Below are 57,671 nucleotides of genomic sequence, written 5' to 3'. Positions count from 1 at the left end.
TGCGCCGCAGCCCGCCATCGCTGTGTTAGGCAATAGTCACAGCATGGTTTACGTGAAGCGTCTATCCGAAGTAACACCAACTGGCGTGGTGCAACTTACTCAAGATTCCTGTGCGGTCGGTTATGTCGACATCCTAGAAGCTGCTGGCTCAATTTCTTGCCGACAGTTCTTCAATGAGGCTGTCGATACAATTCTAAGTACCCCTTCCATTCGTCGCGTTGTTATCTCTTCTAATTTCAATAAAGAGCTTTCACAAGCCGATTATGAAGCATCATTAACCAAATTATTGAATGAACTGAAAGGAAAGGAAGTGGTCGTTTTCGGTCCAACCCCTTCTGCACCGTTTGCGGTAGGAGAATGCCTTTGGAAAGCGCGTTTGTTTGGCGAGACAGAAGAGTCTGCCTGCGACTTTTCTCCCAAACAACATCACCCTCAAAACGTGGCGAAGTTAGTGAACTACTTTGAGCAATTTGAGCACGTTGAGTTTGTCGACTTGACCGATGCCATTTGCAGAAATGGCGTATGTCGAATGAGAGTTGGAGCAAACAATGCGATGTATACGGATGACAGCCATTTATCTTACAAAGGTGCTGAGTTGGTGCTTGGGCATTACCTCAACACTACAAATGAAGCGCAACAGTTCACTTACGACCGACAATAACCAAGGAAATAAACTTTTATGCTTCAGCGTTTATCTCAGGTAAGCGCTGAATGCTTTAAAGCAAGACAAAGCTAGGCGTCTATTTGAAAATGCGCGGATCAAACGCGAAATCGAGCTTTTCGGCTTTCTTGATGATCTCTTTCATTTTGGGATGATTTGGATTCACCACGTAGTTTTTATCACGAGGTGAAATCGTTGAAGGCACTTGCAGCGCGGCAAACTCTGGATGAGGATCATTGAGAAACTGATCACCAATGTACTGCGTAGACTCGCTCGCCGGTATTGCTCGCCACGTCACAGGGAGATCTTCTTCATCTAAGGTGGCGATGAGGTATTCTGGCATTTCAATACGATATAAATCGTAAAGTTTGGTGATAGCAGGATCGTTGTTTACGTGAACAAACACTTCCAACGAGCAAAGGGATTCCGATTCAGAGAAGTAGAGGGCTTCGGTTCCTTTTGAGTTCCATCGCCCTCCAAATAACTTTGCGCCAACGGGGCTGAATGGCGTGTCAGCAAATTTCTTTTGTGTGAGACGATAGAGCTTCATATTACGAGAATACCCCGTGCTCTAAACGGCCGATCAAATCTTTTACGATTTCAAAATCCACCGTGGTCGAGACCATATCAAGTGGACGTTTTCCACCTAAGCCATACACATTCTCTCTCATCCATTTTAACGCGCGCTCTTCGTCGTCAAACAGTTCTGTCGCGAGTTTCAATAACATCGCTAATCGATAGATTGCATCACTTTCTTGCGTATTGAAGCGTTCATCGTTTTTTAGACGACGCTTGACCGTGCTGACAGGTATCAATGTGACGTTTTGAAACTCACTCTGAGAAAGCTTCACACGCTCAACAATATTGCGATACACCTTTGGCTCAAAGCCTTTGTGAACCGCATCAGTGCGACCTGTTTCAGCGTCTTCAATACCCAACATAAACCAGAAATTGGCTTTATGAGGTTGTTTCGGTTTGAAGCTTTTTAATGCTGCAGTTGCCATATCAAGCTCCTGTGGTTCATATGGTCCAGTTATTATGGTTCAAATGAGCTTAATTTTCAATCAAAGTAACAATCAAAGTAAAAAGATAGGTAAAGAAAAAGGCGAGCTTTTCGCCCGCCTCTCTTACTTATTCATCAACTTTGTTTACGCATCTATCGATGAACATCGTTTCACTTATTGCAAGTCAAAACGATCCGCGTTCATGACTTTCGTCCATGCGGCGATGAAGTCATGGATGAATTTTTCCTGATTATCATCTTGCGCATACACTTCCGCATACGAACGCAGGATCGAGTTTGAACCAAAGACAAGATCCACTCGAGTAGCCGTCCACTTCACAGCGTCGGTTTTACGATCACGGATTTCATATTGATTAGCACTCACTGGTTTCCACGTATATGCCATGTCAGTAAGGTTCACGAAGAAATCATTCGACAAAGTGCCGACTCGCTCAGTAAATACGCCCTCTTTTCCACCGCCGTAGTTACTGCCTAGAACGCGCATACCACCGATAAGTACCGTCATTTCTGGCGCCGTTAGCCCCATAAGCTGAGCACGATCTAATAAAAGCTCTTCTGGCATAACCGCGTAGTCTTTCTTCAACCAATTTCGGAAACCGTCAGCAACAGGCTCAAGTACTTCGAACGATTCCACATCCGTCATCTCTTGGGTGGCATCACCTCGGCCTGGCGCGAATGGCACGGAAACATCATGACCTGCGGCACGCGCAGCCAGCTCAATACCTACGTTCCCAGCAATCACGATAGCGTCTGCAACACTACAGCCCTCTTCTGCTGCTATTTTTTCTAGCACAGCAAGAACACGGCTTAGACGTTCAGGTTCGTTCCCTTGCCAATCTTTTTGCGGAGCCAAGCGAATTCTCGCGCCATTTGCACCTCCTCGACGGTCAGAGCCACGGTAAGTACGCGCGCTATCCCACGCCGTACTGACTAACTCACTAATGGATAGGCCACTTGCTTCAATTTTTGTTTTCACTAAATCGACATCGTAGTCTGTCTTACCTGCGGGCGTTGGGTCTTGCCAAATAAGATCTTCGCTTGGCACATCTGGGCCGAAATAACATGATTTTGGTCCTAGATCGCGGTGTGTCAACTTAAACCAGGCACGAGCAAAAACGTCATCAAAGTACGCAGGGTCATTTTGGAACTTTTCTGCAATCTTACGATATTCAGGGTCCATTTTGAGCGCCATATCGGCGTCGGTCATGATTGGATTGTAGCGCTTAGAACCGTCTTCAACATCGACAGGCTTGTCTTGTTCTTCAATGTCGATTGGCTCCCATTGCCATGCGCCGGCTGGGCTCTTTTTCAGTTCCCAGTCATACTTAAATAGTAGGTGGAAGTATCCGTAATCCCATTGTGTAGGGTTTGTTGTCCAAGCACCTTCAATACCACTCGTTACCGCGTCACGGCCAATACCACGTGTTTTGTGATTAATCCAGCCAAGACCTTGCTCATGAACGTCTGCTGCTTCGGGCTCTGGGCCAAGGTTTGCGGCATCACCATTACCATGACACTTACCCACCGTGTGACCACCAGCTGTGAGCGCGACGGTTTCTTCATCGTTCATTGCCATTCGCGCAAAGGTCACTCGCATGTCATGTGCTGTTTTGAGAGGATCTGGGTTACCGTCTACCCCTTCAGGGTTCACATAGATAAGACCCATCATTACCGCAGCAAGCGGGTTTTCTAAATCTCGCTCACCAGAGTAGCGGCTGTTATCAGCGTCACTTGTGGCTAACCATTCTTGCTCAGAGCCCCAGTAAGTGTCTTTTTCTGGGTGCCAGATGTCCTCTCGTCCAAACGCAAAGCCAAAGGTCTTAAAGCCCATGGATTCGTACGCCATGTTACCGGCAAGGACAATCAGGTCTGCCCAACTTAGTTTGTTGCCATATTTTTTCTTGATTGGCCATAAAAGGCGTCGAGCCTTATCCAGGTTGGCGTTATCTGGCCAAGAGTTGAGAGGAGCAAAGCGTTGGTTGCCTGTAGCAGCACCGCCACGGCCATCCGCAATACGATAACTGCCCGCTGCATGCCATGCCATTCGGATCATTAAACCACCGTAGTGTCCCCAGTCGGCAGGCCACCAGTCTTGGCTATCAGTCATTAAATCTTTTAAATCTTTTTTAAGTGCTTCGACATCTAGCTTTTTCAGTTCTTCTTTGTAATTAAAGTCCTGGCCAAATGGGTTGGTTTTGGAGTCGTGTTGATGCAGGATGTCTAAGTTCAAGGCATTCGGCCACCAATCCATCACCGACTTATCTGTAGATGTTTGCCCACCATGCATAACTGGACATTTACCTACCGAACCGCCGTTTGCTTTGCTCATATAATGCTCCTTCGTGTCGTGGTTGTGGTAACCACTCTTTGTTATTCAATAAATCGAATATCCACCTCAAACAGCGTAGTTCATACACTGTTTTTTTAGTTAACGCCAAGTCAAAATTTCAAACATTTCAGCGAATAAATAATTGTTATCAAACATGTACCTATATGCAGAAAATATGGATAGAGATCAGTTTAAGTCCATACCTGAATACTTAATCCCAGACAGCCTCGCCATGTTGTGATCCCAGGTCGCTAAATCATGATGACTAAATTCATTCAGAGCGTGATGACCACACGCCCTCGCCATGACTTTCATGAGCTCGACCGAGGATTCGAAGAAATTTTTCAGTTGCTGGGATGACTTTTCAACGTCGAGACGCTGCCTCAAATCGGCATTTTGTGTCGCAATGCCTGCCGGGCAATTATTGGTGTTGCAGATGCGAGCCGCGACACAACCGATCGATTGCATCGCACTGTTTGCTATCGCTACTCCGTCTGCTCCAAGTGCCAACGCTTTGACAAAATCCGTAGGAACTCGCAACCCACCGGTGATGATTAATGTGACGCGGTCACTTACGCCTTTTTCATCTAAGTACTTACGTGCACGAGCTAATGCAGGGATGGTGGGAACACTAATATGATCACGGAACATAGTTGGCGCCGCACCCGTGCCACCACCGCGACCATCTAAGATGATATAATCAGCCCCAGCATCAAGCGCAAACTGAATGTCTTGCTCAATATGGTTGGCACTGAGTTTAAATCCAATTGGAATACCGCCTGTGATGCCACGAACTCTGTCAGCAAACTTTCTGAAATCGTGAGTAGTGTGAAGATCTTTGAACGTTGGTGGTGATATCGCTGGTTGTCCTTCGGGGATGCCTCTCACCTGAGAGATCTTACCTACATTTTTATTTGCAGGCAGATGACCACCCGTGCCCGTTTTTGCTCCTTGCCCACCTTTAAAGTGAAACGCCTGAACATTAAGAAGCTTAGATTCGTCGTAGCCAAATTGAGCACTAGCAAGCTCATAGAAATACCGTGAATTAGCGGCTTGTTCTTCCGGTAACATGCCACCCTCACCAGAGCAAATCCCAGTCCCTGCCCACTCTGCACCTTTTGCTAGTGCAATTTTCGCCTCTTCAGAAAGTGCGCCAAAACTCATGTCCGACACCAACAAAGGAATGGCGAGTCTGAGCGGCTTACGCGCGTTTGGTCCCACAATCAACTCGGTAGACACAGGAACGTCTTCCAACAACGGTTGTGTCGCCATTTGCGCCACCATGATTTGTATAGCATCCCAATGTGGTAGCAAATGCCTAGGAACCCCCATTGCAGCCATCGGACCATGATGACCGAGTTTAGAGAGTCCTTCTCTCGCTAATTGGTGGATAAACTCGAGGGTTGGTTCTTCTTGAGTAGCAGACGCCGTTGGTTTGTCTCTTTTCTCTCGCTTTTGTTCCGGTCCCTCTTTACCGACTTGCTCTGCGGTAAATCGCTTGTGTGTACCATCACAAAAAGGAGCATTGGCGGTATGCTTACATTGGCAGAGATAGGCATCTTCGTCTTTTTCCGCACTAAAGCTCATTGGCTTTAAGCCGGTTCCCGAATGAGACCCATCGCAGTAAGGTTGATTTTTAGAACGCCCACATCGGCAGAAGTAATATTCTTGCCCAGCTTTCAACTCTACTTTGATCGGCTTGTTATCAGCGATGATTGGCTTGCTCATGTTGCCCCCTATTTATTATTGTTAACCATGCTTTCTCGCTGGCTTGCAATAAGCGTAGAACAGGAGCGTAAAGAGCGTCAGTGTCGCCGAGTAAAATGCGCGATTGTCGCCCGACTAACCTATACTTTTTATGGGTCTCATACACGTGGAGGCTATATGACGATTGCAACCCGATTAGATGAATATTTGACTGAGCATAACATTCACTTTCAAACCGTGAATCACAGCCACAGTCATAGCTCGCTACAAAGTGGTGTTACAGCAGGTGTGCCTTTAATGAATATCGCAAAAGGTGTGATTCTAGAGGATCATGAAGGGCGTCATATGATGGCGGTCTTACCTGCCAACAACAAAATCAGTTTGTCGAGATTAAACGACGAATTTAATGCCACCTTCCACTTGGTGAAAGAGCGTATGGTTTACCGACTCTTCACCGATTGTGAACACGGCGCTATTCCACCGATTGGTAGCCCTTACCACATGTCGACAGTTTGCGATGAAAGACTAGCAAACTTGGAACATGTCTACCTTGAAGCTGGCGATCATGAAACTCTGATTAAGCTGGACCGAAAGGCGTTTAAAGAACTGATGAACGACTGTAGATATCTAAGATTCAGCAGTGAAGTTCTGCATTAAACTTGCCAAGATCTCTCGACACTTCCTGAACAAGGCTCTATCAACAAGAGCCTTTCTTTGTTTTGTTGGTAGCACGCGATGGAAGTTTCTCGGACTTTGGTGCCCAGCGTTTCAGAGCATATAGAAACAAAAAACCGCCTATTCGGGCGGTTTTTTATCAATCAAATCATAATTATTATCGAACAAAGATCTTTTGGATCGCTTTTATCGCCATAGCCCTACGGCGCATTAATACGCTCGTTCTTGGCAACCATTTCGGTGTGTGAAGAATGGTTTTCGCATGACTAAAAGTTCTGAATCCTTCCTCTCCGTGATAATGCCCAATACCCGATTCACCAACGCCACCAAAAGGCGCATCTTCAGCGCCAACATGTAAAACCGTATCATTAACGCCGACGCCACCACTGTGGGTGTTGCGTACAATATGTTTGATAGTCGATTTGTCGTCCGACATAACATACAGCGCAAGTGGTCTTTGGTGCTGATTAATGTAGTCAATCGCTTCATCAACGGCATTGTAGGGCTTAACAGGTAGAAATGGCCCGAAGATCTCCTCTTGCATGATTCGCATATTCGGCGACACATCCGTGACCAAATGAGGATACAGAAGTCGTTCCTCTTGGGGCGACGCCTCAACAGTGTGAAGGTTAGCACCTTGCGCTTTTGCATCCTCAAGTAGCGCAGTCAAACGATCATATTGTCGTTGGTTGACAATATGGGTCAGCTTTTGATTCTTGTTGGATTTTAAATAGAGCTTTTCAAAACGTTTTAAGAATAGCGAAATGAACTCTTCGACACGTTCTTGCGGTACAAATGCGTAGTCAGGCGCGACACAAATCTGGCCTGCATTAATGCATTTACCAAACAAGATAGCATCAACGGCTTTCTTCATGTCTGCATCTTTTGCAATGATCACCGGGGACTTTCCACCCAACTCTAACGTCACCGGGGTAAGGTTTTCCGCTGCCGCTTTTGCCACTGCGCGACCAACACTCGTAGAACCCGTGAACAAAAGGTGAGCGAATGGCAGTTGGCTGAATGCTTGTGCGACGTCTGCTTCACCCTCAAAAACTTCGACATACTCAGACAACCCACGGCAAATATCGACGATGACTTTATTGGTTTTTGGCGTAAATTCGCTGAGCTTCATCATCACGCGGTTGCCAGCAGCCAATGCTGTCACTAAAGGCGCAAGGCTCAAAATCACAGGAAAGTTCCACGGTGAAATGATCCCGACGACACCTAACGGTTGATACTGAACGGTGACTTTAGAAGGTGCGAGCAATAAGCCGGATTCGCGCTTGCTGGGTTTGCACCATTTTTTTAGTCGTTTGAGGGTATAATTAATATGCGAGACCGTTGGCAAAACGTCGGTCATAGCGGTATCAAATTCTGAGCGATAGCCAAAATCGTCACTTAACGCTTCAACCAGAGCTTGTTTGTTCTCAAGCAGCGATTTTTTTAACAAAACGAGGCGCTGTTTACGTTCATCTAAACTAGGATAAGGCTCGGCTGCATATGCCGCTTTTAAGCGTTCGAGGCTTTGCTGTAACAAGTTATCTACTTCAACCTCTGTGATTGCGTTCATGATGCTTCTCCTAGCCTAGTTTCTACCAATGACGCCCCAAGTTAACACGAGCGCAACAATGTTACTATTGTAGCGCTCGTGAAGTTAGAGTTCGAACTCTGATTAAAATATCTCTAGGGTGGATACTACGTCAAACGTAGTTCATAAATGCCTAGTCGTTGAGAGCGGTCAAGCATATCGAACTCATGATCAACGTATTCTTTTAATGTGGCGCCTGCACGCTCAGCAATATTGATGCTAGCGATGTTATCTTCCATACAATGGAACTGAATGAATTGTGCGTGCCCTTTCTTCTTCAAGAAAGGGATCAATACTGCGAGTACTTGATCAATCACACGATGGCCTCGCCCATTGTTAGCAAGCCAGTAGCCAATTTCAGTAACACGTGTATGTGAATCCACACCTTTAATGCCAATAACACCCGTAAGCTGCTCATCAAAATAAATTGCACACCAGTGGGAATCCAGCGCGTTACTGTTCACTCGCTGGGAAATGTAGTTCACGGCCTCTCGATGATTCGTGACAGAATCCGTCCAAGGTAGATAGCCCTCAAGGCTCTCTCGGTGAGTGTTCACAACCTCTAGTAAAGCGGACGCGTGTTTCGTATTAAGGGGCTCAATTGAGATCCTTTGCGAGACGGAAAAACGCTTCTGTAAGTGATTTCCTTGATACGTCTCTTGGCATGTGACTTCATCCATAGATGTTATTCCTTTTTATTGTGAACGCTCAGCGCAAATCCTAACGCTTCATTTTATGAGAACAAACCTCTCTATAAAAACTAATCAAAGCCGTTGCCGTTCATTTAGCCCTTTTGATCGATCAGCGTAAATGGCGTTAGTGATGCCACATCTACATAATGCTTCCATACATGTTCATAGAGGTGATGCTGATTGGCAAACGGAGCCAGCTGCTTAGCTTCTTCAATCGTACACCAGCGATACTCTGTATGCTCTTCGTTAAGAACAACTGATTGGTTAGGCGGACAAAATAGCACAAAACATGGGATAACCATGATACGGTTATTTTTTGCTTCGTAGAACTGCTCTAGAAAGTCTGCTGTATGTAACTCAACTTGGTCAATTAGTGTCTCTTCTTTTAACTCTCTTAAAATGGTTTGCCACCCGGCTTCACCCGCTTCGATACCACCTGCAACATGGCACCAATAGCCACCTTTTACGCGTTTGAGTAACAGCATTTTTTCTATGCCATCAATTTTTGAAATGACAACGCCTGAAACATGCGTTGCTTTTATCGGGATCATGTAAGCTCCTTAAATATCGAGTTTTTATTGTTACGCTGAAGAGAGGCAGATTAATTGCTACGTATTCTACTGTTTATTCATCTTGTCGACAGAAGTGTTTGAGTTGAGAGGATTTAATCGCTAACTAAGTATGCTAAAGTGAGATCTGTCGCAACAAATGAGCAGTAAAATGTCCAATTCATTCAACACTATGATTCCCATCGGTGTGCGCTTTATGGTGCTTTCCGCGTTCGGCTTTGCTCTGATGTCGGCTACAGTAAAGCACGTCGGCAACTACGGTATCCCCGTTTTTGAAATCGTTGCAGCAAGAGCGCTCGTTTCACTTATCATTAGTTATTTCGATGTAAAGCGAAAACGAATTTCTGTATGGGGCAATAATAAGCCATTACTATTTGCACGCGGTGCTGTGGGCACGATGGCTCTGATGTGTGTATATTATTCAGTGACCACCTTACCTTTGGCAGAAGCGACGATATTCCAGTATATTCATCCGGTATTTACTGCACTACTCGCCGTATTTTTCTTGAAAGAGCGCATCCAGCCGTCAACTTTCCTTTGTATTGCGTTGTGCTTACTCGGCATCTATATCATGGTAAGCCCAGAAACTGGGCAAGGCTCAGATAGCGCTTTACCAATGTTTAGCGTCATGATTGCGATCTTAGGCGCATTTGGTAGCTCAATTGCCTACGTCATTGTCAGAAAACTGAGTCAGACAGAAGACAGCTCAGTGATCATTTTCTATTTCCCGTTGGTTGCTCTCCCCGCTTCACTCTTACTGATTGGCGACGATTTTGTAATGCCCGATCTATATCTGACTTTCATGTTGGTTCTAGTTGGTGTCTTTACCCAAATTGGACAATTGGGTTTAACCAAAGCGATGCAAACTCAACAAGCGGGTAAAGCCTCCGCTTATTCGTATATCCAGATCGTATTTTCTGTGTTGTTGGGCATCATTTTCTTTGGCGAGGTTCCGATCATTTGGACGTACGTCGGTGGCGGTCTGATTGTTACAGGCGCATTAATTAATGCGTTTGGTCATCACTTACGGTTACCTTTTATTAAGCGCAACGCTTGATATACCTCGCCAGAACCGTAAACACGACATTTAGAAAAACAGCCAGAGTGACTCTGGCTGTTTTGTGTTTAGCCTAACGTTAAGCTGATATTTTTAACCCTGCGATACCAGCGACAATCATTAGCAAGCTTAAGGCTTTGATAAGTGTTGCTGGCTCATTGAACAGATAAATACTCACGACTGCCGTGCCTATTGCGCCAATCCCTACCCATACTCCATAAGCAATGCCTAAAGGCAAGGTTCTTAACGCAATGCCAAGCAACCAAAAGCTCAATAACATAAAGACAATAGTGAATGCCGAAGCACCGAATTTGGTAAACCCTTGTGAATATTTAAGACCGACAGCCCATGCGATTTCACACAGGCCCGCAATGAAGAGAATTCCCCAAGCCATGTCACATTTCCCAACGAGATGGGGTCGTCCCCGAGAAAAGATAGAGCGGTGAGGTCGTCCTCACTTCTGATTGACTGCTTATTATATACAGAAATTTAAACATAAAAAATAAAACACGGCGATAAGCATACAACTCAAACATCTCATGTACGCTTAAATTCTACGCTTTTCTTTTTAACGGTGGCGGACTCTCTATTTCGCATCAATAACGACACCGTTTTTTAACAATTTACATATAACCTTCTGGTGTTGAAAGTGTTGCATTTATTGCACAAATCACACAAAAACTAATTGAACATGTAAATATGAAAACGTTTGTGTGACTAATATCGCTTAAAACAATGACTGATGACTTTAATATTCAGCCGAATTAATTATAAGGTATGACGTACCCATGAAAGCAATCAAAACCTCTATCGCTGTCCTTGTTGGCGCCGCTCTACTATCTGGATGTAATGACGATACTGAATACGTCAATGTTCAGCCTAAAGAAGTAAAAATAGCGACTTACAACCTCTCTTTTGACCGCGCTACCTTCGAAACTTTGGTAGATGAAATGCAAATTGAACCAACGCAGCAAGCTGCGTTGGTCACCTCTTATTTAGACGGTTCAATCGCAGCCGAAGACAAAACCACTGCGGAAAAAGTCATTCAAATTCGTAACGTTGCAGCAATCATTCAAAAGAATCGTCCTGATGTTCTCATGATGGCGGAATACAACAACGATGGAACAGGTGAAAACAAAGCAGCCATTGAAGGATTCCAGAAGAACTACTTGTCTGTCGCGCAAAGCATCAATGGCGCGGGCGGTGAAGCAAACCTTGAGCCTATTGAATACCCTTATGCTGAATCTTACTCAACTAATACAGGGTTGTTGAGTGAGTTTGATCTCGACAACAACGGAACCGCAGGTCAAATGCCAGGTGATGCATGGGGCTTTGGCATGTACCATGGTCAATATGCATTTGCCCTTATGTCTAAGTATAAAATTGACACGGCAAACACACGTACATTCCAAGCATTTAAATGGAAAGATATGGAAGGTGCGACAATTCCAACCATTACTATCTGTGACGGTTCGCAAAAGATTCCAGACGGCATGAAGTGTGGTGATGAATGGTACTCAGCGGAAGAGTGGGATCAAGTGCGTCTATCTTCGAAAAATCACGTCGACGCGCCAATCATCATTCCAACACGCAATGGCGAGGAAGTTGTACACTTGTTGATGTCTCATCCTACTCCACCAGTATTCGACACCGGTAAAAACAAAGCGCAAAACGCAGCAGAAGTGGAGTTTTGGCATCATTACATTCAAGGCAAAGACTATTTTTACGACGATGCGGGTAAAACAGGTGGCTTAACGAACGGCGCTAAATTCGTAATGATGGGTGATCAAAACCTTGATCCAGTGGCTGGTGACGGTATTAGCTCTGTAATGCAAGAGCTGCACAACGATCCATTGGTTAACCAAACCGTGATGAATGGTGAGCTTTACCCAACAAGCTTTGGTGCAGCTGAACACGCTGTTGACCGCAGTTCAACTCACCCATATCCGAATCGCATCACTTCAACGTTTGGCTTAGGGGTAGACTATGCCTTGCCTTCAGCAAATTTGAATGTAATAGACTCTGGTGTGTACTGGTCAGCGTCTTATGAAGAAGGCCGTAAACTATTTAACGATGCACGTATCGGTAAGTATGGTGATGGTAAGGATGTATCTTCCGACCATCGCATGATCTGGATTAAAGCACAGTTCTAGACTGCATAAAAAAAAGCCAACCACAAGGAGTCGTGATTGGCTGTATATATTTGTGAACAAGATGGTTCACTAACAACGTCAGTTGGCTAGGTGACCCTCGGCTTAGAAAGGGTCACTCATACTAAAGCATGAGCCGTGCCAACTTTTCAGTGCACAAAAACAGGTTGTTATTTAATCACTTTCATTAAAACTTAACCAATAGCTACTGTTTGCTCACCGAATAAATTGCAATTTGCAAACTACCATTGGCATTTCGCAATAAACCTGATCTTTAGCTCTTGCTTTTATTGCTTCCTAGCTAAGTCGCGTGCAAGGATTAACGCAAGTCCGAATACTTGCAAGAAGAGTCCGATATTCTTGTACCAAGCGATCTTTTCATCCTGCTTTGCCATTACCTCATTGAGCTCTACATTCTCAATGTAGTAATTATCGATGCGGTCTCTATACGAAGCTTGTGCCTGATTTATCTTTGACATCAGTTGAGGAAGTTGATCAATTTTTATTTCATCCGACTCGTTGAGAACCCAAGAAGATAAATGCCCTGCTAATACCTCTTCTAGCTCTAAAGGTATCGCTACGCTCTGACTTATGTGCACATGCAGCAGTAAAGCTTCTCTTTTCCTTTCTAGGGTTTCCACACTGTTCCATGCGAGTTGGATGGAATACAAGTTTTCTGCTGTTTGCTCTGCGAGCTGCGAGTGCTGTTTACCCAACTTATCAAGGACTAAGCTAGTAACGATGATCGCGCCAATATTCAGTACTAATCCAATCAGAACGAGTATCCAAGGTGGTGGAATGTAACGTCGCAGACTTACCATAACTTATCGTATGGCAGGTAAATCATATTTAACACAACCAATGAAAGTATCACCAGAAATGTCACCTGCATCCCTCTAATGCGCTTTTTCAAGTCTTTTTTCAATATGCCTTTAGCATGAATAACTCGACCAATTACAAAAATAATACCGGTGAGATGTATCCATGTTGGGTAAGCACTATTAAATTCTAAAAGTGCCATTAAAATCAGGGTGATGGGGATATATTCTGTCGCATTACTCTGGGCACTACGAGCAATTTGTAGAGCCTCTACCCCACCATCGGCATAAGCAATTTGATTTAAGCGACGTTGCTTAATTACTTGAACAGCCAACCAAATAATGAGTATTGCGAGAATGTTGGCATACAGAGCTGTGATCATATGTCGTCCTTCTTGATCTGGTTTTCACTTATATAAGCGTGTCACTTGGCTATAACTATAGCGGTATCATTATGATAATGCGTCAAATAATCTCAAGTTATGATTTCTATTCGGGCAAAAAACGAAAGCCAATGCTTTATGGTATTAAAAATGCCCTCGAATGGAGGGCATAAGAATAAAGAAGCTAATATGTGAGAATATTGAAACCACTATAAGGGGTGTTTGACTAGCTTTTTGCGCCGATGCCCTTTGATAATACTTTCAAAAATTGTGAACAACAGCCCTACCCAAATAAATGCAAAGGTCACCGCTTTCACTTCGTCAAACAACTCGCCAAAAAACATAACTGCCAACACAAACTGCAAGCTTGGCTCGATGTATTGCATTAGACCGACGGTTGATAAATTAGTTATACGTATTGCGATAGAATAAAATACGAGTGGTAAAAGTGTGATAGGTGCACTGCCAAAATACAAAAGCAATGTTGTGGTATCTGTGCCCGAAGCCAGTTCACCAGTTGCCCATTGTTTATAGAGCAAATAGGCGAGTGCAACTGGAGTCAGTAACAACGCCTCAACAAACAAGGTTGTACTCCAGTCATAATTTATCTTCTTCTTGTACAGCCCATACAAAGCAAAGAACAACCCCATCGTTAGTGCGATAACGGGTAGCTGACCATAGTGAATCACTTGATACATAACACCAATTGTTGCCAACACTATTGCAATAAGTTTGCCTTTTGAGAGCCTATCCCCAAGAATAAATACGCCCAGCGCAACAGATACTAATGGTCCAATAAAGAAGCCTAAGCTGGCATCGATGACCCGATGATGGGTCAAAGCCCAAGTGAACGCACTCCAAGAAATACACATCAAACTGCTCGCCACAAACGTGTACCACAAGGATTTTTTATCAAGCCAGATTTCTTTCCAATTCAGCCCTCGACGGGTTATCCCAAGTACAATTAGAAACCCGACAGGTACAGACCCAATGATTCGCCATGCTAGCAACTCATCCATAGAAGCATTCGGTAAATAACGATAATAAATTGGTAGCAATCCCCAGATCACAAAGGAGAATGCTGCCATAAAAGTGCCATAACGAGTGTTATTCATAAAACTATCGCCCATCTAAACGACCAATTTGGCGTAAGTAAACAAGTCCGCCATACATAAAAAGGAATGCAATCCCGCAGTGACTTTATGATGCAGATGGCATTATTGGCTCAACGCTTGTACGACGGCGGTAAAGCCACTCACAAAACACAACATAAGTGCCCCAAACCGAATCTTTTCTTTTGGTAACGACTGGGTAGTTTTCATTGCTAGCCAGTAACCAAGCGCCGCAGCAGGTAATAGAGGAATAGTAATGACCAAATGATGCAATGTGAAGAAGCCCACTGGGATTTGTACTATTAGTGAAATAATCGAACTGAAAACAAAAAAAGCCGATAAGTTGCCGCGTAACTGATTTGCTTCTTGATGCTGCAACAATAACGCCATCGGAGGGCCTCCAATCGCAGAACTGGTACCAAACAACCCAGAAAAGAAACCAGCACATGTCATACGCGAAGGCGTAGGCTCAACCCGAAACGGTAAAACACTCACCACGACTGCAAACAGCACCAACAAACCAATCCAAAGCGTGAGAGTTTGTGTAGATACAAAAAAGAGTAGCAAGCCACCAGCAATTGATCCCGGCACTCGCCCAATCAACGCCATCTTTAAGCCGCCGATTTCAACACTACTGCGGTGCTTCATCGCATTCATCAACGAAATAAATAACGCGACTAAACAGATTGGCGCAGGAACATATTCTGGCGCCCAAAGAATCAGTAAAGGTGCGGCAACAATAGCCAAGCCAAAACCGATTGCGGTCTGGACATAAGAGCCAAGAAATATCAAACCTATTGCAAGGAAGTTTATCGAATCGAATTCCATTTAGATTATTCTTATATTTGAAAAATAAACACAAAACCAAAGCATATTCGCATGATGAATACCTCATGCATACTGCGATATGAATTCCGCGTAGCATTCATCAAAGTGAATAAAAAGACAATCCATTTGTGCGGTTCGCCCTCATTTGCATTTTGTATTTCATTCCGCTGATGTACATGTTTGCTTACATCGAAGAGGATTCATGCTCGCCTGTTCACGCAGCATTTCTTCAGCGGAATTAATGACCTCTTAAAATCTAGCAGAATTAGACCCGTGAATTCTCCATTGCATTTAATGGATTCAGTCAATTAGTGCGGCGTCGGTATAGCACTTTACAACTCACCTCTTTATACTACTGATTGATTTATCATTACCGTACTTATTTACACAATAAACAAGTGTACGGTCAGTGTTTTTCTACCTTTAACTTGCTGTGAAAATAATATGAAAAAACAAACGGGATTTACTCTAATAGAGTTTGTCGTAGTTATTGTCGTGCTCGGTATTCTTGCTGTCACTGCCGCGCCACGCTTTTTAAACCTTCAAAGCGATGCACGTGAAGCACGTTTGGAAGGAATGAAAGGCGCTATTGCGTCAGCATTAGGCGTGGGTTATGGGAAAATGGCGATTGCGGGATTGGAAAGCAAGCCTTACGTTTCAAACTTCGTAGACAGTGCTTTAATGGCAGATTTACCATTTGACGGCTGTAATATTGGTGGTTCAAAGCGCTGTGTTTTTTTATATGGATATCCTGATTCTGATAGCGAATCGATGAAGTTACTCGTGCAAGGACTGAACGAAGAAGACTCGGATTGGAAAACATTTCATCACCCGGCTGGTTCAACAACTCGCGAAATGGTCATTGCTGCAGCCGACGAAAAAAGAGCTAGCCTTACACAATGCGGAATTTTATATGGGCCGCCGCAGACTCCAAACGAGAGTTACACCTTAGAGATTCTTCCCTGCCCTCAATAAAAATAAGGCTGCCAATCGGCAGCCTTATTTGCTTCATCTGATCGGTTTTTTACGCAAAGTTAAACACGTATTTATCCATCATATTCACCATGCGGCCAATCTCTGGCTTGGTAATCGTATCATTTGCGCCAAGAGATAGTGCTTTCGCTCGGTTATCCTCACTCATCAATGACGAGAACATAATGATCGGCATTTCATAAAACGCTTCGGTATCTCGTAGTCTCTTCACTAAGTGCATACCATCCATTCGAGGCATTTCTACGTCCGTAACCACCGCATCTAATAGCTCTTTAACTGGCAAGTTTTCTTCTTTCGCGACCTCGATCAAGCTCATCAACTTCTCATGCGCCTCACCACCGTCTTTACATGTGATCACATTGTAACCTGAAGAAGCTAATGTATCTTGGATCAAAGAGCGAATAAATGCTGAGTCATCCACCACCATGATCGTTTTAGCATTACGCTTACCGACCATTCTCTGGTTGAGATCCACCGACTTGTCCCCTTTCACATCGTATTTTTCCATACTCAGTTCTGGGTTGATGTCTGCGATGATTTTTTCAAAGTCGAGAATCATGATCAGGTTGCCTTCTTTACGGACAACGGCTACTACACAATCTTGTTCGCCCGCTTCCAAAAACTGACTTGGTGATTCCACATCATTCCAAGAGATACGATGAATACGCGAAATGCTGTCAATTAAGAAGCCATTGGTCATTTTGTTGAAATCCGTAACGATTACAAACTTGCGCTCCAGATCTTGTCGTGTTGGCACACCTAACCAACCAGCTAAATCCACTAAAGGCGTCAGTACATCTCTGGATGAGAACACACCAATCATATGAGGTTGTGCGTTTGGATAATCGGTTGTTTCTGGCACGCGAATCACTTCTCGTACTTTCGCAACGTTAATGCCGTAATAACAAGTTTTTGTGCTGCCATCTGGCAATGTTTTTTCTAAATGAAACTCGATGATTTCAAGCTCATTGGTACCACTTTCTGTCAAAATGGTGCTGGTTACGTTACTCATAAAGCCAATTATCCAACCAAAAATACGCATCAGAAAAGTTTGATGCAAACGCCATGAGAAGCCGTTCTCTGGCTAAAAATCCAAAAGTCCTTTTTAGTCGTTACAACAAAATTTGTAAACCATCAAAAGGACGGCTAACGCACATTTCCATACCAAACCATGTAAAATTGTCTCATTTTTGAACACGACATTATGAGTGGCCAAAGTGCGAATTAACACCTCCACTTTTAGCGGCAGAGTCAATGAAAAGTTTAGAAATAATTTGAAGTGATGTTCAGCGTCAATAGCCAAACCTATCTAACAGATATCAGTACAAAGTTGGCTACTGTGCTCATGCCTGGTGTATAACAAGCTCTCTTCAAGTGGCATGGTATAAAACTGCGCTTGTGAACACACGGGTTTAAATCGAAGCGCTAGAGGCATCGCAAGAAAATCTGAAGGCATAGAACACTGAAAGAACACTTTCAGTTTGTTAGTTTTCTGTCAGCGTAAGTTTTAAGCAATCATCCTATCACTAGGTATTTCAATACCTGACATCGCTATTCCCATAATCAAGACACTGATTTTCACTTTTGGAAAGAGTCATTTTCCTTCCTCTTAGCAAGGTTTTTCCTACAATCCTATTCATCCAATTGCGCTGTCGCCTGACAGCACACTAGTTGATGTATTAGGTGAGGTTAACTTTGAATAATGTTCTTATTATCGACGCTCAACCATTGTATAGCGAAGCTCTTGCTTCTCTAGTTGAATCTGTAGTCAACACAGCTGAAGTGATTCAAACCACTGACAGTGCGGAAGTGATGGATCTTGTTCGAGGCCAAAAGATTGATTTGATTATTCTAGACGTAGTGCTTGGCGACCGCGATGGTATGCGTTTAGCCAAAAACATTTTAGCGACGGGATATCGTGGCCGACTGTTATTTGTTTCTTCACGCGACTACTCGAGTCTTTCTAAAGCAGCGTACGAAATGGGCGCAAACGGCTTCTTAAGCAAGCATGAAACAAGAGAGACCATTATCGACGCAATTGTGAGTGTTTCACGCGGTTACTCAATGTTTAAGTCGACTCACACACCATCGTCGGGTAACGTAACACTTTCAAATCGCGAAGCCATGGTGTTCCATTATCTTGTACAAGGCTACTCTAATAAGAAGATTTCTGAACAACTTTCACTCAGCGCTAAAACAATCAGCACCTACAAAACGCGTATTCTGAAAAAGTACCATGCGGACACGTTGATTGAACTTCTGCATACTATTCCTCAGTCAGAAAACATTGAGTTTTGCCGCTAAGCGCTCATGTATTTTGCAATAGCACCGATTAACAGCTGGTGCATTGCATCATGTCTTAAGCTTTGCTTCACCTGTACAACCACTTTTGGCCAGCCATCTGGGTAAAAATGCTCTGGCACTCTTATAAATTTATATCCATCAATTGGCGCCTGATATTCAAGTAGCACGGTTGCGGCGCTTTTTTGCTTAATTAGCTTCAATACGCTGCTTACGTTGTCTAGAGCCGCAATACGGTTGATGACCATACCGTGGCTTTCCATTGCACGCTTAACGAGCTGCTCTTTCTCTTTCCAACCGATAATCTCTAACATGATAAAGGGAAGTTTGGCTGCTTCTTCTAGGGTGGTAATTCCCAGCTCTTCAGGGACAACTAACACAGCAGGCGCATAGCCGATGAACTTCTGATAAACAGATTTCGGAACATCCTCGTTGAAGTAATGTAACTGCGCATCCACTTTGCCTAGGATTATCTCTTCTATCGTATACTCTGTAATCGTTGCTATCGAAATGTGCGCCTTGGGAAACAGCGCCATTAAATCCATTGCAAGTAAATGCCCAAATGAGTATTGAGCGGTTTGCGGCAAACAAATGGTGATGTCTTTTTCGTAATTTTCCGGTTCAAACTCATCTCTAATTAGACAAGTTTCAAGCTTCTCGAGTGCGTCGGAAATTTTAGGTAATTGACGTTTTAAATAGTCCGTCGGTTCCATGTGGTGAGGATGCCGAATAAACAATTCATCGTTTAGCTGGAGTCGCAATCGGGCAAGGTATTTGCTAATTGACGCTTCGCTCTTCCCCATCGCTTTCGCAACGGGCTTGAGCTGACGGTGCTTATCCAGTAAGACAAGTATTTTAAGTAAGTTTAAGTCGAGATCTTTGTTCACGTGCGACACCAAATGTAAGGTCGAGAATAAATAGAGCAATCACTATTTGTTGACTGCTCTAATATAAAAGACCACTCATTCTGTTTGGTCAAATTAATCAAACAGTTATGTCATGGTTATGTTCCGTAACTTAACATTGAGTCAATACTAGCGCTGCTTAATGGGACTTTTGTCTGTGTTTTTTCATCTCATAGAGATCTTCATCTGCACGTACAATAACGTCCTGAAGCGTTTCGTGTAATTCATTCGCCGCGATACCAGTACTCACACTAACTTCGATATCCAAGGTCTTTAGTCGGTTATCTTTAACGACACTACGAAGCTTCTTCGCCAATATTGAAGATTGACTGATACTGCAACCCGGCAGAATCGCAACAAACTCATCACCACCAGTTCGAACTAGATAATCACTATTTCGAAACACTTTAGACATGGCATCAGCAATAATTCCAATAACTTCGTCCCCTACATGGTGACCGTAATGGTCATTGATTCGCTTGATCCTATCGCCATCTATTGCAATGACGGAATATGGCGCGGTTTCCAAACGACGTTTGAACTCGCTATCTTGAAAAACTCTGCGGTTAAACAATCCCGTTAAATCATCTTTCGTCACGTTCGTCAGTGCTTTCGCGAGGCGAAGTTTGCTCTCTTTAGATTCATAAGCTTTGTTGTAATACGCTAAGGTTACGAAAAAGAAGATGATAAACAAGAACACGTAATCCAATACAATTTTACTGAATGGGTACATGTAAACGATAAGATTGTTGTTGTCTGCGACATATGATTGGGTGTACGCGAATGATGGAAAGGGGTAGCCAGCGAAATAAATCACCATTTGTTTGTTCCCATTCGCTATTTGAACATCCACCGCTTTCCCATCATTATAAAGCGGCGAGAGGTATAATTGTTCCGAGAACTCTCCCACTAACTCACCTTGAAAGTAAACCGGACTCATGATGCTTATCGCCATGTCATCGGAGTATGTCGTTTTAAATGGTAGGGAAAACAATACCCGGTCCGTTAGTTGCTCTTTCCACGCGGCTAACACACAAGAATAGTTACTTTTACACCAATCAACATCAAACGTGGCTTTCACTCCCTCTAGCGCTTCAATCGGTCTCTCTAAGATGAGTTTGTTTCCAGTATAAGAACGAAAATACATAACGGCATTTTGTCGATTGAACGCATTTGATAAATACGCTTCAGCCTGATGAAGCGATTTCCGTGCAACAGCTTCAACGTAATTAAGTTTTTCATAACGTGACAGGGAGTAAATCGCATCTTGAAAGCTCAGCTCTGTTTGCGCTTCTACTTCACTCACGCTCATGCCTTTGTATTGCTCGAGCTGCGCTTCCGTCAATAGCCCCATGAGAATTACTTTTTGTTTTATTTTGGCTAAATTATTCGCGTAAGTGTTGAACTGCTTTACTTCATAAGAAATTAACACCGCACCAATCATTGTGACAGAAGTGACGAATAGTAATGTTGCGATGAAAAGAGACAACGCGATACTTTTAAGTGTCATGATGCGGTCTTACGCCCCCGCCACTCTTGTTAGCTCAACAATGTTCTTTACGTTAAATTTATCCAATAGACGGCGTTTGTATGTGCTGACTGTTTTATCACTTATTGATAGCACTGAAGCGATTTCTCTATTGGACTTTCCTTGTAGTAAATACTTCATTACTGCACTTTCTCTGCTTGAAAGTTGTGGCATTTCTCGAACGCTGTTAACAACTTGCTTAAATTTGAAGAAGGTATACCCCTTCTCTACCGCTTCTATCGCGTCTTTAAGAATGTCGTGATTTTCCGATTTACACACATAGCCATCAGCGCCAGAACGAAAAGCCATTTGGCTGTACATTTGGCTAGTTTCAGCGGAGAAGAAAATGACTTTGCCTTCATAACCATGGGATTTGATACGTTTGTAGAAATCAAACCCATCGCAATCTGCCAAGTTCACATCTAAGATCAACAGTTGAATTTCTTCCTTTTTCAATATTTGTAATGCCACCTTCGCTGATGTTGCAGTAAATACCCCATTTGTTTTCCCTAACTCTTCCAACAACGACTTGATTGCAACACAAACGAGAGGATGATCGTCAAAGATCAAGTAATTCAATTTATTCATATCTTTCATTTAGTATGGTTATGGCTTCTAGTGGCATGGGTTTATCAATGTAGAAGCCTTGGCAAAGATCAATGCCATACTCACGTATCGCTTGCAATGTGACTTCGTCTTCAATACCTTCCGCGACCAGTCGTATATTCAAACTTTTCGCTAACGCGCAAATAGCAACAACGATGTTGCGTTTTTTGATGTCGCATTCGACACCTTGTACAAACGAACGATCGATTTTTAACTCGTTGAATGGCAGTTGAGCCAGTTTTTCAAACGTCGATGACCCCGTGCCAAAATCATCTATTGAGACAGTGACACCGTTCATCCTCAACTTGAGTAAATTCTTGTACAGGGACGCGCTAGTCTGAAATGTATCTCGCTCTGTAATTTCAATGGTGATTTGTGATGGGTCAATCTCGCTCTCTAAACATTGCTGTAAAAAGTAATGAGAGAACGCCGTATCTTCTAAATTTTCATGGTCTACATTGATGGATACGTTTTGCATCAATCCTCGGTGTTTCATGTCATAGATAACATTACTCAATACAGCTTGAAACAACTCTCCTGAAAGGCGGCAACGCTCTACAATTGGCAAAAAATAATGAGGGGGTAACACACCATAAATAGGATGATTCCAACGCGCGAGCGCTTCATACCCAAGCACTTCCCCACTTTGCACATCGACTAAAGGCTGGTAATAATTTTTCACGCGCCCTTCAGCCAGAGCAAACAGGAATTCTTGATCTTCCACTTCAATAGGTTGCGCAAAGCTGACTTGTTTCGCTTTTTCATCTTTTATTTTACGTAACAAATCAACGACTTCATTTTCATCGTATGGCTTGGGTAGCTTCCCTAATACTTCAAAGCTAAATCCCTCGCACATGGCTCTTACCGCAGAAATAATGGTCAATTCCATTGCACTGACCAGTACAACTTGCCCCTGGTACTGGACTTCATCGAGCATTTCCATCATATCGATGCCGTCTTTTCCGGGCATTTGGATATCACAAAAAATTACGTCAAAATGTTGTTCCTGCACACTCTGAATAGCAGCATCCACACAGTTAAAGGGGATGGCTTGCGCGCAATAGCGATCCAATATTTGCGTGAGTATTGTGGTTTGTAGCGGATGGTCATCAATCACCATCACATTAAATTGTGTATTCATTTGTCTCTACCCAATAGTTTATGTTTTCGATCTCCTGCTCGATTCGTAAAATTAGCTCCGCTGTTCGCCTGTCAAACTCCGCAGCAGTAACTCGTTCTGCCTCAATACAAAGCTCAGCCAGCATGCTTACCCCTATCGCCCCAACCGCTCCTTTGATGCCATGAATGACCCGTTTTTTGTCTCGCTCAGTCGATGCGGCGTTTAAGTTTTTTATATCTGTAGACATTGATTGACTAAACACGCGCGCAATCTCTTTTGCGTCCTGTGCTTTGAACCGTTTAATCCAGCCGGGCAGCCTACCACTCTCTTTTTCGCCAATAAATGGAATCAAAACGGTTTTTAATTGATTAAGGTCATAGGGCTTGTAGAGCACATCATCAATGCCGATATCCTGTGTACGTTCAATGGCAAGACGAGCATCTTCTGCTGTCACACCGATGATTGGAATTGCTTTAAATTCGGAGTTTTTCACGTGCCTAACAAGCTCATAGCCATCCATTTCTGGCATATGAAAATCGGTCAGCAGCAACACAACGTTTTCATCTTGGTTGATGTATTCCCATGCTTCGCGGCCGTTGTTCACAATGACAGGTTCGATTCCAAGTTCATGAAGCTGCATTGCTATCACACTTTGGTTAATGGGATTATCTTCTGCGACCAGTACCGTGCCGAGAACCCAAGAAACCACTTCTTGATTTACGTCACTAAGCTTGGTTTCTTGCTGCGTTTGGCTGAGCAAATTGAACAATGTATCTGGATATTGAATCTCTCTTAGCGTAAGACTGCCAAGTACCCTTTGTTCGTCACGCAGCATTAGGCCATTAAAACTGGCATCGCTGTCGTGTATAGGGTGAAGGTTCGCCACCATTGTTTTTAACGTCGCTGGACGCATTTTCCACGCGTCACACCACTGGCGAACATTAAGTGGTAAGCTCTCGCTATACGTCCAGTTCAAACAAACGTCTGGCTCAGAGTCGCAATGCTCAATTGGCAGTCTGACAGTAATCGTCGTGCCCAAGCCAAATTGTGAATCGATGCAGAGCACGCCGCTCATGCAGTCGATCAATCGGTCAACAATGCTTAGCCCCAATCCAGTACCGCCATATTTACGCGTAATAGTGTCATCCGCTTGAACAAAAGGATTGAGAATGCCTTCGAGTTGGTCATCCGTCATGCCGATACCTGAATCCGCCACTTTCAAAATAAGCTGCTTTTCATGAAGAATGACACTGATTCCAACTTCTCCTTCGGCAGTGAATTTCATCGCATTGGAGAGTAGATTGGTGGTAATTTGCACCAATCGCAGCGCGTCGATTTCAATGAAAGCATTCGAAAATGGTTTGATTGTCACTTTGTAATCCAAACCTTTCGCAAGCGCTCGTGGTTCAAAGCTTCGAAACACATCGCACAAGGTTTTAAGCAAGTCGGTCTTAACTGGGGCGACGGTTAAGTGCCCTGCCTCTAACTTTGAATAATCCAGTACTTCGTCTACTAGCGTATTCAAATGATTGAGCGAGCGTATGGCTTGGGCAATTAACTCGCGATTTGAATCTGCCGTCACTTGGCGATTTAGCAAATCGAGGATGCCGTGTGCTGCCGACAATGGCGTTCTTAATTCGTGACTCATGGTTGCCAAAAAGTTTTCGCGCGCACGTACCGCGGTTTGCGCTTCTTTTTGCGCATCGATTAACGCCTGCTCACGTTCTTTTTGCTGGGTAATATCTTGAATAACAGTCAGCACAAACTTGTTCTTACCGCTAGGAGAAGCGATGACTTTGCGTTCTCGATATACATGTTTAATATCAAGTTCACAGCCCGACGAGGCAACCTCTTCTGAAATACGCTTTCCAGCAATAACAGTGGTCAGTTCATCAAAATTATTCACTAGAGGAACGTGCGCAGAATCACTTTTCAAACTACATTGTTGGCACTGTTTACTGTTGTAGTTCGCACAATTACTCATCTCCATATGGTTATTTTCACTATGGATAAAAACCAAGCTATTGATCTCTTTGATGATGTCCATCAGCCATTGCTTTTCCGCTTCCTCATTGTCAGCATTAAATTCGGCTAACCTCACTTTAAGTCGCATGTGAGATAAGATGAAATACGCCGCAATTAACATGAGACAGAATATGAATGAACCAGCAACAACAAATGTAGCGATCTGCTCCGAGTCATAGCCATAAGTCAGTTTGAAGCTTCGGTGAGAACGCAGCAGTTTTTCGATCTCGTTAGAATCAATGGTTTCGATGATGCTGTTCAACATGTGTTGCAGTTGTGTATTGTGGTTTGCAACCGCAAATGCATTAGAGAACGTCAAAACGTCCTCCGCATTGATCACCAAGCCATTGACTTGATCTTGTGCAATCATGTTGTGAACGATGTCGTCAGGAATGTAAGCCACATCCAAAACGCCCGATTTCAAATCGGTAAGCAGCTTCTTCAAATCATCATAATGATCAACTTGGCCTTGCTGCCAAGTGCCCAAATGAACTAACCCTTGCTTTTTCAAAGTGAGCAGAATACCCGCTTCTTTCAGTGCAGATTTATCGCGCTTGCTCTGCTCCGCTTGGATAGCCACGTAATTACTGTGCATGAATGGTTTAGTGAACAACCAATCTGACTTAGGTAGCTCACCCACATAAGAGATGGGGACTATATCGGCATCAAATGCCGTTAATCCATTGGAAAGGCTCGACGTCGGTTTCACATACTTAAAGCTCAAGCCAGTACGAGACTGCAATAAGTCGATGAAGTCTGGAAAGAAGCCATCTAACTCGCCCGTTTGCGAATCTCGGTAGAGAAACGGATAAGCTTCGTCACTGCTGCTGTAAGTTATCACTAGTTTGTTTTGATGACTACGTCGGTAATCTACCAATAACTTATCACTGATATGGTAAGGATTTTTCGAGGCGACGGAGCGAATGTTTTTTCCATTTTGCTCCCACTGAAGGATTTTGTTGATGTCATCGATCAGACTCTGTTTGTCCAACGAAGCGATAAAACTCACCTCTTCGTTTTTCAACCAACTGGGAATATCGACAACCCCTTTTACAATGTCATTCAAATCCAAATATTGGGTAATACCAACATAAGTGTAAATCAGCGCGTTCGCTTTACCTCGCTTAACTTCATTAAACGCCTCTAAACGTGTTTTAACGTAATGTATCTTATCGATACCGCGTTCAGTGAGGTTGTCACAATACACACTGCCCTCAACACACACCCATTTAAGATCACGCGCATCACTATCTCGGTAAGTGGCATTCCGATACCAAACCGCGATAGTGCTCGAAAAGAAAGGCATCGAAAACAAGAAACGCTTTTCTCTTGCTGCTGTTTTACTAAATCCAACCGCACCATCAATCCTCTTGCTTTCGACATCCGCAAGTAAAGACGGAATATGCTTGTAAGTCCGAAGTTCTAACTCATAATCCAAAGCTTTAGTAATGTTAGACAAATACTCAAGACTAATTCCGTACGAAGGACCAACGCTACCGTCAAACGAGTCTTTAGCTTCGTCTTGCGCAATAACACCAACGATGACCTTCGGTTTAGGACTCTGTTTGGCAGTTGAGCAAAAAGAACTCGCTAAAAAAATTAAGGCGACGGACGATACCGTAATACTTCTAAGAATACTGAGCATGACTGCTTCCTCTGAATGGAAGCTCAGACTAGTTTTTGTCAGATAAAAGTCAAACTTCGCTCAATAGCGAAATAAAAATAAAGCTTTGATATAAAACCAAAAAACTAAAATTCGTCAGAACAATCTGACAACACAATCCACCTTTGACTACACAGTGTTTGCGTTCGGTCTCTCACCCAGACGGATATTCACTGCGAGTCGGTATACATAAGGGATGTGTGCTTTTAGGTTTGCACGCCATAGCTTTTTACTTTCATCTTGAATGATTCATCATCATTCCATGATAAACTGGCGTATTAACATGAAAGAAAGCTCAACTCCGCGGTTTCGAGCAGCTTGAAGTAAACACAGTTTTAGAAAATGCGTTCTAGTATTGTGTCACTCAAGATTCACATTGCTACTTTTACAACCGCTGGAGCATTAGAAAAATTAAGGTATTAAATTCAAATGGTTAATAACTCAATCCAGTGGTTTCCTGGCCACATGCACAAAGCACGTAAAGAGATCGAAGAAGCAATCCCTCAAGTGGATGTGATCATCGAAGTACTGGATGCTCGTATTCCTTTCAGTAGTGAAAACCCTTTGATTTCTCAAATCCGTGGTGACAAACCTGTCGTTAAAGTTTTGAACAAACGTGATTTGGCCGATCCAGAATTAACTCAACTGTGGATTGAGCACTTGGAGCAAGAGCAACATGTAAAAGCAATGGCGATCACGACTTCTGAACCACAAGAAGTGCATCGAATCATGGAGCTTTGCCGCAAACTTGCCCCACACCGAGAAGAAATTGGTAAAAACATTCGCACCATGATCATGGGCATCCCAAACGTTGGAAAGTCGACGATCATTAACACCCTCGCAGGTCGAACAATCGCTGTAACAGGTAACCAACCCGCGGTTACACGTCGTCAACAACGTATCAACCTGCAAAATGGCATCGTATTATCTGATACTCCAGGAATTTTATGGCCAAAAGTGGAAAATCCACACAGTGGCTTCCGCCTTGCGGCTACCGGCGCGGTAAAAGATACAGCGATGGAATATGACGAAGTCGCATTCTATACCATTGAATACCTAGCAGCTCATTATGCAGACAAGCTTAAAGAGCGTTATCAAATTGAAGAGCTTCCAGAATCAGATATCGAGATCATGGAAGAAATTGGTCGTCGCCGCGGTGCACTACGTGCAGGTGGACGTGTTGACTTGCACAAAGTATCAGAGATCTTATTGCACGAACTTCGTCAAGGCACTTTGGGCCAAATTACATTAGAACGCCCAGAAATGATCACTCAAGAGCTGATTGAAGTCGAGATTGAGACCGCCCGTAAAGAAGAAGAAAAAGCGAAGCGTAAAGAAGAGCGTCGTAAGCGCTATTTACGTAATAAGCGATAAGCTTGTCTCTTATCTACTCATGTTTCAAGGCGCGATTTTCGCGCCTTTTTTGTTATCTAATGCGCCCATTTTTTTCACTTTTCAAACTTTATATTCCTCATCCAAAATCCCAGATATGAAGCACGAAAAAACACCGCAAAATCGCCGTATAAACTTTAAGCACAAACTAGTTTAGACCCCGGGCCCCTATAGAGTTACAGCCACCATCCAACCCTCAAATGTCGAGTTTGCAAGGGTCTGCAAACTTATGCAACCTGGTTAGTGACACTCTCCCCAAAATCCGCAATATGAATAAGTGTCAGCGCTGGCGTTTTTCCATATGAAGAAGAGATTTATTATGAGTGAAACTATACAAAGCAAACCACTTCCCTCCTTTATCGAGGAACGCCTAGATTTTTATATTCAAGATCTAATCGAACCGAATGAGAACAAAAAACACCTTGTTCTTGGTAAACGCCCACCGTGTAATGCCGTTGTCCTGCAAAGCAATGATTACCTTGCACTGTCTCATAATAAGGAGATTCAAAACGCGCATCGTGATGCGATTTCCCAGCACGATGACAACGTCGTGATGTCCGCGATTTTCTTACAAGACGATGAATCGAAACCTGTATTTGAAACGCAACTAGCCAGTTTCGTTGGTATGCCTAGTTGTCTACTTTCTCAATCTGGTTGGGCTGCGAATGTCGGTTTATTGCAGACTATTTGTGCACCGAACATACCTGTGTACATTGATTTCTTTGCACATATGTCTTTGTGGGAAGGCGCACGTATTGCCGGAGCACAAATTCATCCGTTCATGCATAACAACACCAGTCACCTAAGAAAACAGATTTCACGTCACGGTTCAGGGATCATTGTTGTGGATTCGGTTTACAGCACTATCGGAACCATCGCTCCTCTACGTGATATCTACGAAATAGCACAGGAGTTTGACTGCGGCCTGGTTGTAGATGAATCACACTCTTTAGGTACACACGGTCCACAAGGTGCGGGGATACTGCAGGGTCTTGGCTTAACTCATAAGGTAGATTTTATTACCGTTAGTCTTGCCAAGACATTTGCTTATCGTGCTGGCGCGATTTTAGGCCCAGAAAAACTGGCGAAGACGCTTCCATTTGTGGCGTACCCTGCAATATTTAGTTCTACCGTATTACCGCAAGAGATCATTCGGCTAGAGAAAACACTGGACGTCATAAGAAAATCAGATGATAAGCGAGATATTCTGTTTGAAAGAGCCAAGTCTTTAGCCGTTGGTTTAAAACGCATTGGATTTACTATTCGCAGTGAATCACAAATTATCGCATTAGAATGTGGTAACGAGAGAAACACTGAGCGAGTCCGCGACTTTCTCGAAGAGCGAAATGTTTACGGCGCAGTGTTTTGCCGCCCTGCAACTGGAAGGAACAAAAACATCATCCGTTTTTCAGTCAATGCAGACATGACAGCTGCTGAAGTTGATCATGTACTCACTGTCTGCCAACAAGCATTTGCACACCCTGACTTAGAGTTTGTGTAAGTTAGTGTGTAGATAAAACTAAAGAGCTCAACAGTTTTGCTGAGCTCTTTATTCGTGTTATTCGTTGTGAGCAACTCGCCTCAAGAAAACAAGTCGCGAATGATTAGATCCAGTTTGCGATTTTATCGAACAAACGATTTTTATCCGCCGGTTTTACGATGAAGTCAGACATACCCGAAGACCCAATTTTGTCCAACGTGACAGGTGAACTATCCCCTGTATGCGCAATAATAGGTACCGACGCATAGTTTTTATCCGAGCTTCGAATTCGCCTAGACGCTTCTACACCATCCATAATTGGCATTTCGATATCCATCAGAATGAGATCAACATCTTCTTGCTCTAGTGTATCCAGAGCCTGCTGCCCGTCTTCTTTCTGAATCACTTCAAAGCCTTGCTTTTCAAGTAACATTGCCGTGAATTTACGCAAAGATTCATTATCATCCACGACCATAATTGTGCGCTTATTTGAATTATCTAACGTCACCGAGGCCGTTGGTGTCGATACATAGCTTGAATCATATAAGAGACGCTCAATAGTTGGTTTAGTATTCAATAACCAGGCTTGCGTTTCGATCCAAATAGGTTCATATGCAGCCTTACGTGCTCTCTGAGTCGGATGATGCTCAAAAAGATAAACTATGCGTGCTTCAGTGAAAGACAAGAGAGATTCTAATCTATCCAATTGGTTTGCTCTTGGATCTAAGCTCTCAAGATCGATAAAAATCAGATCGAATTCGAACTCGTACTCTTTCTTTTTGAGTACTTGGTTGGCATCTAAAATCGTCGAGTCAAAGCCCATAAAACGGCTAATATCTGTTACTTTAGACACCAAGATATCTTGGCTAGTCACCGTTAGAATGGTTTTGAGTTTAGTCAGATCGTTTTTGATTTCAGTAACGGTATCAGATGTCGTTAGTGGGAAAGTTAACGTAAATTGAGACCACTCCCCTAACTGAGATTGACACTCAATGTTCCCCCCAAATGAACGCATGACTTTTTTACAAAACGGTAGACCCAAACCATAACTTCCTGATTTGCCAGTGGTGTAAAAGTCTTGAAAGATATTGCGTAGAACATCAGGAGCAATGCCAGCACCATTATCGGTTACAACAATTTGATTAAAGCGTTCTGAACTTATCATGGATACATGTATGTGAAAATCTTCAGATTTACGGTGATGGAAGGCATTCTTGAAGAGGTTATACATAACGTATTTAAGTAATGTATCACTACCTAGAAACTCAAACTCACTTCTCGCATCCAGCGATATGGCAAATCGATCAGTGGCACGTTTATAACTGAAGCTTTCAATTGCCTGTTCAACGACCGAGTGAACTGAATATTTTTTGAAGCTAGAACGAGAAACTCGATTTTCATCAATCGAAGTTAGCAATAAATCGATGGTTTCATTACCCGATTGGATAATGTTCATTGCATCCTGACTCACTTCACGTAATAAGGTGACATCCTCTACACTCATGACGTACTGCTCTTTTCCTGCCTCTTTCATGTTGGGCAAGATCGACTGGATAACATCTATTGAAGTGCAAAGCCCACTCAACGGGTTACGCATTTCATGTGCGATCCCTGCCCCGAATGATTTTGCCAGCGAGACTTTCGCTTCATGTTCAACTTGGTTACGAAAATAGAACAAATTACCGAAGACATAAATAAACAGAAAGATTGGCACATGAGTCCAATCCATGGTCAAGTCAAGATGGAACCCTTTTGCAACCCAAGCGAAGAATGTTGCTAAACCTATCCCAGCAAAGGTTTGAGCAAACATGACCCTAGTAACATGAACCAGTAAAATGTGTAAGAAAATTGCAGACATAAACGACATAACCCATACATTGGACCAGTCATTCATCAGTAACATATAAAAAAAGAAAAACGGTAAGCACAGCGTTATCGTCACTTGGTAGTAAATAGGAACATAATCTCTCCAAGTCGATGATAAGCGGTTTCTAAAAATGATGCCGAAAAACAATAACGAGCAAAACAATCTAAGAGGTAAATTTTCATAAGCCTGTGGAAAGGCAAACTCCCAGACAAAGTAGTACAGCGGAAAGCCAAGAAACCCCATCCAGCCAACGAGAGTTAGGTTTGGTTCTGCATATTGATAAACCTTACGTATCGAGTCCATATAATCTGTTTTGCTTACTCCGCCTGACGCACAATAGTGTGATTTTGATTCACTTTTATCGTTTTATTATTAACTAATTATATATTAATCATCATTTATAAGCAGCGCGAAATGACGTAAACAGCTCGCAATACTTATCTTTAGTTTCAATCTTTTAAGACAGCTACACTTGATTTACAACCAAATAAACAAAGTTGCATATATTTTAGTGCAATTTTGCGATAATCGCTCTGTATCCAATTGGATGTTAATCTCATTTTGTGTAAGAAACTTAAGTCGCGCCTTTGGCACGACTTTCCAACGATTCAAAAACAGCACTCACCGCATATAGCGTGGTGAAGAACAATTGGCTTGGGGTGTGTTATGAATTCTGTCCAGATAAAAAATGTCATTTTTGATGTAGGTAATGTATTGGTACGCTGGTCTCCAGTAGAAATCGTTCGCTTAACATTTGGTGGTTCCGTAGAGTCAGAGAAAATGGCTCAGATGCTATTTTCATCACAAATCTGGAAAGATTTAAATAAAGGGACGATCTCCGAAAGGGAAGCAAAACAGCGTTATCAACGTGAACACCAAGTAACGACGGAAGAAATGGGCCGCTTCTTTTATTATGTAAAACACACTCAAATATTACTTTACGGCAGTATAGAGCTGTTAAAACGAGTAAAAAGAGCCGGATATGGCGTATATGCGCTCACAGACAACATCAACGAAATTGTGGAACACCTTCGTACTACTTATGAGTTTTGGCCACTGTTTGATGGAGCAATCATCTCTTCTGAAGTTCAATTACTAAAACCACAAGCGGAGATCTACCAAACTCTACTTTCAAAGTATCAGCTTAACCCCGAAGAGACAGTATTTCTTGATGACATGCCTTACAATGTTGAAGGTGCCCGAGCAGTTGGCATGGCTGCTATTCAGTTTGAAAATGCTCAGCAATGTGAGCTCGAACTAAAAGCCATGGGGGTTAACTTCTAGAAAGCTTTTAATAAAAACATAACGTTAGGGTGCATAAAAAAAAAAGAGCAGTGTTGAGACTGCTCTTATCTAATGTTTTAGAACGCTAGGTTAGGAGTAAATCACGTTTTCCTCAATCCCACTAACTAATGACTGGGCGTTCTTCCAACGGAATACTTTTTCTAACACCTCTTTGCCATCAGGTGCGCGCCAAGTTCGCTCTTGATCCTCTTGTCCACCAATGTGGCGATAGAATTCAATCGCAGAAATGTTTTGCGACACAACTTCTAAATAAAGACCTGTGTCTTTAAAGTACTGCTGTTGCCATTCTGCGACAGCAAGTAATAGCTGCTTACCAATACCACGACCACGGTAACTGTCATCAACATGCAATGCGTCAATAAAGGTTCCACGCTCGAAATCATGGTTGCCGAACACACAAACAAAGCCAAGTAGCAAACCTCCCTCCTCCGCCAAGACAATGTGCTGATTGAATGGTGGGTTGGTCAAACGGGTTTGCCAAATCAGTAGTTTGTCGTCAATCGCTTCTTTCTCAAGATAGTTATCACTAAGAATGCCACGGTAATGACGCTTCCAGCTATCCGCATGAAGATGCGCAATGCGCTCGTAGTCCTTATATTCCGCTAATCGTAAATCCATTACGTATTCCTATTTTCTTACATTTTTTCTTCTTTATAGAGTCTCGGTATATTCCACCTTTATAACACTTGTTTCTTGGCAGATTTTATACACCTTAAGCCAGAGCTCATTTTTTAATACTACTCATTATTCAATTAAAAGCAAAATATCCCATCAAGTTCCTTAATCTACACCCAAAGGAATAGTCACATTTGTCTAACTTTAATTTGACTTACATGTGTACGCTGATATTCTGGCGAACAGTTGTTAGCTCAAAGTTAGGGATACACCTGTGACTCAAAACAAACCACCTGTTATCTGGTTGAATACATTGATATTTTCTGCCAGTTTTGTTCTGACTTTTATTGTAATGCCTTGGTATGCATATCATTTTGGACTGGGTTGGGAACATCTAATTTGGGGAGTGATTGCATTTAGTTTTACTAACCTTTCTATTACAGCAGGCTATCATCGTCTCTGGAGCCACAAAACGTACGAAGCTCATCCTATTTTGCGCGCCATTTTTGCGATTGGAGGAGCATTTTCTTTGCAAAATAGTGCATTACATTGGTCTTCTGATCATCGTGTGCATCACAAACATGTCGACAATAACGATAAAGATCCGTACTCAGCCAAGCGGGGTTTTTGGTATTCTCACATTGGGTGGATGTTACGTGATTACAATAAATCAAAGGAAAACGAATATACAAACTGCCGTGACCTAAAGCGCGACAAAATCGTCATGTGGCAGCATAAGTATTATGTTCCACTTGCCCTACTGACTAATATTGGTTTCCCAGTCATGCTCGGACTGATCTACGGTGATATCTGGGGGATGTTATTGGTCGTTGGTGCGGCTCGACTCTTTATGAGTCACCATACGACTTTTTTCATTAACTCCCTCGCACATATTTGGGGTAAGCAAACTTTCACAGACAAAAACACTGCTCGCGATAATGGTGTACTCGCCTTTTTCACATTTGGAGAGGGTTACCATAATTTCCATCATATTTTCGAGAATGACTATCGCAATGGCGTGTATTGGTGGCATTACGACCCAACGAAGTGGTTGATAAAGTCATGTTCTTGGCTAGGACTCACATCTAAGTTGCGCACAACGCCTACATTTAGAATTGAAAAGGCCCGTGCGAGTCAACTTTTGAAGAAAGCAAGAGAAAAGCTAGAATCGAAACCGAACACGCAAACGATCCTCGATCAGCTACAGCACGAGTTTGATACTCTAGTTCATCACATGCAGGAATACTACGAGATGCGCAAAGAAGTACTCGGTGCCAAAACTGCCAGTGTGGTAAAGAAATACGAATGTTCTGTAACGAAAATGAAGTACCAGCAAATTAAAGCAGAGTTCGAACGGCAGCAACGTAGTTGGAACCTTATGGTTCGTCGATACGCATAGTTTATCCTCATTCTTACGATTACTTAGCTTCGCTTCGGCGAAGCTTTTTTGTTGTGAAGAGTGTTTTCCAATAATTGCTTACTGAGTAAAGTCTTTTTCCTATTGTGAATCAATTCACTCTTTATTCATTCACTTTCCTAGTCATATTTTCCTTCCTATAAATAGCTTCAAACCAGCACATAACACTTAGAAAACCAAATTCCAACAATACAATCTAACGAAATTATTTATTAAATTATTATTTGTCTCAGATCATGCAAGCCCCATATTTGTCTCGTGCCACAGCTAAGAATTCTGTAAATTCCTTGTCATAAACTGAAACAGTTTCTTTCTTTTTTACATAACATTCGGAGATCCCTATGTTAGAGCTCTTAATTGGCTTAGTGGTTACCATTGCGGTGGGTTACTTTATTGTCAAAGGCTATAAAGCTGCGGGCGTGTTACTGACAGCTGGTATTGCTTTACTTCTTATGACTGGCGTTTTGGGGCACGACGTGCTGCCGTCAAAAATCACCTCAACTGGTAACATGGTGACAGATGCGCTTGAATACGTGAAATACATGCTTCAATACCGCGGTGGCGGTCTTGGTATGCAAATCATGCTGCTTTGTGGTTTTGCGTCATACATGACTCATATCGGCGCGAACAACGTGGTAGTGAAACAGTTCTCTAAACCGCTTTCTGTCATCAAGTCTCCTTACGTCCTTTTGGTAGCGGCTTACATTGTGGCGTGTTTAATGTCTCTTGCGGTAAGTTCTGCAACAGGCCTTGGCGTACTATTAATGGCGACACTATTCCCTATGATGGTCGCGATGGGCATTTCTCGTCCAGCAGCCGTTGCAGTGTGTGCCTCTCCAGCGGCAATCATTCTTTCTCCTACTTCTGGTGATGTTGTTATCGCAGCAGAAAAGTCTGGTTTAGAGCTTGATGTGTTTGCGGTACAAACTGTGTTGCCTGTTTCTATTTGCGCAATCATCGTCATGGCAGCGGCAGCGTTCTTCTGGAACAAATACTTAGATAAGAAAGAAAATACACCAATGGAAAAAATTGATGTATCAGAGATCAAAGCTGACGCACCAGCGTTTTATGCAGCTCTTCCATTTCTACCTATCATCGGCGTTTTCCTATTCAACGGTCGTACCATTCCAGGACTTAGTCTAGACATCTACACTATTGTGGTTGGTTCGATTTTCCTTGGAGCTCTGATCCATTATGTTGTAAATAAGTTCGATGGTAAGAAATCACTAGAAGATTTAGATTCTTGCTACGCAGGCATGGCTGACGCGTTCAAAGGCGTTGTGATGCTTTTGGTTGCCGCTGGGGTTTTTGCACAAGGTCTGATGTCTATCGGTGCTATCGATAACCTACTTCATCTAGCAGATAATGCTGGTGCAGGCGGCGTTGCTTTAATGCTTATTCTAACTGCATTGACAGTTGCAGCAGCAATTGCAACGGGTTCGGGTAACGCGCCTTTCTATGCGTTCGTGGAGTTAGCACCATCTTTAGCTGCTAAAATGGGATTAAACCCTGCGTTCCTAATTATCCCGATGCTTCAAGCATCAAACCTAGGCCGTACTATCTCACCAGTATCTGGCGTAATCGTTGCGACATCAGGTATGGCAAACATCAGCCCGTTTGAGGTTGTAAAACGCACATCCGTTCCAGTTCTAGCAGGCCTTATCACGGTGATTATTGGTACTATTGTGCTTGTTCCAATGAGTGCCTAACGGTATTGCCACGATCAAACTAAAAGCAATATCCGAACAAAATTACGTTTAATTAAAAACGCCAGCAAATGTGCTGGCGTTTTTTTATTCTAATGTGATGATTTACGCTGACTTAAATCGGTCAGGAATCTTAGTGATGCTCTCTCTGTAGCTAAACCATAAGTAGGTAACGGCAAGCGAAAAGAATAAATATGAAAGTGCGAATACGATTGGAGACGTGATTAATTCCGCGGACATTCCCCACATCACACCGACTACGGTTATCGTCAACTTAGAAAGCATACCGCAAATGAGTAGGAATAAAGCAAGCTGTGGAAAGCGCGAGCTGCGAAATGCGAAGAAATAACAGCTACCTACAGCTAAAGAAGCAATAGATAAGCCCAACATAAATGAATGGATGTGGTCTGCTGATGCGATACCAGCGGATACCGAAGCCATGAGTAATAGGAACAGTTTCATAAGTCACCTCACAACAAATCTAAAAAGCATCCCTTCATAAATGAAAACTCATTTTTCACTATATTCTGCGCCTAAAATCAGCAATTACAAGTTACTTTTTTGCTCACTTAATGTACATAAAAGCTAATCAGCTTCAATTATTACAAAAGGTTAACAATTAAGAATTAAGAAACCCTTTGCATCTGATACTTACGACAGTCAGATGATAAGTTCGCCATTTTTGTTACAGATGGTTAACATGGAAACATTTAGAAATTTTTTATTTGAAATGTGAACTGTGCACTCAACAGCGTAAAACCTCTCTCTCTTGACTCATCATTCGTTATTAGTGAACAAAAAAATGTCACTTTTTTACAACGTTCTTACTACATACAAAACCATGAATTCACATCCACTTTTAATGTTGCAAATTATTTTATCAGTAACCGTAAAAAGAGATTCCAATCACATATTTATTGGTTATAATCCGCGCTCATTGCGTTAAACGTTGAAAAACGCAAACTAATTTTGAGAAAAAACATCTTTAAACCAACCTTCTTTGCGGCATTGCCAATAAGAGGAAAAACTGAGAATAAAAATGAGCAAGATTGATAAAGCTATGCGCATCCTGTTAGCAGGGTTCTGTATCAACCTTTGTCTTGGCATCCTGTATGCTTGGAGTGTATTCAACAAGGCACTGGTAACTGAATCAGGCTGGAGTGCTGCAGAAGCTTCTGCACCTTACGCAACTGCAACCATCACTTTCTCTATCTGTCTTCTTATTGCAGGTATTCTCCAAGACCGCATGGGCCCTCGAATGATCCTTATCCTAGGTACTGTTCTTACAGGTCTGGGCATGATCGCGTCTGGCTTTGTTGACACTCCACTCATGCTGAACATTACCTTCGGTGTGATCACAGGTGCAGGTATCGGTTTTGGTTACGCATGCCTATCACCTTCTGCGATGAAGTGGTTCCACGCTTCGAAGAAAGGTATGGTTAACGGCATTATTGCGGCAGGTTTTGGTCTAGCGGCTATTTACCTTGCGCCAGTAACTTCTGCGCTAATAGACAGCATGGGCATTCAAACTAGCTTTATGGTTCTTGGTGTTGGTATCCTAGCGATTGCGGTTCCTCTTGCAGCAACCATCAACAACCCACCAGCAGACTACACACCTGCGGAGCCTAAAGTAAAAGAAGGCCAAGCACCTAAAGCGGTGAAAAAGTCAGATGACTTAACTTGGAAAGCAATGTTGAAAACGCCACAGTTCTACTCTCTATGGATCATGTACGCGTTTGCAGCTTCTGTTGGTCTAATGATCATCGGTAACATCACGACAATCGCAAGCGTTCAAGCAAACTTGCCAAACGCGGTTTACCTAGCGTCTATTCTTGCTGTATTTAACTCTGGCGGTCGTGTTGCCGCGGGTATGCTTGCAGATAAAATCGGCGGTGTTCGTACGCTTCTACTCGCGTTCGTTCTACAAGGCGTAAACATGGTGCTGTTCGCGACGTTCGACTCTGAGTTTACACTGATCATCGGTACAGCAATCGCAGCGGTAGGTTACGGTACACTTCTAGCGGTATTCCCTACTCTAACGGCTGAGTTCTACGGTCTGAAAAACTACGGCACTAACTACGGCGTGCTTTACACAGCATGGGGTATCGGTGGTGCAATCGGCGCAGCGGTTGTTGGTTTCTCGATGACAAATGGCGACGGCTACACCTTGGCTTACACAATTTCTTCAGCAATGATGGCAGTATGTATCGTACTTGCGTTCATCACTAAGCCATTGTCTGAAGCGAAAGTAGCACAGCTAAAAAACGCATAATTGCGAATTGATTTGATAGCAAAAAGGCTTAACCTATGGGTTAAGCCTTTTTTGTTATCGGTCGTTTATGGAAAGCCCTATCGAACTTGCACCAGACTACTATCTAGAGAACTTCTTTAAGCTGACTCATCACGCAGTAACTTGGTACAGCAATTTACTGACCAAGGAAGAACACGCATGGCTTTGCTCGTTTGATTCTTTGAGCAAACACGCCCAGTGCCTTTTGGTACGTTTATACAGCCGAAAGGGATGTTGGTTTCGAAGTGATAAGCTGAGTTATCCAGAAATACCTTCTATCAATGAAGCACTGGCAGAATTGAGTCAACATGAGTTTGTAGCCCTTTCCCCACCCCTTTCTCATCAAGGGTTAGCGGCTAATTTACTGACCAAGCCAGAAATCTCCACGCTTTATCCCGAACTGCCGAAATCACTCAAGAAAGACGCCCTTGTCGAACGTTTGAGTAATGCGGAATTTGATCGTATAGAGCGGCTTGAGTTTACGATCGTCAAACTCAATTCTGCTCATATGGTTGACGTGTTACTCACTCTGTTTTTTGCCAACACCCATCAAGACTTAAGTCAGTTTGTGCTTGATGACTTAGGTTTGCATCAGTTCGAGCAATATCAATTGAGTAAAGTGCGCCGTTTCTTTGATTCACGTGAGCAAATAGACCGCTTAATTGAACTGAGCCAGTTGGCCAACCTGTACTGGCAATTTGACCGAAAAGACAAAGCCAATCTCGACTTATTAATTGAGGCAATGCCTCAGCCCGTTAAACACCGTTACGTAGATCGTAAACGCGAGCACATGTTGAATGACATAGCACGTGATTACGAACGGCTTAATGATCTAGAGACCGCCCTATCTCTATTTGGCCAAACTCAACTCACACCGAGCCGAGAACGACGCGCACGTATCTATGACAAATTAAACCATGATGATTTATTTTGTGACATTGTCACAGATATGCTTAACTCACCGATCGATGTGTCTGAGCTCGAAGTTGCACAAAAACTTGAGCAACGGTTAAAACGAAAACAAGGCGAGAAAGTGCCAAGAGTGACGAAGCCAACCTGTACGGAATACCGCCTTGAACTGGATTTATCTCAACAGAGAGTCGAACTCGCCAGCAAAGCGTATTTTGAGTCCTTAGGCTGGACTGTATTTTACGCCGAAAATGCACTGCTTAATGCATTACTTGGTCTCACTTTTTGGGATGCGATTTTTGCTCCTATTGAAGGGGCATTCATTAACGCTTATCAACACCGTCCTTTAGATTTATATCACTCGGATTTTGTTACCAAGCGCCAAGCTTTGATAGACACCGCTTTTGCCGAACTAGAAGCGGGCAACACCCAGATGTTATTGACAAAATACGATGAGAAGTTTGGCATCAGTAATCCATTTGTACATTGGAACTTAATAAGTAAAGAGCTACTCGAAACAGCACTCAACACTATCCCAACTAACATGTTGATGGCGCTATTTAAAATACAATTGAGTGACCTAAAGCTTTACCGCAATGGGATGCCGGATCTGATTGCTTTTAAAGGAAACGAGTTCGAATGGATTGAAGTAAAAGGGCCGGGCGATAAACTCCAAGACAACCAATGGCGTTGGATTAAAGAGTTTACTCGCCTTAATGTCCCGTTTGCGGTGTGTTACGTCGCAGCAACTTAACTTACTCTATATAAAGAGCTTGGTGTTTGTTCACTCAAACCGCCCCTCGGTTATCGCCCCTTGCTCTTTTTTCTAAACATTTTTTCGTTTCTTCACGATCGCTTCACGCTTCTTCACACAAAATGCGCTTCTACTCACTAAGTTGATTTGAAGAGGCAAAATAAAATGAACAAAACACTTCTTGCGTTACTTGTTACCTGCTCAGTTTCGGTATCTGCGGCTCCTTATGTAGGTCTGGAATATGGACTAGGCACCACTGACCATGATTTGGAACCTCACTTTTCAACTGACAACGTAACACTCAACCCTGAGCTTGAAGACGGTATTTTCTCAGGCTTTGTCGGTTACGCATTTAATGACAACTGGGCATTGGAACTGGGTTACAGCCAGTTTGACCTTGATGATAGTCGTTCAAAAAACCTAGGTATCAAGTCAATCGATGGCAAAGATTACCATCATGAAATGGATTGGGATGCGTCAATCAAAGCCAAGCAAGTGTCGTTGGCTCCTGTGTTTAACTATGCATTAAATGATAAATGGACAACAAAATTCAAAGCGGGTTTAACTTACACGCAATACGATGCCAAGGTTTCTAAACATCAAGAATACGAACTTGTCACGAACGACGATGTGGAAATGACCAACACGCTTTTCCATAGCGCGGAGAAAAACAACGAGCTAGGCGCAATGTTCTCAGTGGGTGCGGAATACAGAATTTTCCCGCAGCTCACCATAGGTGTAAACGCAAAATACCAACTAGACAGCTACGCAAACACTGCATCCTTTAATGTAGGCACAACTTATTACTTCTAATATCAGGAGAGGATAATGAAAAGAGTATTGTTAACATCCATGCTTGCCCTACTTTCAAGCTCGGCTTTCGCCGCATTTAATGGCCCAGAAGTCAGTGCAATCAATACGGTGAAAGAGGCGCGCAACGCAACCGACGACAGCGCTGTAGTGCTAACCGGGCATATTGTTCAATCATTTGGTAACGAGACTTACTTGTTCAAAGACAACACTGGTGAAATCGAAGTAGAGATCGACAACGAAGATTGGATGGGTCAAGAAGTGACACCAAAAGATACCGTAATGATTCGAGGAGAGGTTGACTCAGATTGGACAACTACGCAGATAGACGTTGAGACCATTCAAAAACGTTAAGAAGTTGACGATACCTCAACACAAGCAACACAGCCACATTTTAGTGGCTGTGTTAAGCAATAATCATGGAGAACGCTCGTTTAGCTAGTCAAGCAAGGACAATCTTGCGGTACGACTAATCGTATACTCTTAGGCTGAACATCAAATCTAATGGTTCTCGAATGATAGGGTTCTCCATCTAAATTAAGAGGTAATGGATTCGGGAAGTCTATCTCCAACCAGCTTGCTCTTGTGTACTTCACAAACTCTCCTTTCTCACTCGGGTTATTGATCTCGTCGATTACTTTAGGCAGCTCATGAGGTAAAAATGGGCGCACCAATGTTAGATCCATCAGCCCATCATTAATCATCGCTTTTGGAGCTAACTCTTGCCCACCTCCAGCAAGGCGCCCATTACAAAACGCACCGAGCAACATTTCTCCCTGATACGCACCACCTTCAATCGTTATTGTTCCGTCATATGGTTTAAAGCCAAGTGCTTTTACAACACCAGTTAGCGTGTAAGCTCCACCGCCAAGAAAGTTTTTGAGTTCAACAGGCGTTTCTGCTGTAACTTCTGCGCCAAACCCTGCTGTTGCCACGTTAATAAAGCAGCGATCGTTCGCTTTGACGCAATCGACCAAAGCGGACTGCCCCTCAACAGCAAGAGATAAAGACGCCTTAATGGAATTAGGTACTTGAATAGCGGTAGCAAAGTCATTGGCGGTACCAAGGGGAATAATGGCTAACTCAGGGCGTTTTTCTTCGTCAATTTGAATAACCGCAGAAGCCGCCTCATTGACGGTTCCATCGCCTCCAGCGACAACAATACGTTCAATGCCTTCATCAACCGCTTCTTTCACTAGCCGCGGCATGTCTTGAGATTCCCACGTCACACGCACCTGTACGTCGATGCCTTTTTCTCTCATTTTCATGATTGCATCTCTTAACTCTGGATTCCCAGCTTTTTTTCCGTTAAGGATGGCACGTATTGTCTTTTTCATTGCACTTCCTATTGGTTGATGACTTTTCCTGCTTGCTTAATCTGTGAACGCAACCATTGATGGGCGCTGTCGTTTGTGCGACTAGGATGCCAGATTGTGCAAAGCTCATACATTTGTTCATCAAATGGCATTGATAAAGATTTAACATGATAGGTGTTATTGAACAAGTTGATCATCGACTCTGGCATTAAACCAATGTATTCACTACCACAAATAATTGGGAGCATTTCTAGTACGCCTGAGGCTCGATACTTAATCTTTCTCTTATCCAAGTCGACAATGTCATCGGCGTTTAACAAGCTCTTACGACTCTGCCACTGCGAAACCACTACGTGTTCTTCTTCAAAAAATTGTTCAGCCGTAATCTCGTCATTCAGGCGTGGATGCGTTTCGCTACATACCACCACCAAACGCTCCGTAAGTACAGTTTCCAGTTTTAGCACCGTTCTTGCTCTTGGTGTGATATCAATGATCAAATCGTATCGTTGTAACCGCAGATCACTTTCAAAATCTTCCGTAAAAAGCGGATGTACTTCTAATGCAACATTTGGCGCCGACACACGGATTTGTTTCATGACTTGAGGTAGCAACTCAAAGCTCGCAACGGACACACAGGCAATAGAAAACACTCTATTCGACACTTTAGGGTCAAACTCACTAGAGGCCGATAATGTCGAAGTGAAATTTTGTACTGAAGCTAGAAGAGCAGGATAAATATCCATCGCAAACGAGGTAGGCTCGACACCTTTAACGCAACGATGAAACAATGGATCATCGTAGATATCACGTAGCCTTGCTAGCGCTTTACTCACCGCAGGCTGGGTGATGTTTAAACGCGCCGCCGCCCGAGACAAGTTACGCTCTTCATAGATGGCAGTGAAAATGGGAATAAGATTAAGGTCGGTCGGTTTCATGCTATTAAATTTTTCAAAAGTCACTTTCTCTATTTTAATCTAACAGCATGATCCTTCACGTAGCCAAGTGCAACAAATGGGCGGTATCGCTTGTTTTAATGAGTTTTAACTCAATTTTGACGCACTTCATTCACCACATAAACTGGCACCATAGTGCAACGTAAAGCTTGACTTAGGCTTTGCCTAGGTAAGGGGTAAGAAACTCGCTGACTTCCTCGCCGCACAAACCCGTTTCTACCTCTATACCTGCTTGTTTTAGAATCTCGATACCTCGACCACTGTTGCGCGGGTCGGAGTCCAATATGGCTACGACGACTTTGCTTATGCCGGATTTGACTAATGTCACCGCGCAAGCTGGCGTGCGACCAACAAACGAACACGGTTCCAGCGTAACGTATGCCGTCACCGATTCTAACGAGCCTTGATACGCATTCAGCGCTTCCACTTCCGCGTGATTGCCACCAATCGCTTGAGTATGACCTTCAGAAACGATTTGATTGTCTTTCACTAACACGCAGCCAACCGGCGGGTTGGGTTGACATTCAGGAAGCGCATTTTTGGACACTTCCAATGCGCGGCGCATAAACTCTTGGCTCATTTGAACTCTATTCTCTAATAAAAACGAGGCGCTATATTAGCGCCCCGTTTTATTCATTGTCATCTCTTCCAATGACTTTGTCCAGTTCTGGTAACGCTCGCGGAATACGGAATTTAAAGCGTTTTTGTTTGGTCTGGACTTTGCGCCACATCGACTTCAGTAAATGAGCGCTATTTTCACCATTTTGCATTCGCGACGCACTTTTTTGCCACGATTCACTCGTATCGGCTTTGGTCATTTCTAGCTCGGCCGTATTTAAACGCAATTGTTTGTACAATATGGTCCTTGCTTCAGACCAACGTTTAGCCTTTAACAAACGGTGGAACGTCAGCCATGCTGGTGTCGGTCTGTTGCGGTAGTAACGTTTAATGGCTACCAATGAAATAATCACAAAACCCAGCAACACAAGCGTGGAAACAATCCATTCAAAGTACGTTCTGATGAAGGACTTCAACGTGTGCTTCGCGGCAAAAGTTTTGCCCTCTAACATCACCGTTTCCACTTGCTGAGTCTTACTGTTCCACCAACGGAACTCATAATCCGGCAGGGTTAATTCACCACCTTGTTGAATCACGTACACGCTCTCTTCTGTGCGTGTTGACTGGTAATCACCACGTGTTTGCGTATCTGTCAAACGGTGGGGTTGAGGATACGCTTGATAACGGGTTGTTGATTCTCCTTTCAACAAGTCTGGTAGCAATACAGATAGTGAATCTTGAGCCGAAATGGTGATTTTACGCGTGATTGCATCCCCAACTTTGAGTGACTCAGTGGAGGTATCCCACTCTTGCTTTACCTCTACATCTGTTGCAGAAAACCAAGGTGTCTCACCACTCAGCAGGCCCGATGGCAATACGGTTTTGAACTTAATCGGCTGCGTGTAAAGTGTGCCTGACACCTTCTCGCCGTCCGGCGCCGACACCTGAACGCCCACTGCGACAGGTGGAATCACAAAATCACCAGAAGCTTGAGGATACAAAGTCACTTCCCAGCGTTGACGCGACCAAGTTTGTCCCTCTTTTTGCTCAGTAAAGTTGGTTGCTAGTTGATTACGCTGTTTGGCGATAACATTGGGTATTTCAATATTGCCAATTCTCGTACCACCCGTAAACCAACGCGGCGTTGCCACTTCGATGGTTAAAATAACTTGCTCATTGACGCTAAAACTTGGTGTTTTCCGCTTCTCTCCAGCCGTTGGTTGTTTACCAACCCACGCTTGTAACTCAACACCATGCTCTCGTTGAACGTCACGAATATCTTGAGCCAACACACTACTGCTCAGGAGGAAACCGAAACAGATAACTAACCACAAGGGTAAAGCAAAGTGCGTAAAACGGTGGCTTTTCATCATTGCACCGCCTCCTCTGTATTTTCGTTCGCAGTAGAGGTTGATTCTCCGGTTTCTATTGAACGCAATTGAATCTGAAACTTCTCATTTAAGAAGTATTTAGGATCCGCTTCGACTCGCTTTAACCATTTGTCGGCTAATTCTTGGCTACCTAAGATGTCGTCTGCACTTAACGTCTCTTTAATCATCAACTCCGCTGACGTTTTTTCATCCGCCCCTTCTGCGGTTTGAGGGTTGTCGCCTAGCTCGGTTGACGCCTCTTGCTCTGTTCCGGCTTGACTTTCACTCATCTGATTTATCTCATCGACGATGCCAGCAATCACTTTCAAGTTGTGCTCAACATCAGGTCTTAACGACTCGCTCAACGTTGGCTTACTGGCTAGGGATTTTAACAAGTCACGAGCAGCCAAATATTCTCGCTGACGCGCCAATGCGCTCGCCGCATTGTAAAGACCGTAATCTCTAACCTCTTCGGACGGGTCGTTTTGCATTTCCAAAAACGCACTGTGCGCGAGCTCAAACTCGCTAGCGTAGTAGTACGCCGTGCCTTTACGTAATGGATCGACAAAGTGTTTTGCAGCTTCTAAATACGCTTGTTGGTTGAACAAACGCTGTCCTTGTTGATCTGGCGTTAGCCACAAATCCCACCACCATTGCGCCACCTTGTCGAAAGCCGTCACTTTTTGCACAACTTGTGGCTGCTCGGCTTTAACTGAAATGTTCTCGGCCAATGCACTTGTTGGCATCAATAACGTGCCGCTCACCATTACAATCACGCACCACTGCACTAACCACCCTTTTCTAAACCACAGCATCATGATCAGCGCGATTGGGAACAGAATTTGATACCCCATGTCTTTCCAAGGCATTGAAGATTCGCCATTAAGCTGCATATTGCGCTCAACGTATCGATTCAGTTGCTCGATATCACTATTATCGACGGTCACTTCCACCAATCGACCGTTAGCCTGACTAGCCAGTTCTTGTAGAGAATCCAAATCCATTGGGTTGTTACTCACAATGTCAGCATTCCCTGCCGCAAGAATTAACAGTTGATAAGATTTGCCCGAGAAATACGCTTGGTATTGCTCAATCGTGGCTGGATTAACGCCATCACTCACCAACAGAACGGTAGAGCCTGGTTGACCTTGCAATTGTTGGTCAATTAACGGCAAGGCTTTTTCGGCAAGCTTACCTTGCACGGGCATAATTTCTGGCGTAATGGCCGCCAAAAACGGGTCAAATACTTTACTGTCTTGAGTTATAGGCATCGCGACATGAGCACTGCCCGCAAACACGACTAACCCCGTTTTTCCGCCTTTTCGCACGGCTAGCAAATCGCGTATTTTCTGTTTGGAACGCTCAAGGCGGTTTGGTGGGAGATCTTTTTGCAGCATCGATTCGCTGTTATCAAGCACCACCAGCAGAGAGGCTTTATCTTCGCCAAAGGGGGAAGATTCACGTTGCCACGTTGGGCCTGCACAAATCACAATGGCGATGAACACAATCAGCATCAAGAGCTTAAGCGGCAGTTGCTTACGCCAACCTCGCTCACCTATCGTCAAAGCATTGCGTAAATGTTCGGGCAGAATATCCTTCCAGCTTGGCTTGCTTTCTTCTCGCCAGCGTAACCACACCAAGAAAAACATGGGGACCAAAGCCAGTAACCACAGTGGTCGAATAAAATGAAACTGCGTAAAGAATTGCGTCCAACTAAGAGAATCAAACATCGCTATCTCCTAATGATGATCGTGTAACAGCCCTTCTTTTGAGTGTTGCGACGCTGAACGCGAGCAAATGCATGATGACCACTAACGCCATCAAGTAATGATGAAGGCTTTGTTTTGGGCGGTATGTGGTGCTTTCGTAAAGTTGAGGTTCCAGTTTGCCAATTTCGTCGTAGGCAGCCGATAGTTCATCACGGTTGAGTGCTTCAAACGCTTCACCGCCGGATTCTTTCGCAATGCGATGAATCGTGTCCATATCCAACGCGGTTTCACCTATCGTTTCCGGATCGCCCATCGCAATGACGTGTACTCTCACGCCTTTGGCTTTCGCAACTTTCGCCGCATCAATCGGTTCAACAAAACTGCCCGTGTCGTTACCATCGGTTAATACAATCGCGACTTTTTCACGGTTTTGGTCTTGTTCTAAAGCACCACGCGACTGATCGCTTTGCTCAAAAACTTTAATCGCTAAGCCAATCGCATCACCAAGATGGGTACTCTGCCCTGCCATTGCCACATCGGTTTGGTTAAGCAGTTCGAGCCACACTTTTTGGTCTGCGGTAAATGGCGTTTGCACGAAAGCAGCATCACCAAAAAGCACCAAGCCTAATCGGTCACCTTTACGAGACTGAACAAACTCCGACAGCACTTCTTTTGCCGCATCAAGACGAGAAATTTTTTCGCCTGTACGTGAGGTGAAATCTGGCTCGGCCATGGAGCCCGAAAGATCCACCACCACCATCACATCGCGGCCTAAACTCTCGCGAACTTGAGGCTCGCCTAACACGGTGGGTTTTGCCATCGCACACACCACCAAAAGCCATGAAAGAATTAACGTTGCTCGTTGCCACCAACTCGGGGTCAACTGGCTTGCACCTTCTGATGGCGTCTCGCCAATCGCTTCCACCAGCTGACTAAAAAACGGCACTTTGATCGCCATTTGCTTAGTGCGATATGCGGGCACCAAGTAGTACACCACCAACGGCAAGGGCAAAACCAGAAACCACATTGGGTGAGCAAATTCAAAACCTGACAAACCAGTTATCGATGCAAGAAGATCATTCATGTTGACCTCCCTGATGTGCTTTGCGTTTCAATCGTGGTGATTTATTTGCCGCGCTTTTTTGAGCATCACAACGGTGCTCACTCACCCAGTTTTTCGCACGAGCAATAAGCGTTACTCGCTCTTCGTTGGTTAGCGTAACGCTTGGGTCAACAATACTTTGTAGCCAGCACTTTGAAAGCTCATCGTTAAAAACCATTTGCGAGTTTGCTTGAGAATCTTCGGTTTGCGGATACAGCGCATCGAGCTTGCGCAGAAAGGCGGTATCAAACAATTTCGCGTTGCGGCTATCAATATGAATCAGCACTACTTTAAGCACAGAGAACAATACTTTTGGCATGTCTTTGTCGCTCGATTTGATTTGCGAAATCGCCAGTAGAGCTTCTTTTCGGTAACGATTATGCCACCATTGCCGAGCCAATCGATATACGACATACACCAATGCAATGAGCACAACCGCCGCTAAAATTTTCCAGCCAATAGTTTGCGGGTACCAACTCACGCTAGATGGTACAGCCACATCATGCAGCTCTCTGAGTATGTAGGTACTCGGAGGCGTAGGAAGATCACTCATTTAACGCCCTCCTACCAGTTTTTGGAATTGTTTAATGTGCTCACCTGTCGTATCGAGTTCGATGTGCGGAAGGTGTTTCATCGCCATAAGTTGAGAGAGTGATTGACGCTGTAAGCTAGTTCGAGCCTCAAGCTTTGCGCTCGCAGCTTCTACCTTTGCGTTGCTGTCTAAATTGAGTTGATACTGCCCATCACCAACCACCCATTTCGATTTTGCCAAATCGTCTGGTAGCGCTTGTTCTAATGGGTCACTGACCATCACAGCAAGAACATCGTTGTGCTGTTGTAGCTGTTTAAGGTGATCAAGGTGGTGCTCCTCGCAGTCGCTCCAGTCGCTGATAAAAATCAAAGTGGATTGCTTGAGATTCATGCGTTTAATAAGCTCAATCCATTGACTGAACGCTACTTTTTCGGAATTGCGGGAGTCCACATTGAGCGATTGATTGGCTTTAGCGAGACGTTTAAGTTGCGCCAGAAGATCGTTTTGCGAACGCTGTGCCTTGCTGTGAAACAACGCCTGCTGGGATGCGATGACAAAACCGACTCGGTCGCCATCTTTTAATACTCGCCACCCACACATCGCTGCGATCTCTGCCGCGACAACTGATTTCATTACTTGCGTCGAAGCAAAAAACATTGTGCTTCTCTGGTCGACACACACGATTACGTTGCGATCTTTTTCTTCTGTATAACTGCGTACATGCGGCTTACCCGTACGCATCGTAACTTTCCAATCAAGGTTACGAATATCGTCACCCAATTGGTAATGGCGCAGCTCTTCGAAGTTCAATCCACGACCGCGAAACAACGAATTGTGTCGGCCAGAGAGTACGCTACCCGCCTTTAGGTGAGGAAGTAAACTGAATGATTCTGCTTGTGCTTGCAGACGTACTAAACGAGCGTAATCGCAGTACAAACGGGGATCCATCCCCTGTGATTTTGGCGCAAGAGTTGGCTTAGCCATAATGCCTCCCACTTACCCAATTTCTACACAATCTAGCAGCTCTTGTACGACTCGTTGGTGATCGACTCCGTCTGCTAGTGCGTCGTAGGTCAAAGAAAAACGGTGGCCCAATACAGACGGAACCATGACACGCACATCGTCAGGAGTCACATGGTCACGTCCTTGCATCCACGCATACGCACGAGCGCATTTGTCGAGTGCGATGGAAGCACGAGGACTAGAGCCAATCTCAATCCATTTTGCTAAGTTTGAATCGGCATAACGCTCTGGCTTACGAGTCGCCATCACTAACGCAACGATGTAGTTTTCCACTAGGTCCGATACCACGATGTTTGGTAACTGACGACGCGCTTCTAGCACCACGTCTGGCTCGATGTGTTTTGGCGTAACAATTTCGCTGCTGGTTTCCGCACCCAATTCTTCACTGCGCACCAAACGAATGATGTCACGTTCGGCGTCATCTTCTGGATAATCGACGGTAACCTTCATGATAAAGCGGTCCATTTGCGCTTCTGGCAGCGGGTACGTGCCCTCTTGCTCTACAGGGTTTTGCGTTGCAAGCACCATAAATAAGTCTGGCAATACGTGAGTTTTATCGCCTACCGTGATTGTGCCTTCGGCCATGGCTTCAAGCAGTGCCGCTTGTACTTTGGCTGGTGCACGGTTGACCTCATCAGCAAGTACAATGCTGTTAAAAATTGGCCCTGACTGAAAATGGAGTTGCGGCTTACCATCCAGCTCTTGATAAACCTCAGTGCCCGTCACGTCAGATGGTAAAAGATCCGGCGTAAACTGGATTCGACCAAAACTGGTGTTTAACAAGTTCGCCAACGATTTTACGGAACGTGTTTTTGCCGTTCCCGGTAAACCTTCTAGCAGAATATGCCCATTTGTTAATAACCCAATGACTAAAGCTCGAACCACGTGGCTTTGTCCAATGACGCTTTTTTCTGTTTGTTCGATGAGTTCTTTTATCGCTTGTTGTGCGTGGTTCATAGGATACCTTTTCAATGGTTTAAGCCGTCTTTTCGATAGTTAAGTATAAGAACAAATGAAATAACTTAAGGTTATATTCACTATGTTATCTTTGCGGTTCTTGAGATTGGAGAAGTTGTGCAAGACCAACCAACATCGGTAACGCATAATCAAAGAACATTTTGATTCCCGAACACAAATAGTTTAGACCACTCTCACCATTCGGCGTTTTGATCAAACGGTTTTTGGGGCACTCACCCCAACAATAAGGCAAGTAAGGGCATTGCTTACAATACGTCGGCAATGAATCGCGTTTTGCCATGCCAAAAGTATATTGTCTTGTAGAGAAGGCCATTTCATTCAGTGAGTGTTCATGAATGTTGGCGAGTTTGTATTCTGGATACACATAGTGGTCGCAACTGAACACGTCGCCATTGTGCTCAATCGCCAACCCTTTGCCACAAAACTCCGCCGTCACGCAAAGCTGAGACGGTTTCCCCATTACTTGCGCCACCGCGGTTTCAAACAGATTAACCAACACACGGCCAAGATCGTTATTCACCCACTCTTCAAAGGTCGCCATTAAAAAGCGTCCCCAGTCTTCAGGATCGACTGACCAATCCGTTACAATCGACATTGGATGCCCCGGTTTAGCCAGAACACTGCCTTTGGTTGGGATCATCTGTTCGTTCCAAAACTGCGGCGCGGTTGTTTGGAAGTTGTTGGCTTCTACCACCGGCGCAAACTGAATATAAGTCACACCCAATTCTTGGGTTAAAAATCGATATACTTCGAGCGGGTATTTCGCATTGTGACGATTCACCGTGACCAACGCGTTGAATTTCACGCCATGCGCTTTGAGCTTATCTACCGCTTTCATCACGAGATCAAACGTTGGCTTACCGCTGCGGGTTTTGCGATATTTGTTGTGCAGCTCTCGTGGCCCATCAATCGACAAGCCAACTAGGAAGTTGTGCTCTTTTAAAAACGCACACCACTCATCGTTTAGCAAAATGCCGTTGGTCTGAAGGTCGTTTTCAATGCGAACGCCTTTCGGCTGATGTTTCTTTTGCAAAGCTACGACATTGCGGAAATAGTCCAACCCAAGCAGCGTCGGCTCCCCGCCCTGCCATGAGAATACAATTTCTTCGCCATCCTGACTTTCGATATAGCTTTTCACGAACGCTTCCAGTGTTGCGTCGTCCATTTTTGGCTGCTTTTCTTGGTGCAGTAGATTTTCTTTATGCAGATAAAAGCAGTACTGACAATCGATGTTGCACTTTGCTCCGCCTGGCTTTGCCATCACATGGAATCGACGGTCATACGCGCCCAGAACCGGCGCTTTAGACGCCGTTTTAAGGGGAACAATAGGCATAGTAGTAGAATGGCGAGGGGAAATCTTACTCATACGTTTCTCACTATTACATATACCCAAATAACCTCCTGAGCGCTGTACAGCAAAAGTGAAGCTATTTGGGTATATAGCGCTCCAAAAAGCGCTATATAATCTTAATTTACTTAGAAGACTTAGGTACGAACGAACCTGCTTCCATACGAGGAGGGAACTCTTTGAATGTACCCATCACCTCTTTCACTGTATCCATTGCTGGCATCATTAAGAATGAACGCTCGTACATCCAACGAGAATAACCCATGCCTTGATCGCCTCGTTCAAATGGATCAATGCTCAAGTCAAAGATCAGTGGCACACGAAGTTTAGTGAACGGCTTACGCCATACATCCATACCCGTTTCATTCTCTTGAATCATAAAGTGGAACTTGTACTTTCCTTGGCGCAATGCCACAAGATCGCCGTCGTCGCTCCAGTAAACGAACTCATTTCGTGCGGATTTGTCTGACTTACCCGTTAAGTATGGCAATTGGTTGTAACCGTCTAGGTGAACTTTGTAGTCCACATCGCCAACTTTTTTGCCTTTTAGTAATTCGTCTTTAACTTTGGTATCACCTGCCGCAGCAACTAGTGTCGGGAAAAAGTCCTCTAATGACATCATGCCGTTGAATGTTTTACCTGCCTCAATTTTTCCAGGCCATTTAATCAACATTGGCACACGGAAACTCCCTTCCCAGCCAGTGTTTTTCTCTGAGCGGAACGGTGTCATCCCAGCATCCGGCCACAAATCAACCATAGGGCCGTTGTCAGTGGTGTAAACAATGATTGTATTGTCATCCACACCTAACTCTTTGATCTTGTTAAGTAGCTGACCGATTTGGTCATCGTGCTGCTTAACACCATCCGCGTAGAAACCGGCACCTGTTTTACCTTGGTATTCTTCAGGAACATGTGTGAAGTTGTGCATGCGAGTGGTGTTAAACCAAGTAAAGAACGGCTTGTCCGCTTTTACTTGCTTTTCTATGAAGCTCTCTGCGGCATCAAGAAACTCACCATCAACATTTTCCATACGCTTACGCGTTAGTGGACCGGTATCTTCGATTTTGCCGTCAGCGTAAGAATGGATAACGCCACGAGGGCCAAATTTCTTCTTGAACTCCGGATCTTTAGGGTAATCCACGTTCTCTGGCTCTTCTTCTGCGTTCAAATGGTATAGGTTGCCGAAGAATTCATCAAAACCGTGGTTGGTAGGAAGATGCTCGTCTCGGTCACCTAAATGGTTCTTACCAAATTGTCCGGTTGCGTAACCCATTTGTTTAAGCACGGTTGCAATCGTCGGATCTTTTTCCGAGATACCTTCCGGAGCGCCTGGTAAGCCCACTTTTGATAGACCTGTACGTTTTGGCATTTGACCAGTGATGAATGAAGAACGGCCTGCTGTCGAGCTTTGCTGTGCGTAGAAGTTAGTGAACTTCGCACCTTCTTTAGCAATGCTATCGATGTTTGGCGTGTTGTACGCCATCATGCCTTGGTTATAGGTACTAAGGTTCCAGTAACCAACATCATCACCAAAGATGACAAGAATGTTGGGTTTGTCCGCTGCATGTGCAACTGCAGATGCAGCGCCTAATGCTAACGTACATGCGTTAAGTACGAGTTTTTTACTGCTCGTTTTGGTCGCATTTTTCATATTATCTCCAAGAGTTCGCTAGTGCGTAAAAAACGGTATTCGCTTTTCAATACCATTGTTGATATAAGATAAAGCACTAATTTCAGGCGATAAATGCAGTCAAAATTAGTTAACCTATAAATTAAATTTATGAGTGACGTTATGGACTTGAATTTGATCCAAACTTTTCTTGTTGTTGCGGAGTTTCAATCTTATACAAAAGCCGCGGAACAATTAGGGCTTACACAACCTGCTGTGAGCGCTGCAATAAAGCGTTTAGAGCAAGTCGTAGATAAGCAATTATTCGTTAAAAAAGGACGAGGTATCGCACTAACCTCCACCGCTTATCAATTACTGCCGCAATTCCAGCAAGCGGTTAGTATTATTGACAATGCGATATCTGATAGAAATCATTTTGAAGTGTGTTGTTCGGAAATTTTGTTGCACATTATGGACCCGATAAAGAACACTATTTTTTATGAATCACCACCCGAAAAATTCCTATTATTTGAGCTGTTAAGACAACAAAAAGTCGATCTAGTAATCGATACGGTGATCACGAAAGATGCAGCGTTTATTATTGAAGATGCCTATGAGGAAGAAGCCGTGGTTATCTGTCGTGAGAACCATCCCCGTGTACACGGCACGCTCACAAAAGAGCAATTTTATGAGGAAACTCACTGTTTATTTTCAGGAAAATGGAACAACATGTCGGGGTTCGAGCAACTAGCAAAGGAAACAATTCAAGAAAGAAAAGTCGACTTGATCACATCTTCGCTAGCGGGCATGGCGCTGTATGTCGCCCAAAGAGACAGTTTAGGGATCGTGTCTCAATCTTTTGCAAACAAGTGGAGCAAAGCGCTCAAACTTCAAATTTTGCCCTGCCCCATTTCGATACGCTCTATCCCTTACAAGTTCGTCTACCATAAGCGAGAGGTAAACAACCCAGCCCACATCGCTCTACGTGAAAAAATCAAAGCCAACTTAACGGCAGCCCACTACGAACCAATTTGTTTATAAATCTTGTCAATTGAAGCGTTAGGCGTTTTCGTCATCAAGCTTTCTACAAACCTTAATAGATAGAATTTTACAGATAAAAAAAGAGGCTCACTTTAATGAGCCTCTTTCTAGATGTGGAACTTCACTTAGCTTTTCTTACTTATTTGGGTTCTCTTTTAGTTTCTCCATCACTTGATCGAGCGAGAAGCTTGCTGCTTTTTGCCTTGGTGGGAACTCTTTAAACGTTTCAAGGAATCTGCCTACGTAAGCTTGCGCAGGAACAAGCATGTAAGCACGGTCTAGCATCCAATCGTAGTAAGTGTTAGAAGTGATATCAGCCACTTCGTAAGGATCCATACGCAAGTTGAAGATCTTAGGAACACGAAGTGTGGTGAATGGTTCAGCCCAAATACGCAACGTACCTTTTGCTCGTTGCTCCATAAAGACCAGCTTCCATTTGTTATAACGAAGTGCAGTTAAGTCTCCATCATCTGAGAAGTAAAAAATTTCTTCACGTGGGGCCTTATCCTCTTTACCAGTCAAATATGGTAGGAAGTTATAGCCGTCTAGGTGAACTTTGAATTTCTTACCATTCGCACTATAACCTTTGAGCAATTTCTCTTTGATATTGTCATCACCCGCGGCAGCAACGAACGTTGGCATCCAGTCCATGTGATGCATGATATCATTCGAAACAGAGCCAGCTTTAATTTTACCCGGCCAACGTACCATCGCAGGAACTCGGTACGCACCTTCCCAGTTGGTATTTTTCTCTCCACGGAATGGCGTTGTGCCTGCATCTGGCCACGAGTTCATGTGTGGGCCATTATCGGTGGAGTAAAAGACGATTGTGTTGTCTTTAATACCCAAATCATCCACTTTTTTCAGCAGCTGACCTACATGATTATCATGCTCGACCATACCATCTGCATACTCGCTGATGCCTGTTTTTCCAGAGTTCTCTTCTTTCACATGAGTACGGAAGTGCATACGAGTTGCGTTCCACCAGACAAAGAAAGGTTTTTCAGCCTTGACTGCACGATCCATAAAGTCGAGTGCCGCATCTAACGTCTCTTCATCCACGGTTTCCATGCGCTTGCGAGTTAGAGGTCCTGTATCCTCAATTTTGCCATCAGCGTACGAACGGATAACGCCGCGCGGACCGAACTTTTTACGAAACTCAGGATCTTTAGGATAATCGACGTTTTCTGGCTCCTCCTCGGCGTTCAAGTGATAAAGGTTGCCAAAAAATTCATCGAAGCCGTGATTAGTAGGAAGGTGCTCATCTTTATCACCTAAGTGGTTTTTACCAAATTGCCCTGTCATATAGCCCATCGGCTTCAGCATTTCGGCAATGGTTGCGTCCTCTTCCTTCAAGCCAAGATCAGCACCTGGAAGCCCCACTTTACTCAAACCTGTTCTAAGAACGGTTTGGCCCGTAATGAAAGTAGAACGGCCCGCTGTACAAGATTGCTCACCGTAATAGTCAGTGAACATCATGCCTTCTTTGGCGATACTGTCTATATTTGGTGTTTTGTACCCCATCAAGCCAAACGTGTAAGCACTGAGATTGGACTGGCCAATATCATCACCCCAAATGACGAGAATATTTGGTTTCTCTGCTGCGATACTGCTACTTGTCGCACCGATTAAAGCGGCGGCAAGAATCGCTAATCGGCGTTTAACGCCATATTTCGCTGTCATATAAACCTCTGTGTGTATTAGAAAAGTGCTTCCTGCAACAGAATGTATAGTTCACAAATGGCGGATAAGCGAATTTACTAAATGAGAATTCTTTCTATCTTTGCCTAACATTACACCGTTATTTGTAGCTAATACGCACTCCAATAGCACTTTAGTTCAGAGCGCCATCGCATCATTCATCACTACTGGTAATCTCAAGTATTAAGATTGTCTACGCATATCACAGTGCTCATAAAGTACCTGATTGCTTTTATATAAATATTAATGATAATACGTTTTACTACTATTAATAATTAAGGTACCCGTGTGCTTGACTCCAAGGTTTCAAATGGAAAAACTTCCCAATGCCAACACAACGGCGTTCACCATAATGATGAGGAGCTATTACTAGATAAGCGCACTCACTCTGTGGTACTCAATTACTTGCCAAACAAGAAATCTGTTCAGTTAACAAGCATTCAATTTAAGCTGCTGCAAACTCTCACTCACCATCAAGATCAAGTGCTTAGTAAGCATTTTCTTTACGAAACAGTACTAAAACGTGAATTTACTGAACATGATCGAGCACTCGATATGCACATGAGCAGAATGAGAAAGCGTCTAGTTCACGAAGGCGTTCCAACAGACAGAATTCAGACAGTCCACCGCCAGGGTTACATTTTCAAGCGCTCAGACAATCAACAGAAAAATTAACGCTAATTGACCCAACTTTTGGTAATTGACCGCTTATTTTGCTTTAATTAATGCAAATTCTAATCACGTAAAATAACTCAATGAATTTGCGCTTAATTTTTACACTTTGCATTGCTACTTTGTTTGCCGGCTGTGCAACCTATGCTGGTCTTAACTATGACCAACTGTTTGGTCCACAGCTCGTGCGTGAACGCACAGTTGACGTGGAAACCCCTCAAGCAAACTTCTTCCAAAGCGAAGTTAAACCCATTATGGATAACCGCTGTGTCGTCTGCCACGCGTGCTACGATGCACCATGCCAACTTAAGCTCTCTTCTGTTGAGGGCATTGACCGTGGTGCGAGTAAAGCACTGGTATATGAAGGAACAAGACTCACAGCCGCAGCACCAACACGCTTATTCGAAGATGCAGAAACAACCCAAGAGTGGCGCGATGCGGGTTTTCATCCGGTTCTCAACGAACGTGATCAAAGCATGG

Annotated in this window: 51 protein-coding genes (1 of these 51 cut by a window edge); 18 read left to right on the top strand and 33 right to left on the bottom strand. The window is 43.7% G+C overall.

Annotation, left to right across the window (positions count from 1 at the left end):
* A protein-coding gene (locus tag IQP38_RS20950) for an acyltransferase family protein (protein ID WP_054577841.1) crosses the window boundary here: on the top strand, nucleotides 1-661 show its 3' end. The gene continues 1,190 nt to the left of window position 1, outside the view; 661 of the gene's 1,851 nt are visible here — the last part of the coding sequence; its start codon lies off the left edge, out of view; it ends in the stop codon at nucleotides 659-661.
* A gap of 79 nt (nucleotides 662-740) precedes the next feature.
* On the opposite strand, the gene IQP38_RS20945 is transcribed toward IQP38_RS20950, so the two are convergent.
* From IQP38_RS20945 to IQP38_RS20930, 4 genes are all read right to left on the bottom strand, one after another.
* Entirely contained in the window at nucleotides 741-1,211 is a 471-nt protein-coding gene (locus IQP38_RS20945; RefSeq protein WP_005376497.1) for an RES family NAD+ phosphorylase, read from the bottom strand.
* A gap of 1 nt (nucleotide 1,212) precedes the next feature.
* A complete protein-coding gene (locus tag IQP38_RS20940) occupies nucleotides 1,213-1,665 on the bottom strand; it encodes an antitoxin Xre/MbcA/ParS toxin-binding domain-containing protein (protein WP_005376498.1) in 453 nt (150 codons plus the stop codon).
* A 174-nt stretch (nucleotides 1,666-1,839) separates the two neighbouring features.
* Complete coding sequence (gene katG, locus IQP38_RS20935) at nucleotides 1,840-4,014, bottom strand: catalase/peroxidase HPI (protein WP_193837983.1); 2,175 nt, start codon at nucleotides 4,012-4,014, stop codon at nucleotides 1,840-1,842.
* A gap of 186 nt (nucleotides 4,015-4,200) precedes the next feature.
* Complete coding sequence (locus IQP38_RS20930) at nucleotides 4,201-5,742, bottom strand: glutamate synthase-related protein (RefSeq protein WP_017635336.1); 1,542 nt, start codon at nucleotides 5,740-5,742, stop codon at nucleotides 4,201-4,203.
* A gap of 156 nt (nucleotides 5,743-5,898) precedes the next feature.
* Here IQP38_RS20930 and IQP38_RS20925 point away from each other — a divergent pair, with 156 nt between their 5' ends.
* Nucleotides 5,899-6,378 carry an aminoacyl-tRNA deacylase gene (locus IQP38_RS20925; RefSeq protein ID WP_193837982.1) on the top strand — a complete coding sequence of 160 codons (480 nt, stop codon included), beginning with the start codon at nucleotides 5,899-5,901 and terminating at the stop codon, nucleotides 6,376-6,378.
* Nucleotides 6,379-6,553: 175 nt separating this feature from the next.
* Here the strand turns inward: IQP38_RS20925 and IQP38_RS20920 are convergent, their stop codons facing one another.
* The 3 genes from IQP38_RS20920 to IQP38_RS20910 all read right to left on the bottom strand — a co-directional run bounded on the left by IQP38_RS20920 (nucleotide 6,554) and on the right by IQP38_RS20910 (nucleotide 9,227).
* Nucleotides 6,554-7,966 (bottom strand): coniferyl aldehyde dehydrogenase, encoded by a 1,413-nt coding sequence (locus IQP38_RS20920; protein WP_017635337.1) that lies wholly within the window; start codon nucleotides 7,964-7,966, stop codon nucleotides 6,554-6,556.
* Between the two features lie 125 nt (nucleotides 7,967-8,091).
* Nucleotides 8,092-8,664 carry a GNAT family N-acetyltransferase gene (locus IQP38_RS20915; protein WP_017635338.1) on the bottom strand — a complete coding sequence of 191 codons (573 nt, stop codon included), beginning with the start codon at nucleotides 8,662-8,664 and terminating at the stop codon, nucleotides 8,092-8,094.
* A gap of 104 nt (nucleotides 8,665-8,768) precedes the next feature.
* Complete coding sequence (locus IQP38_RS20910) at nucleotides 8,769-9,227, bottom strand: NUDIX hydrolase (protein WP_017635339.1); 459 nt, start codon at nucleotides 9,225-9,227, stop codon at nucleotides 8,769-8,771.
* 169 nt (nucleotides 9,228-9,396) lie between these two features.
* Between IQP38_RS20910 and IQP38_RS20905 the strand changes: the two genes are divergently transcribed.
* Nucleotides 9,397-10,302, top strand: coding sequence for a DMT family transporter (locus IQP38_RS20905; protein WP_005376505.1), 906 nt, complete (start codon nucleotides 9,397-9,399; stop codon nucleotides 10,300-10,302).
* A 79-nt stretch (nucleotides 10,303-10,381) separates the two neighbouring features.
* Here the strand turns inward: IQP38_RS20905 and IQP38_RS20900 are convergent, their stop codons facing one another.
* Nucleotides 10,382-10,696 carry a DMT family transporter gene (locus IQP38_RS20900; protein ID WP_005376506.1) on the bottom strand — a complete coding sequence of 105 codons (315 nt, stop codon included), beginning with the start codon at nucleotides 10,694-10,696 and terminating at the stop codon, nucleotides 10,382-10,384.
* A gap of 394 nt (nucleotides 10,697-11,090) precedes the next feature.
* On the opposite strand from IQP38_RS20900, the gene IQP38_RS20895 reads away from it, so the two are divergent.
* The gene (locus IQP38_RS20895; RefSeq protein ID WP_193837981.1) at nucleotides 11,091-12,455 is read left to right on the top strand and encodes an endonuclease/exonuclease/phosphatase family protein; all 1,365 of its coding nucleotides are present in this window, start codon (nucleotides 11,091-11,093) and stop codon (nucleotides 12,453-12,455) included.
* Between the two features lie 284 nt (nucleotides 12,456-12,739).
* On the opposite strand, the gene IQP38_RS20890 is transcribed toward IQP38_RS20895, so the two are convergent.
* From IQP38_RS20890 to IQP38_RS20875, 4 genes are all read right to left on the bottom strand, one after another.
* On the bottom strand, nucleotides 12,740-13,273 hold the full coding sequence (locus tag IQP38_RS20890) for a DNA mismatch repair protein (protein WP_193837980.1): 534 nt from the start codon (nucleotides 13,271-13,273) through the stop codon (nucleotides 12,740-12,742).
* Nucleotides 13,267-13,653 (bottom strand): MAPEG family protein, encoded by a 387-nt coding sequence (locus IQP38_RS20885; RefSeq protein WP_005376510.1) that lies wholly within the window; start codon nucleotides 13,651-13,653, stop codon nucleotides 13,267-13,269. Before IQP38_RS20885 ends, IQP38_RS20890 begins: the two co-directional genes overlap by 7 nt.
* A gap of 209 nt (nucleotides 13,654-13,862) precedes the next feature.
* A complete protein-coding gene (rarD, locus tag IQP38_RS20880; RefSeq protein WP_031778926.1) occupies nucleotides 13,863-14,768 on the bottom strand; it encodes an EamA family transporter RarD in 906 nt (301 codons plus the stop codon).
* A gap of 102 nt (nucleotides 14,769-14,870) precedes the next feature.
* Nucleotides 14,871-15,593, bottom strand: coding sequence for a sulfite exporter TauE/SafE family protein (locus IQP38_RS20875; RefSeq protein ID WP_042520743.1), 723 nt, complete (start codon nucleotides 15,591-15,593; stop codon nucleotides 14,871-14,873).
* A gap of 444 nt (nucleotides 15,594-16,037) precedes the next feature.
* Here IQP38_RS20875 and IQP38_RS20870 point away from each other — a divergent pair, with 444 nt between their 5' ends.
* The gene (locus IQP38_RS20870) at nucleotides 16,038-16,568 is read left to right on the top strand and encodes a type II secretion system protein (RefSeq protein WP_193837979.1); all 531 of its coding nucleotides are present in this window, start codon (nucleotides 16,038-16,040) and stop codon (nucleotides 16,566-16,568) included.
* A gap of 49 nt (nucleotides 16,569-16,617) precedes the next feature.
* Here the strand turns inward: IQP38_RS20870 and IQP38_RS20865 are convergent, their stop codons facing one another.
* Complete coding sequence (locus IQP38_RS20865; RefSeq protein WP_025767840.1) at nucleotides 16,618-17,598, bottom strand: chemotaxis protein; 981 nt, start codon at nucleotides 17,596-17,598, stop codon at nucleotides 16,618-16,620.
* Nucleotides 17,599-18,281: 683 nt separating this feature from the next.
* On the opposite strand from IQP38_RS20865, the gene IQP38_RS20860 reads away from it, so the two are divergent.
* A complete protein-coding gene (locus tag IQP38_RS20860) occupies nucleotides 18,282-18,890 on the top strand; it encodes a response regulator transcription factor (RefSeq protein WP_054701768.1) in 609 nt (202 codons plus the stop codon).
* On the opposite strand, the gene IQP38_RS20855 is transcribed toward IQP38_RS20860, so the two are convergent.
* From IQP38_RS20855 to IQP38_RS20835, 5 genes are all read right to left on the bottom strand, one after another.
* Nucleotides 18,887-19,774, bottom strand: a complete 888-nt coding sequence (locus IQP38_RS20855; RefSeq protein WP_025767842.1) for a LysR family transcriptional regulator — start codon at nucleotides 19,772-19,774, stop codon at nucleotides 18,887-18,889. The genes IQP38_RS20860 and IQP38_RS20855 overlap by 4 nt on opposite strands.
* A gap of 157 nt (nucleotides 19,775-19,931) precedes the next feature.
* On the bottom strand, nucleotides 19,932-21,302 hold the full coding sequence (locus IQP38_RS20850) for a GGDEF domain-containing protein (RefSeq protein WP_017635346.1): 1,371 nt from the start codon (nucleotides 21,300-21,302) through the stop codon (nucleotides 19,932-19,934).
* A gap of 9 nt (nucleotides 21,303-21,311) precedes the next feature.
* Nucleotides 21,312-21,908, bottom strand: a complete 597-nt coding sequence (locus IQP38_RS20845) for a response regulator transcription factor (RefSeq protein ID WP_193837978.1) — start codon at nucleotides 21,906-21,908, stop codon at nucleotides 21,312-21,314.
* A complete protein-coding gene (locus IQP38_RS20840) occupies nucleotides 21,901-23,067 on the bottom strand; it encodes an EAL domain-containing protein (RefSeq protein WP_193837977.1) in 1,167 nt (388 codons plus the stop codon). Before IQP38_RS20840 ends, IQP38_RS20845 begins: the two co-directional genes overlap by 8 nt.
* Complete coding sequence (locus tag IQP38_RS20835) at nucleotides 23,051-26,716, bottom strand: ATP-binding protein (protein ID WP_193837976.1); 3,666 nt, start codon at nucleotides 26,714-26,716, stop codon at nucleotides 23,051-23,053. Before IQP38_RS20835 ends, IQP38_RS20840 begins: the two co-directional genes overlap by 17 nt.
* Before the next feature lie 447 nt (nucleotides 26,717-27,163).
* Between IQP38_RS20835 and ylqF the strand changes: the two genes are divergently transcribed.
* Together ylqF and cqsA are read left to right on the top strand one after the other, a co-directional pair.
* Nucleotides 27,164-28,108 carry a ribosome biogenesis GTPase YlqF gene (ylqF, locus tag IQP38_RS20830; protein ID WP_005376521.1) on the top strand — a complete coding sequence of 315 codons (945 nt, stop codon included), beginning with the start codon at nucleotides 27,164-27,166 and terminating at the stop codon, nucleotides 28,106-28,108.
* Nucleotides 28,109-28,445: 337 nt separating this feature from the next.
* Entirely contained in the window at nucleotides 28,446-29,627 is a 1,182-nt protein-coding gene (cqsA, locus tag IQP38_RS20825; protein ID WP_017635350.1) for an alpha-hydroxyketone-type quorum-sensing autoinducer synthase, read from the top strand.
* Nucleotides 29,628-29,730: 103 nt separating this feature from the next.
* Here the strand turns inward: cqsA and IQP38_RS20820 are convergent, their stop codons facing one another.
* Nucleotides 29,731-31,776, bottom strand: a complete 2,046-nt coding sequence (locus IQP38_RS20820) for a response regulator (RefSeq protein WP_033906489.1) — start codon at nucleotides 31,774-31,776, stop codon at nucleotides 29,731-29,733.
* 363 nt (nucleotides 31,777-32,139) lie between these two features.
* Between IQP38_RS20820 and IQP38_RS20815 the strand changes: the two genes are divergently transcribed.
* On the top strand, nucleotides 32,140-32,757 hold the full coding sequence (locus IQP38_RS20815; protein WP_025767847.1) for an HAD family hydrolase: 618 nt from the start codon (nucleotides 32,140-32,142) through the stop codon (nucleotides 32,755-32,757).
* Nucleotides 32,758-32,847: 90 nt separating this feature from the next.
* On the opposite strand, the gene IQP38_RS20810 is transcribed toward IQP38_RS20815, so the two are convergent.
* Nucleotides 32,848-33,396 (bottom strand): GNAT family N-acetyltransferase, encoded by a 549-nt coding sequence (locus IQP38_RS20810; protein ID WP_005376525.1) that lies wholly within the window; start codon nucleotides 33,394-33,396, stop codon nucleotides 32,848-32,850.
* A 271-nt stretch (nucleotides 33,397-33,667) separates the two neighbouring features.
* On the opposite strand from IQP38_RS20810, the gene IQP38_RS20805 reads away from it, so the two are divergent.
* Nucleotides 33,668-34,792, top strand: coding sequence for an acyl-CoA desaturase (locus IQP38_RS20805; RefSeq protein ID WP_017821552.1), 1,125 nt, complete (start codon nucleotides 33,668-33,670; stop codon nucleotides 34,790-34,792).
* A 359-nt stretch (nucleotides 34,793-35,151) separates the two neighbouring features.
* Nucleotides 35,152-36,519 (top strand): anaerobic C4-dicarboxylate transporter DcuC, encoded by a 1,368-nt coding sequence (dcuC, locus tag IQP38_RS20800; protein ID WP_053349164.1) that lies wholly within the window; start codon nucleotides 35,152-35,154, stop codon nucleotides 36,517-36,519.
* A 102-nt stretch (nucleotides 36,520-36,621) separates the two neighbouring features.
* Here the strand turns inward: dcuC and IQP38_RS20795 are convergent, their stop codons facing one another.
* Entirely contained in the window at nucleotides 36,622-36,978 is a 357-nt protein-coding gene (locus IQP38_RS20795) for a hypothetical protein (protein WP_005376535.1), read from the bottom strand.
* 577 nt (nucleotides 36,979-37,555) lie between these two features.
* Here IQP38_RS20795 and IQP38_RS20790 point away from each other — a divergent pair.
* The 4 genes from IQP38_RS20790 (at nucleotide 37,556) to IQP38_RS20775 (ending at nucleotide 41,633) form a co-directional block, all read left to right on the top strand.
* Entirely contained in the window at nucleotides 37,556-38,788 is a 1,233-nt protein-coding gene (locus IQP38_RS20790) for an OFA family MFS transporter (protein WP_017635352.1), read from the top strand.
* A gap of 67 nt (nucleotides 38,789-38,855) precedes the next feature.
* Nucleotides 38,856-40,469, top strand: a complete 1,614-nt coding sequence (locus IQP38_RS20785) for a VRR-NUC domain-containing protein (protein WP_193837975.1) — start codon at nucleotides 38,856-38,858, stop codon at nucleotides 40,467-40,469.
* Nucleotides 40,470-40,634: 165 nt separating this feature from the next.
* Nucleotides 40,635-41,282, top strand: a complete 648-nt coding sequence (locus IQP38_RS20780; protein ID WP_053303510.1) for an AcfA family outer membrane beta-barrel protein — start codon at nucleotides 40,635-40,637, stop codon at nucleotides 41,280-41,282.
* Between the two features lie 15 nt (nucleotides 41,283-41,297).
* Nucleotides 41,298-41,633, top strand: coding sequence for a YgiW/YdeI family stress tolerance OB fold protein (locus IQP38_RS20775; protein WP_017635355.1), 336 nt, complete (start codon nucleotides 41,298-41,300; stop codon nucleotides 41,631-41,633).
* A gap of 80 nt (nucleotides 41,634-41,713) precedes the next feature.
* Here IQP38_RS20775 and yegS read toward each other — a convergent pair whose 3' ends face one another.
* The 11 genes from yegS to IQP38_RS20720 form a co-directional block, all read right to left on the bottom strand.
* On the bottom strand, nucleotides 41,714-42,616 hold the full coding sequence (yegS, locus tag IQP38_RS20770) for a lipid kinase YegS (RefSeq protein WP_053303508.1): 903 nt from the start codon (nucleotides 42,614-42,616) through the stop codon (nucleotides 41,714-41,716).
* 8 nt (nucleotides 42,617-42,624) lie between these two features.
* A complete protein-coding gene (locus IQP38_RS20765; protein ID WP_053349403.1) occupies nucleotides 42,625-43,530 on the bottom strand; it encodes a LysR family transcriptional regulator in 906 nt (301 codons plus the stop codon).
* 172 nt (nucleotides 43,531-43,702) lie between these two features.
* Complete coding sequence (locus IQP38_RS20760) at nucleotides 43,703-44,128, bottom strand: bifunctional diaminohydroxyphosphoribosylaminopyrimidine deaminase/5-amino-6-(5-phosphoribosylamino)uracil reductase RibD (protein ID WP_170893187.1); 426 nt, start codon at nucleotides 44,126-44,128, stop codon at nucleotides 43,703-43,705.
* Nucleotides 44,129-44,177: 49 nt separating this feature from the next.
* Nucleotides 44,178-45,479, bottom strand: a complete 1,302-nt coding sequence (locus IQP38_RS20755; RefSeq protein WP_170893186.1) for a BatD family protein — start codon at nucleotides 45,477-45,479, stop codon at nucleotides 44,178-44,180.
* Nucleotides 45,476-47,206, bottom strand: coding sequence for a vWA domain-containing protein (locus tag IQP38_RS20750; RefSeq protein ID WP_170893185.1), 1,731 nt, complete (start codon nucleotides 47,204-47,206; stop codon nucleotides 45,476-45,478). Before IQP38_RS20750 ends, IQP38_RS20755 begins: the two co-directional genes overlap by 4 nt.
* Complete coding sequence (locus IQP38_RS20745; protein WP_005376545.1) at nucleotides 47,199-48,269, bottom strand: vWA domain-containing protein; 1,071 nt, start codon at nucleotides 48,267-48,269, stop codon at nucleotides 47,199-47,201. The genes IQP38_RS20750 and IQP38_RS20745 overlap by 8 nt, the downstream gene beginning before the upstream one ends.
* Complete coding sequence (locus IQP38_RS20740; RefSeq protein ID WP_005376546.1) at nucleotides 48,262-48,840, bottom strand: DUF4381 domain-containing protein; 579 nt, start codon at nucleotides 48,838-48,840, stop codon at nucleotides 48,262-48,264. The genes IQP38_RS20745 and IQP38_RS20740 overlap by 8 nt, the downstream gene beginning before the upstream one ends.
* The gene (locus IQP38_RS20735; RefSeq protein WP_054576043.1) at nucleotides 48,841-49,803 is read right to left on the bottom strand and encodes a DUF58 domain-containing protein; all 963 of its coding nucleotides are present in this window, start codon (nucleotides 49,801-49,803) and stop codon (nucleotides 48,841-48,843) included.
* A gap of 12 nt (nucleotides 49,804-49,815) precedes the next feature.
* A complete protein-coding gene (locus IQP38_RS20730) occupies nucleotides 49,816-50,799 on the bottom strand; it encodes an AAA family ATPase (protein WP_193837974.1) in 984 nt (327 codons plus the stop codon).
* An 85-nt stretch (nucleotides 50,800-50,884) separates the two neighbouring features.
* The gene (locus IQP38_RS20725) at nucleotides 50,885-52,186 is read right to left on the bottom strand and encodes an anaerobic sulfatase maturase (RefSeq protein ID WP_054576044.1); all 1,302 of its coding nucleotides are present in this window, start codon (nucleotides 52,184-52,186) and stop codon (nucleotides 50,885-50,887) included.
* A gap of 106 nt (nucleotides 52,187-52,292) precedes the next feature.
* Entirely contained in the window at nucleotides 52,293-53,819 is a 1,527-nt protein-coding gene (locus tag IQP38_RS20720; protein ID WP_054576045.1) for an arylsulfatase, read from the bottom strand.
* A 141-nt stretch (nucleotides 53,820-53,960) separates the two neighbouring features.
* On the opposite strand from IQP38_RS20720, the gene IQP38_RS20715 reads away from it, so the two are divergent.
* Entirely contained in the window at nucleotides 53,961-54,818 is an 858-nt protein-coding gene (locus IQP38_RS20715) for a LysR family transcriptional regulator (protein WP_005376559.1), read from the top strand.
* Between the two features lie 135 nt (nucleotides 54,819-54,953).
* Here the strand turns inward: IQP38_RS20715 and IQP38_RS20710 are convergent, their stop codons facing one another.
* The gene (locus IQP38_RS20710; RefSeq protein ID WP_005376560.1) at nucleotides 54,954-56,501 is read right to left on the bottom strand and encodes an arylsulfatase; all 1,548 of its coding nucleotides are present in this window, start codon (nucleotides 56,499-56,501) and stop codon (nucleotides 54,954-54,956) included.
* Between the two features lie 306 nt (nucleotides 56,502-56,807).
* On the opposite strand from IQP38_RS20710, the gene IQP38_RS20705 reads away from it, so the two are divergent.
* Both IQP38_RS20705 and IQP38_RS26705 read left to right on the top strand, forming a co-directional pair.
* Nucleotides 56,808-57,194: a winged helix-turn-helix domain-containing protein gene (locus IQP38_RS20705; RefSeq protein ID WP_005376561.1), complete on the top strand. Its 387-nt coding sequence runs from the start codon at nucleotides 56,808-56,810 to the stop codon at nucleotides 57,192-57,194.
* 80 nt (nucleotides 57,195-57,274) lie between these two features.
* Nucleotides 57,275-57,671: fatty acid cis/trans isomerase (locus IQP38_RS26705; protein ID WP_228010142.1), on the top strand; the 397-nt coding region annotated here is incomplete at its 3' end.

Origin of the sequence: Vibrio sp. OPT41, from assembly GCF_015163595.1 — a bacterium.
GTDB lineage: Bacteria > Pseudomonadota > Gammaproteobacteria > Enterobacterales > Vibrionaceae > Vibrio > Vibrio alginolyticus.
This window is presented reverse-complemented; position numbering and strand designations above follow the sequence as displayed.

Bases quoted from the DNA above. Each gene is read 5' to 3' on its own strand.
- IQP38_RS20945 (WP_005376497.1), bottom strand. From the start codon at position 1,211: ATGAAGCTCTATCGTCTCACACAAAAGAAATTTGCTGACACGCCATTC.
- IQP38_RS20940 (WP_005376498.1), bottom strand. From the start codon at position 1,665: ATGGCAACTGCAGCATTAAAAAGCTTCAAACCGAAACAACCTCATAAA.
- katG (WP_193837983.1), bottom strand. From the start codon at position 4,014: ATGAGCAAAGCAAACGGCGGTTCGGTAGGTAAATGTCCAGTTATGCAT.
- IQP38_RS20930 (WP_017635336.1), bottom strand. From the start codon at position 5,742: ATGAGCAAGCCAATCATCGCTGATAACAAGCCGATCAAAGTAGAGTTG.
- IQP38_RS20925 (WP_193837982.1), top strand. From the start codon at position 5,899: ATGACGATTGCAACCCGATTAGATGAATATTTGACTGAGCATAACATT.
- IQP38_RS20920 (WP_017635337.1), bottom strand. From the start codon at position 7,966: ATGAACGCAATCACAGAGGTTGAAGTAGATAACTTGTTACAGCAAAGC.
- IQP38_RS20915 (WP_017635338.1), bottom strand. From the start codon at position 8,664: ATGGATGAAGTCACATGCCAAGAGACGTATCAAGGAAATCACTTACAG.
- IQP38_RS20910 (WP_017635339.1), bottom strand. From the start codon at position 9,227: ATGATCCCGATAAAAGCAACGCATGTTTCAGGCGTTGTCATTTCAAAA.
- IQP38_RS20905 (WP_005376505.1), top strand. From the start codon at position 9,397: ATGTCCAATTCATTCAACACTATGATTCCCATCGGTGTGCGCTTTATG.
- IQP38_RS20900 (WP_005376506.1), bottom strand. From the start codon at position 10,696: ATGGCTTGGGGAATTCTCTTCATTGCGGGCCTGTGTGAAATCGCATGG.
- IQP38_RS20895 (WP_193837981.1), top strand. From the start codon at position 11,091: ATGAAAGCAATCAAAACCTCTATCGCTGTCCTTGTTGGCGCCGCTCTA.
- IQP38_RS20890 (WP_193837980.1), bottom strand. From the start codon at position 13,273: ATGGTAAGTCTGCGACGTTACATTCCACCACCTTGGATACTCGTTCTG.
- IQP38_RS20885 (WP_005376510.1), bottom strand. From the start codon at position 13,653: ATGATCACAGCTCTGTATGCCAACATTCTCGCAATACTCATTATTTGG.
- rarD (WP_031778926.1), bottom strand. From the start codon at position 14,768: ATGAATAACACTCGTTATGGCACTTTTATGGCAGCATTCTCCTTTGTG.
- IQP38_RS20875 (WP_042520743.1), bottom strand. From the start codon at position 15,593: ATGGAATTCGATTCGATAAACTTCCTTGCAATAGGTTTGATATTTCTT.
- IQP38_RS20870 (WP_193837979.1), top strand. From the start codon at position 16,038: ATGAAAAAACAAACGGGATTTACTCTAATAGAGTTTGTCGTAGTTATT.
- IQP38_RS20865 (WP_025767840.1), bottom strand. From the start codon at position 17,598: ATGAGTAACGTAACCAGCACCATTTTGACAGAAAGTGGTACCAATGAG.
- IQP38_RS20850 (WP_017635346.1), bottom strand. From the start codon at position 21,302: ATGACACTTAAAAGTATCGCGTTGTCTCTTTTCATCGCAACATTACTA.
- IQP38_RS20845 (WP_193837978.1), bottom strand. From the start codon at position 21,908: ATGAATAAATTGAATTACTTGATCTTTGACGATCATCCTCTCGTTTGT.
- IQP38_RS20840 (WP_193837977.1), bottom strand. From the start codon at position 23,067: ATGAATACACAATTTAATGTGATGGTGATTGATGACCATCCGCTACAA.
- IQP38_RS20835 (WP_193837976.1), bottom strand. From the start codon at position 26,716: ATGCTCAGTATTCTTAGAAGTATTACGGTATCGTCCGTCGCCTTAATT.
- ylqF (WP_005376521.1), top strand. From the start codon at position 27,164: ATGGTTAATAACTCAATCCAGTGGTTTCCTGGCCACATGCACAAAGCA.
- cqsA (WP_017635350.1), top strand. From the start codon at position 28,446: ATGAGTGAAACTATACAAAGCAAACCACTTCCCTCCTTTATCGAGGAA.
- IQP38_RS20820 (WP_033906489.1), bottom strand. From the start codon at position 31,776: ATGGACTCGATACGTAAGGTTTATCAATATGCAGAACCAAACCTAACT.
- IQP38_RS20815 (WP_025767847.1), top strand. From the start codon at position 32,140: ATGAATTCTGTCCAGATAAAAAATGTCATTTTTGATGTAGGTAATGTA.
- IQP38_RS20810 (WP_005376525.1), bottom strand. From the start codon at position 33,396: ATGGATTTACGATTAGCGGAATATAAGGACTACGAGCGCATTGCGCAT.
- dcuC (WP_053349164.1), top strand. From the start codon at position 35,152: ATGTTAGAGCTCTTAATTGGCTTAGTGGTTACCATTGCGGTGGGTTAC.
- IQP38_RS20795 (WP_005376535.1), bottom strand. From the start codon at position 36,978: ATGAAACTGTTCCTATTACTCATGGCTTCGGTATCCGCTGGTATCGCA.
- IQP38_RS20790 (WP_017635352.1), top strand. From the start codon at position 37,556: ATGAGCAAGATTGATAAAGCTATGCGCATCCTGTTAGCAGGGTTCTGT.
- IQP38_RS20785 (WP_193837975.1), top strand. From the start codon at position 38,856: ATGGAAAGCCCTATCGAACTTGCACCAGACTACTATCTAGAGAACTTC.
- IQP38_RS20780 (WP_053303510.1), top strand. From the start codon at position 40,635: ATGAACAAAACACTTCTTGCGTTACTTGTTACCTGCTCAGTTTCGGTA.
- IQP38_RS20775 (WP_017635355.1), top strand. From the start codon at position 41,298: ATGAAAAGAGTATTGTTAACATCCATGCTTGCCCTACTTTCAAGCTCG.
- yegS (WP_053303508.1), bottom strand. From the start codon at position 42,616: ATGAAAAAGACAATACGTGCCATCCTTAACGGAAAAAAAGCTGGGAAT.
- IQP38_RS20765 (WP_053349403.1), bottom strand. From the start codon at position 43,530: ATGAAACCGACCGACCTTAATCTTATTCCCATTTTCACTGCCATCTAT.
- IQP38_RS20760 (WP_170893187.1), bottom strand. From the start codon at position 44,128: ATGAGCCAAGAGTTTATGCGCCGCGCATTGGAAGTGTCCAAAAATGCG.
- IQP38_RS20755 (WP_170893186.1), bottom strand. From the start codon at position 45,479: ATGATGAAAAGCCACCGTTTTACGCACTTTGCTTTACCCTTGTGGTTA.
- IQP38_RS20750 (WP_170893185.1), bottom strand. From the start codon at position 47,206: ATGTTTGATTCTCTTAGTTGGACGCAATTCTTTACGCAGTTTCATTTT.
- IQP38_RS20745 (WP_005376545.1), bottom strand. From the start codon at position 48,269: ATGAATGATCTTCTTGCATCGATAACTGGTTTGTCAGGTTTTGAATTT.
- IQP38_RS20740 (WP_005376546.1), bottom strand. From the start codon at position 48,840: ATGAGTGATCTTCCTACGCCTCCGAGTACCTACATACTCAGAGAGCTG.
- IQP38_RS20735 (WP_054576043.1), bottom strand. From the start codon at position 49,803: ATGGCTAAGCCAACTCTTGCGCCAAAATCACAGGGGATGGATCCCCGT.
- IQP38_RS20730 (WP_193837974.1), bottom strand. From the start codon at position 50,799: ATGAACCACGCACAACAAGCGATAAAAGAACTCATCGAACAAACAGAA.
- IQP38_RS20725 (WP_054576044.1), bottom strand. From the start codon at position 52,186: ATGAGTAAGATTTCCCCTCGCCATTCTACTACTATGCCTATTGTTCCC.
- IQP38_RS20720 (WP_054576045.1), bottom strand. From the start codon at position 53,819: ATGAAAAATGCGACCAAAACGAGCAGTAAAAAACTCGTACTTAACGCA.
- IQP38_RS20715 (WP_005376559.1), top strand. From the start codon at position 53,961: ATGGACTTGAATTTGATCCAAACTTTTCTTGTTGTTGCGGAGTTTCAA.
- IQP38_RS20710 (WP_005376560.1), bottom strand. From the start codon at position 56,501: ATGACAGCGAAATATGGCGTTAAACGCCGATTAGCGATTCTTGCCGCC.